This is a genomic window from Bradyrhizobium elkanii WSM2783 (assembly GCF_000472865.1).
GTDB lineage: Bacteria > Pseudomonadota > Alphaproteobacteria > Rhizobiales > Xanthobacteraceae > Bradyrhizobium > Bradyrhizobium elkanii_A.
On sequence record NZ_AXAP01000076.1, the window covers coordinates 1 to 40,585 of the forward strand.

Annotated in this window: 42 protein-coding genes and 10 pseudogenes; 31 read left to right on the forward strand and 21 right to left on the reverse strand. The window is 61.5% G+C overall.

Annotated features, from left to right (window positions below; all coding sequences use genetic code 11):
• Together YY7_RS0138725 and YY7_RS63830 are read right to left on the reverse strand one after the other, a co-directional pair.
• A partial coding sequence (locus YY7_RS0138725; protein ID WP_028167865.1) for a transposase occupies positions 1–527 on the reverse strand: 527 nt, incomplete at its 3' end.
• A gap of 179 nt (positions 528–706) precedes the next feature.
• A pseudogene (locus tag YY7_RS63830) lies at positions 707–1,046 on the reverse strand (FGGY family carbohydrate kinase); the annotation flags it as partial.
• A 101-nt stretch (positions 1,047–1,147) separates the two neighbouring features.
• Between YY7_RS63830 and YY7_RS0138735 the strand changes: the two are divergent.
• The 4 genes from YY7_RS0138735 to YY7_RS0138750 all read left to right on the forward strand — a co-directional run bounded on the left by YY7_RS0138735 (position 1,148) and on the right by YY7_RS0138750 (position 5,786).
• Complete coding sequence (locus YY7_RS0138735; RefSeq protein WP_028167867.1) at positions 1,148–1,600, forward strand: RbsD/FucU family protein; 453 nt, start codon at positions 1,148–1,150, stop codon at positions 1,598–1,600.
• A gap of 351 nt (positions 1,601–1,951) precedes the next feature.
• Positions 1,952–3,610: an extracellular solute-binding protein gene (locus YY7_RS0138740; protein WP_028167868.1), complete on the forward strand. Its 1,659-nt coding sequence runs from the start codon at positions 1,952–1,954 to the stop codon at positions 3,608–3,610.
• A gap of 105 nt (positions 3,611–3,715) precedes the next feature.
• The gene (locus tag YY7_RS0138745; protein ID WP_028167869.1) at positions 3,716–4,834 is read left to right on the forward strand and encodes a carbohydrate ABC transporter permease; all 1,119 of its coding nucleotides are present in this window, start codon (positions 3,716–3,718) and stop codon (positions 4,832–4,834) included.
• A gap of 91 nt (positions 4,835–4,925) precedes the next feature.
• Entirely contained in the window at positions 4,926–5,786 is an 861-nt protein-coding gene (locus YY7_RS0138750) for a carbohydrate ABC transporter permease (protein ID WP_155255506.1), read from the forward strand.
• Between the two features lie 8 nt (positions 5,787–5,794).
• Here YY7_RS0138750 and YY7_RS0138755 read toward each other — a convergent pair whose 3' ends face one another.
• The 4 genes from YY7_RS0138755 to YY7_RS0138770 form a co-directional block, all read right to left on the reverse strand.
• The gene (locus YY7_RS0138755; RefSeq protein ID WP_196237400.1) at positions 5,795–6,646 is read right to left on the reverse strand and encodes an amidohydrolase family protein; all 852 of its coding nucleotides are present in this window, start codon (positions 6,644–6,646) and stop codon (positions 5,795–5,797) included.
• A complete protein-coding gene (locus YY7_RS0138760; RefSeq protein ID WP_155255504.1) occupies positions 6,646–7,707 on the reverse strand; it encodes an aldo/keto reductase in 1,062 nt (353 codons plus the stop codon). Before YY7_RS0138760 ends, YY7_RS0138755 begins: the two co-directional genes overlap by 1 nt.
• Positions 7,708–7,909: 202 nt before the next feature.
• The gene (locus YY7_RS0138765) at positions 7,910–8,878 is read right to left on the reverse strand and encodes a hypothetical protein (RefSeq protein ID WP_028167873.1); all 969 of its coding nucleotides are present in this window, start codon (positions 8,876–8,878) and stop codon (positions 7,910–7,912) included.
• Between the two features lie 38 nt (positions 8,879–8,916).
• A complete protein-coding gene (locus YY7_RS0138770) occupies positions 8,917–9,807 on the reverse strand; it encodes a hypothetical protein (RefSeq protein ID WP_028167874.1) in 891 nt (296 codons plus the stop codon).
• Positions 9,808–9,973: 166 nt separating this feature from the next.
• On the opposite strand from YY7_RS0138770, the pseudogene YY7_RS63835 reads away from it, so the two are divergent.
• The 3 genes and pseudogenes from YY7_RS63835 to YY7_RS0138780 form a co-directional block, all read left to right on the forward strand.
• Positions 9,974–10,367 (forward strand): annotated as a pseudogene (locus tag YY7_RS63835) (helix-turn-helix domain-containing protein); the annotation flags it as partial.
• A gap of 242 nt (positions 10,368–10,609) precedes the next feature.
• Positions 10,610–10,746, forward strand: a pseudogene (locus YY7_RS63840) (DUF1348 family protein); the annotation flags it as partial.
• A gap of 733 nt (positions 10,747–11,479) precedes the next feature.
• Complete coding sequence (locus tag YY7_RS0138780; RefSeq protein ID WP_035692067.1) at positions 11,480–11,965, forward strand: GlcG/HbpS family heme-binding protein; 486 nt, start codon at positions 11,480–11,482, stop codon at positions 11,963–11,965.
• A gap of 548 nt (positions 11,966–12,513) precedes the next feature.
• Here YY7_RS0138780 and YY7_RS61055 read toward each other — a convergent pair.
• Complete coding sequence (locus tag YY7_RS61055; protein ID WP_155255505.1) at positions 12,514–12,690, reverse strand: hypothetical protein; 177 nt, start codon at positions 12,688–12,690, stop codon at positions 12,514–12,516.
• A 465-nt stretch (positions 12,691–13,155) separates the two neighbouring features.
• Here YY7_RS61055 and YY7_RS54245 point away from each other — a divergent pair, with 465 nt between their 5' ends.
• From YY7_RS54245 to YY7_RS54265, 10 genes and pseudogenes are all read left to right on the forward strand, one after another.
• Positions 13,156–13,908: a gluconate 2-dehydrogenase subunit 3 family protein gene (locus tag YY7_RS54245; protein ID WP_080664033.1), complete on the forward strand. Its 753-nt coding sequence runs from the start codon at positions 13,156–13,158 to the stop codon at positions 13,906–13,908.
• A gap of 23 nt (positions 13,909–13,931) precedes the next feature.
• Positions 13,932–15,698, forward strand: a complete 1,767-nt coding sequence (locus YY7_RS0138795) for a GMC family oxidoreductase (protein ID WP_028167877.1) — start codon at positions 13,932–13,934, stop codon at positions 15,696–15,698.
• Between the two features lie 185 nt (positions 15,699–15,883).
• A pseudogene (locus YY7_RS63845) lies at positions 15,884–16,084 on the forward strand ((2Fe-2S)-binding protein); the annotation flags it as partial.
• 301 nt (positions 16,085–16,385) lie between these two features.
• Positions 16,386–16,619: a hypothetical protein gene (locus YY7_RS54250; RefSeq protein WP_245287564.1), complete on the forward strand. Its 234-nt coding sequence runs from the start codon at positions 16,386–16,388 to the stop codon at positions 16,617–16,619.
• Positions 16,620–16,932: 313 nt separating this feature from the next.
• A pseudogene (locus tag YY7_RS54255) lies at positions 16,933–18,251 on the forward strand (carbohydrate porin).
• 10 nt (positions 18,252–18,261) lie between these two features.
• Positions 18,262–18,396: a hypothetical protein gene (locus tag YY7_RS65305; RefSeq protein WP_433994558.1), complete on the forward strand. Its 135-nt coding sequence runs from the start codon at positions 18,262–18,264 to the stop codon at positions 18,394–18,396.
• 349 nt (positions 18,397–18,745) lie between these two features.
• Positions 18,746–20,079: pseudogene (locus YY7_RS54260) on the forward strand (MFS transporter).
• Positions 20,080–20,350: 271 nt separating this feature from the next.
• On the forward strand, positions 20,351–20,566 hold the full coding sequence (locus YY7_RS0138825; protein WP_028167878.1) for a hypothetical protein: 216 nt from the start codon (positions 20,351–20,353) through the stop codon (positions 20,564–20,566).
• Positions 20,567–21,044: 478 nt separating this feature from the next.
• Positions 21,045–21,278, forward strand: coding sequence for a hypothetical protein (locus tag YY7_RS0138835; protein WP_028167879.1), 234 nt, complete (start codon positions 21,045–21,047; stop codon positions 21,276–21,278).
• A 283-nt stretch (positions 21,279–21,561) separates the two neighbouring features.
• Entirely contained in the window at positions 21,562–22,461 is a 900-nt protein-coding gene (locus YY7_RS54265; RefSeq protein ID WP_035692075.1) for a YihY/virulence factor BrkB family protein, read from the forward strand.
• Between the two features lie 13 nt (positions 22,462–22,474).
• Here YY7_RS54265 and YY7_RS62240 read toward each other — a convergent pair whose 3' ends face one another.
• Positions 22,475–22,615, reverse strand: a complete 141-nt coding sequence (locus tag YY7_RS62240; protein ID WP_196237401.1) for a hypothetical protein — start codon at positions 22,613–22,615, stop codon at positions 22,475–22,477.
• Between the two features lie 463 nt (positions 22,616–23,078).
• Positions 23,079–23,270 (reverse strand): hypothetical protein, encoded by a 192-nt coding sequence (locus YY7_RS0138850; RefSeq protein ID WP_028167880.1) that lies wholly within the window; start codon positions 23,268–23,270, stop codon positions 23,079–23,081.
• Positions 23,271–23,418: 148 nt separating this feature from the next.
• On the opposite strand from YY7_RS0138850, the gene YY7_RS0138855 reads away from it, so the two are divergent.
• Positions 23,419–23,781 carry a PRC-barrel domain-containing protein gene (locus YY7_RS0138855; RefSeq protein WP_028167881.1) on the forward strand — a complete coding sequence of 121 codons (363 nt, stop codon included), beginning with the start codon at positions 23,419–23,421 and terminating at the stop codon, positions 23,779–23,781.
• 77 nt (positions 23,782–23,858) lie between these two features.
• Complete coding sequence (locus tag YY7_RS54270; protein WP_245287565.1) at positions 23,859–24,137, forward strand: response regulator; 279 nt, start codon at positions 23,859–23,861, stop codon at positions 24,135–24,137.
• A gap of 164 nt (positions 24,138–24,301) precedes the next feature.
• On the opposite strand, the gene YY7_RS0138865 is transcribed toward YY7_RS54270, so the two are convergent.
• Entirely contained in the window at positions 24,302–24,535 is a 234-nt protein-coding gene (locus YY7_RS0138865) for a hypothetical protein (protein ID WP_035692076.1), read from the reverse strand.
• Between the two features lie 171 nt (positions 24,536–24,706).
• Here YY7_RS0138865 and YY7_RS63850 point away from each other — a divergent pair, with 171 nt between their 5' ends.
• A complete protein-coding gene (locus tag YY7_RS63850; protein ID WP_245287566.1) occupies positions 24,707–25,201 on the forward strand; it encodes a hypothetical protein in 495 nt (164 codons plus the stop codon).
• Between the two features lie 18 nt (positions 25,202–25,219).
• Here YY7_RS63850 and YY7_RS62655 read toward each other — a convergent pair whose 3' ends face one another.
• Positions 25,220–25,390, reverse strand: coding sequence for a hypothetical protein (locus YY7_RS62655; protein WP_210164731.1), 171 nt, complete (start codon positions 25,388–25,390; stop codon positions 25,220–25,222).
• Between the two features lie 245 nt (positions 25,391–25,635).
• On the opposite strand from YY7_RS62655, the pseudogene YY7_RS65310 reads away from it, so the two are divergent.
• The 3 genes and pseudogenes from YY7_RS65310 to YY7_RS0138885 all read left to right on the forward strand — a co-directional run.
• A pseudogene (locus YY7_RS65310) lies at positions 25,636–25,773 on the forward strand (helicase-related protein); the annotation flags it as partial.
• Complete coding sequence (locus YY7_RS62665) at positions 25,754–26,584, forward strand: hypothetical protein (protein ID WP_028167883.1); 831 nt, start codon at positions 25,754–25,756, stop codon at positions 26,582–26,584. The pseudogene YY7_RS65310 and the gene YY7_RS62665, both read left to right, overlap by 20 nt.
• A gap of 638 nt (positions 26,585–27,222) precedes the next feature.
• Positions 27,223–29,208: a protein-L-isoaspartate(D-aspartate) O-methyltransferase gene (locus YY7_RS0138885; protein ID WP_028167884.1), complete on the forward strand. Its 1,986-nt coding sequence runs from the start codon at positions 27,223–27,225 to the stop codon at positions 29,206–29,208.
• 77 nt (positions 29,209–29,285) lie between these two features.
• On the opposite strand, the gene YY7_RS0138890 is transcribed toward YY7_RS0138885, so the two are convergent.
• From YY7_RS0138890 to YY7_RS0138910, 5 genes and pseudogenes are all read right to left on the reverse strand, one after another.
• Entirely contained in the window at positions 29,286–29,468 is a 183-nt protein-coding gene (locus YY7_RS0138890) for a hypothetical protein (protein WP_028167885.1), read from the reverse strand.
• Between the two features lie 3 nt (positions 29,469–29,471).
• The gene (locus tag YY7_RS54280; protein ID WP_035692079.1) at positions 29,472–29,969 is read right to left on the reverse strand and encodes a hypothetical protein; all 498 of its coding nucleotides are present in this window, start codon (positions 29,967–29,969) and stop codon (positions 29,472–29,474) included.
• Positions 29,966–31,786 carry a DNA ligase D gene (gene ligD / locus YY7_RS0138905; protein WP_028167886.1) on the reverse strand — a complete coding sequence of 607 codons (1,821 nt, stop codon included), beginning with the start codon at positions 31,784–31,786 and terminating at the stop codon, positions 29,966–29,968. The genes YY7_RS54280 and ligD overlap by 4 nt, the downstream gene beginning before the upstream one ends.
• A gap of 89 nt (positions 31,787–31,875) precedes the next feature.
• A pseudogene (locus YY7_RS59100) lies at positions 31,876–32,028 on the reverse strand (SDR family oxidoreductase); the annotation flags it as partial.
• A 27-nt stretch (positions 32,029–32,055) separates the two neighbouring features.
• Positions 32,056–33,738, reverse strand: coding sequence for a helix-hairpin-helix domain-containing protein (locus tag YY7_RS0138910; RefSeq protein ID WP_028167887.1), 1,683 nt, complete (start codon positions 33,736–33,738; stop codon positions 32,056–32,058).
• A gap of 168 nt (positions 33,739–33,906) precedes the next feature.
• Here YY7_RS0138910 and YY7_RS0138915 point away from each other — a divergent pair, with 168 nt between their 5' ends.
• A complete protein-coding gene (locus YY7_RS0138915) occupies positions 33,907–34,104 on the forward strand; it encodes a hypothetical protein (RefSeq protein WP_028167888.1) in 198 nt (65 codons plus the stop codon).
• Between the two features lie 83 nt (positions 34,105–34,187).
• A complete protein-coding gene (locus tag YY7_RS0138920) occupies positions 34,188–34,409 on the forward strand; it encodes a hypothetical protein (RefSeq protein ID WP_028167889.1) in 222 nt (73 codons plus the stop codon).
• Positions 34,410–34,764: 355 nt separating this feature from the next.
• On the opposite strand, the gene YY7_RS61070 is transcribed toward YY7_RS0138920, so the two are convergent.
• Entirely contained in the window at positions 34,765–35,145 is a 381-nt protein-coding gene (locus YY7_RS61070) for a hypothetical protein (protein WP_028167890.1), read from the reverse strand.
• A gap of 589 nt (positions 35,146–35,734) precedes the next feature.
• On the opposite strand from YY7_RS61070, the pseudogene YY7_RS54285 reads away from it, so the two are divergent.
• The 3 genes and pseudogenes from YY7_RS54285 (at position 35,735) to YY7_RS0138945 (ending at position 37,047) form a co-directional block, all read left to right on the forward strand.
• Positions 35,735–36,094, forward strand: a pseudogene (locus YY7_RS54285) (PRC-barrel domain-containing protein).
• A 102-nt stretch (positions 36,095–36,196) separates the two neighbouring features.
• A pseudogene (locus tag YY7_RS54290) lies at positions 36,197–36,629 on the forward strand (low affinity iron permease family protein).
• Positions 36,630–36,750: 121 nt separating this feature from the next.
• Positions 36,751–37,047, forward strand: a complete 297-nt coding sequence (locus YY7_RS0138945; protein WP_028167891.1) for a hypothetical protein — start codon at positions 36,751–36,753, stop codon at positions 37,045–37,047.
• 34 nt (positions 37,048–37,081) lie between these two features.
• On the opposite strand, the gene YY7_RS63860 is transcribed toward YY7_RS0138945, so the two are convergent.
• A complete protein-coding gene (locus YY7_RS63860; RefSeq protein WP_245287568.1) occupies positions 37,082–37,309 on the reverse strand; it encodes a hypothetical protein in 228 nt (75 codons plus the stop codon).
• Positions 37,310–37,557: 248 nt separating this feature from the next.
• Between YY7_RS63860 and YY7_RS0138955 the strand changes: the two genes are divergently transcribed.
• Positions 37,558–38,163: a hypothetical protein gene (locus tag YY7_RS0138955; RefSeq protein ID WP_028167892.1), complete on the forward strand. Its 606-nt coding sequence runs from the start codon at positions 37,558–37,560 to the stop codon at positions 38,161–38,163.
• 168 nt (positions 38,164–38,331) lie between these two features.
• Here the strand turns inward: YY7_RS0138955 and YY7_RS63865 are convergent, their stop codons facing one another.
• Positions 38,332–38,529, reverse strand: a complete 198-nt coding sequence (locus YY7_RS63865; RefSeq protein WP_080664038.1) for a hypothetical protein — start codon at positions 38,527–38,529, stop codon at positions 38,332–38,334.
• A 170-nt stretch (positions 38,530–38,699) separates the two neighbouring features.
• Between YY7_RS63865 and YY7_RS0138960 the strand changes: the two genes are divergently transcribed.
• Both YY7_RS0138960 and YY7_RS62245 read left to right on the forward strand, forming a co-directional pair.
• The gene (locus YY7_RS0138960) at positions 38,700–38,831 is read left to right on the forward strand and encodes a hypothetical protein (RefSeq protein WP_349642704.1); all 132 of its coding nucleotides are present in this window, start codon (positions 38,700–38,702) and stop codon (positions 38,829–38,831) included.
• 98 nt (positions 38,832–38,929) lie between these two features.
• A complete protein-coding gene (locus tag YY7_RS62245; protein WP_196237402.1) occupies positions 38,930–39,097 on the forward strand; it encodes a hypothetical protein in 168 nt (55 codons plus the stop codon).
• 14 nt (positions 39,098–39,111) lie between these two features.
• Here YY7_RS62245 and YY7_RS0138970 read toward each other — a convergent pair whose 3' ends face one another.
• Together YY7_RS0138970 and YY7_RS0138975 are read right to left on the reverse strand one after the other, a co-directional pair.
• On the reverse strand, positions 39,112–39,318 hold the full coding sequence (locus tag YY7_RS0138970) for a hypothetical protein (protein ID WP_028167894.1): 207 nt from the start codon (positions 39,316–39,318) through the stop codon (positions 39,112–39,114).
• A gap of 132 nt (positions 39,319–39,450) precedes the next feature.
• On the reverse strand, positions 39,451–40,584 hold the full coding sequence (locus YY7_RS0138975) for a tyrosine-type recombinase/integrase (protein WP_433994559.1): 1,134 nt from the start codon (positions 40,582–40,584) through the stop codon (positions 39,451–39,453).
• Position 40,585: the final 1 nt, after the last annotated feature.

A 40,585-nucleotide genomic window follows, 5' to 3' on the forward strand; every position in this document is an offset into this window, starting at 1 on the left:
TATCGACCGACGCTTTCCTCGATCTGCGCCATCCGCCTCGCCATCTTGGCATGCGTGAAGTTGCGGTCGCGGTTGTTCACCGCCTTGAACTTGCTGCCGTCGATTGCGACGCTTGGGGTCTGCAACAGGCCCATTTGCNGGCACAGGGCAACGAACTTCGCACAAACCTTGCGGATCGCCGCGCCATTGTCCTTCCGGAAATCGGCGATNGTCTTGTGATCGGGAGCCANGCGGCCGATCAGCCACATCACCTCGATATTGCGGCACGCCTCACGTTCCAGGCGGCGACNGGATTGCACCCGATTGAGATAACCGTAGACGTAAAGCTTCAGAAGGACTGCCGGATGATAGGAGGGCCNGCCCGTCTCCTTCGCGATCACGCGCTCAAACCCCATTCCATGCAGGTCGAGCGTCTCGACGAACGCATCGATCACATGGACCGCGTTGTCCTCGCTTACCCAATCCTCCAGGCATTCCGGCAAGAGCGTCAGCTGGGATCTGTCCGCGCCTTCAACGAAGCGTCCCATCCGTATCCCCAATCAGGAAACGGAGGAATCGTAGCCGACTCGTGGCTTTTCACACAGCCAGGGTCGGAAGCAAATCCTGTGGCGTCCCCCCGGGAGAGAAGAGTTTGTTGCCCGGCCGTTGACAACGGACATAAGAGGCGATTCCAACGCGGCATCACACTCGGATCAGGTTTGCGGTACACACAGGGCCAGCGTTGTTCCAGGATCCGACATTCTGTCCGTCATTCCAGAGGATGCAAGGCCGTAACGGCCTTGAGCTCACATCGAGCAGCGTGGCACCATACATCTGGCCGGACAGTCCAATGCAATCGACCGCCGCTGGCTCGCCGGCATGCGTTGCCTTCAAGGCATCCAGCGTGACAAAGGTCGCATCGATCCACTGCGCGGGATCCTGCTCAAAATAGCCGGGCTGCGGCGAGGCGGTCGTCAACGGCTGGCTCTCGCTTGCAATCACGCGCTGGGCGCCATCAACGCGAACGGTCTTGACCCGCCGAGGTGGAGATCGATGCCGAGATACATGGATGCTTACAATTGTTGACGTCGGTATGGACGACGGCGCCGCGACGTCGGATAGTCCAATCAATCCAAGAAGGCTGATCGCGCGTCAAGGGAGGCGCTGCATGCTGAAATCGATCGACCCTCTTCTCAATGCGGATGTACTCTACGCCCTGCGGTCCATGGGACACGGAGACGATCTCGTCCTCTGCGACACCAACTTCCCCGCTGACTCCGTCGCCCGCCAAACCGTACTTGGGCGGCTGTTGCGCATCGACAACGTCACAACCGGCCGCGCCGCGCGCGCGATCCTGTCGGTGCTGCCGCTCGACAGCTTTGTCGACAAGCCGGCGTCACGCATGGAGATCGTCGGCCAGCCGGACGAAATCCCGCCGGTGCAGCAAGAGGTCCAGGCCGCAATCGATGCCGCGGAAGAACGCTCGTTTCCAATGGGGTCGGTCGAGCGGTTTGCCTTCTATGAACTCGCCAAGAAATCCTATTGCGTGATCCAGACCGGCGAGCGGCGCTTCTACGGCTGCTTCATCTTCAAGAAGGGCGTCATCCCGCCCGACGCCTGACCGAGCGCCGACGCTGCACAATACGTCCGGCATAAATATAACACCGGGATGATGCCGCCGTCCGGAACCAACTAATTCACGCTGGCCGGAAGAACATGATCGACGCTGCACGTCGTCTCGCCTGATTATCCATCTTGCAGCGCGGCATCATCGACGGTTGTCTCCGTCGTTCAGGTCGACACGTACGCGGCCTCAAGTTCACTCGCTTTCGTTGACATTGAAGTGCGCCGTTGCATACTCGAACGGACCTCTGTCACCATACCACGGCATGGAAGTTCGCGAGCGTCACGTCATGGTGCCCAGGCGGTCCAAACTTGACATCAAGAAAGTCAACGATGGGAGGGTATCGTGGTGAAACAGCAAGAGCATGATCAGCATCCCGCACTCCGGCCGAACCGGCGCACGGTGCTGAAAGGCGCCGCCAGCGCCGCCGCATTAGGCACGACGGGCGCGCTCGGCACATTCTCCGAGCTTGCCTTGGCCCAAGCCAATCTGCGCGCCCAAATCACGCAAATTCCCGGTGTCGGCAAAGGTGCGCCAACCGACGCCGACTGGCAGAAAGTCGGCGAGCGGTGCCTCGGCCCGACCAAGGCGAGCATCAAGGAAGGCGAATTCAAGGGCGTCGAGCTCTCCTTCATGGGGCTGAACAATCAGAACCTGCACAATCTCCTGTTCCGCGGCTTCCTGAAGCCATGGGAAGCGTATACCGGTGCGAAAATTTCCTGGATCGATCTCGCCCAAGCCGACTACAACCCGCGTTTGCAGCAAGCGATCGCGACCGGCACGGTCGACTTCGACATTCTGGAGATGGGCGCGCCGTTCGAAGGCGACGTCTGCGGCAAGGGTCTGGCGTCGGAGATGCCGGACTGGGTGAAGAAGCAGATCGATGTCGACGATTATGTCGATTACCTAAAGCCGCCGGTCGGCACCTGGAACGGCAAGACCTATCGCATCACCATCGACGGCGATTGCCACAACTTTAACTACCGCACCGACGTCTTCTCCGACCCAGCCCTCGCCAAGGCCTGGAAAGACGCGGGCAATTCGAGCGAATGGGGCGTGCCGAAAACCTGGCAGCAGGTGCAGGCGGTGACCAAATTCCTCAAGGGCAAGAAGATCAAGAACCAGAACGCGTTCGGCTATCTCGACGCACCGAAGCCCTGGGGCGGGTTCGGCTTCTATTTCCTGGCGAGCCGCGCCTCGGCCTATGCAAAGCATCCCGATGACAAGGCCTGGCTGTTCGACGTCGACACGATGAAGCCGCGCATCAACAATCCGGCCTGGGTGCGCGCCATTCAGGACGTGATCGACGCGCTGCCGTTCGAACCTGCCGATCAGCTCAATGCCGATCCGAACACCACGGGCTTCCAGCAATTTCTGGCTGGCATCGGCTCGATGATTCCCTGGTGGGGCGACATCGGCCAGGTGGCGAAGGCGAGCGACACCTCCGTGGTCGGCGACGTCGTCGGCTTCGACATCCTGCCGGGGTCGGAAGATGTCTATAACTCCAAGACCGGCAAATGGGATAAGCTCGCGGGCGGCCCGAACCATGCGCCGAACTGCGCCTATCTCGGCTGGGGCGTTTACGTCATGGCGCGAGTCAATGGCGACGAGAAGAAGCACAAGGCGGCGTGGAGCGCGGCCGCGCACCTCGGCGGCAAGGACCTGTCGCTCTGGATGGTGATGTATCCGTCGGGTTTCCAGGCCCATCGGACCAGCCACTTCCAATTCGACGAGTGGGTGGCCGCGGGCTACCACCGCAAATACATCACTTCCTATCTGAACTCGCAGCTCGGCTCCTACAATCATCCGAACCGCGCAGTGGAGCCGCGCATCCCCGGCATCTTCCAGTACTACAGCATCGCCGAAGACGAGCTGACAAAGATCTTCGCCGGTAAGGTCGATGCCCAGACCGGCGCGAACAACATCGCCGCCGGCTGGGAGAAGCTGACCGACCAGATCGGCCGCGAGCGGCAGATCGGGCTCTACAAGGCCTCGCTCGGAGCGTAGCGTCGTCCCCGCGGGACCTGTCATCCTCGGCTGGCGCTGCTGGCGCCAGCCGAAAGCTTGCCCGGCGGCAGAATCGGAGCCGAACTTCGGCAGAGTTTTATCTCGATGCAGAACTCCGTACTCGTGAGCGATAACCGACATGACAAGCACGCGACCGGGCCCGCACCTCGCAGCCGGAAGGCCGCTGGCCGGGCGGTTGTTCTGCTGGCCTCCCTCGGCTTCCTGCTCGTGCTGCTCATCCAGCTATTGCACGCACTGGGGGCGACCGCGATAGGGTTTTCTGACTGGCGCCCGATTCTCGTCGCCTATCTGCTCTGGGCCTTCGCGTTCGGAACCGGGCAGATCCTGACCCGCGGCGAGGGTGGGCAGCGCGCGCTGTTCCTGCTTCCGGCCGTCTTCTTCACCATTGCCGTCGTGATCTTCCCGACCATCTTCGGGCTCTACATCGCATCGCTCGACTGGAATCTCAGCTCAGTCGACGGCCCGCGCTTCAGCGGCTTCGATAATCTCGCACGCATGTTCAACGACACCTACTACTGGAACGCGCTCGGCAACATGGTCTTCTACACGGTTGCGGTGCTCGGCGAGTACGCGATCGCGTTCGGGCTGGCGCTCCTGCTCAGCGCCGATATCCGGGCGCGAAAATTCTTCCGAGTGGTCTTCCTGCTGCCGATGATGCTCAGTCCCGTCGCAGTGAGCTGGATGATCGGCAAGTCGCTTTTGGAGTACCGATTCGGTCCGGCGGCGACGCTGGCGCGCTATCTCGGCTGGGACAACCCGGCGTTCTTCGCCTCGCCGTGGATGGCGCGCTTCAGCATCCAGGCGATGGACGCCTGGGTCTCGATCCCCTTCATCATGATCATTCTGCTCGCAGGCCTGCAAGCGATGCCGAAGGAGGTGCAGGAAGCGGCCAAGGTCGACGGCGCGAATGGCTGGCAATCATTCTGGCACGTCACATTCCCGATCATGCTGCCGGTCAGCATCACCGTCCTGATCATCCGCGTCATCTTCAAGCTGAAGCTCGCCGACATCGTGATCAACGTGACGGCCGGCGGCCCCGGCGGCGCCACCGACACGGTGTCGAGCTTCATCTACCGGGTCTACCGCGACCGCTCCAACGTCGGATACGGCACGGCGCTCGCTATGGTCTATCTGCTGCTGATCATCGTGCTGCTGACGATCATGTTGCGACTGTCGAAGCGCTGGACACAGAAGGTCGTCTAGGACCCAACCAAGGGAGTTTAAGCGATTGGCTATGTCGAGTGTGGCATCCAACCCGGCCCTGAAGCATTCCTCCGCGCCGCGCGCCAAGCGGATGCTGGGCCGCGCGCTGATCTATGCCGCGTTGCTGCTCTGGACCTTCATCTGCCTGTTTCCGATCTACTGGACCGTCACGACCTCGTTCAAATCGGCGGTCGATGTGACGCAAGCCCACCTGATCCCTTGGGTCGATTTTCAGCCGGACTGGAAGGGATGGCGCTCGCTCGGCCTGTCGCCGGATACACTGTTCGGGACCTCGACGGCCCGCTCCGAATTCGTGAACCGTTTCGTCAATAGTATCATCACGTCGGTCGGCGCGTCCTTGCTGGCGCTGATCCTCGGATCGCTGGCGGCCTATGGTCTGAGCCGCTTCCGCTACAAATTCGCTTGGATGCGCAACGACGACATCCTGTTCTTCTTTATGTCCCAGTTGATCCTGCCGCCGGTCGTGCTCGCGCTGCCGTTCCTCGTTCTCTACAAGGCATTGGCCCTGCTCGACACGCGATTTGGCCTTATCTTGCTCTATACGCTGACAGTTCTGCCGATTGTCGTCTGGATTATGCGCGACCAGTTCAATTCGATCCCGATCGAACTCGATGAAGCGGCTTTCGTGGACGGCCTTTCGATCTGGGGCGCATTCATTCGCATCGTGTTGCCGCTCTCCGTTCCCGGAATGGCGGCTGCATTCATCCTCTCGCTCGTGCTGTGCTGGAACGAATACTTCTTCGCGGCGCTGCTGACCAGTACGGACGCGAAAACCCTGCCTGTCATGGTGGCGAGCCAGACTGGCTCGCAGGGCATCAACTGGTGGTCCATGGCGGCGCTGTCGACCGCGGCAATCGCTCCGCTCGTCATCGTCGGGATATTTCTTGAACGCTACATTGTCAGCGGTTTGACCACGGGCGCAGGAAAGTAGCCAGGCGATTAATTGGCTTCAACATTCCGTCCCCGGCTTGAGAGATAGATGCGCGCCGCGTTACCCCCGAAAGTAGCTGCCTTTTCATCCGGCGACAGACCTGCCAGAAGGGTCTCGGCGGCGGCAAACCATTTTTCATAACCGCCTGCCAGATTGACCACCGGCCAGTCGCTTCCCCATAGCAGGCGATGTGGCTCGAAGCACGCCACGACATGATCCACCGCTTTCCTTAGATCCGCAATTTGCCAGTCCGGTGCGGCCTCTGTCACCAATCCCGATATCTTGCAGACGATGTTGGGGCGTTGGGCAAGCAGCGCGATATCGCCCTGCCAATCTGCTATCTCGCCGGTCGCAAGTCGAGGCTTGGCGCAATGGTCGAGCACGAACTGCATATTGGGATGATCATCGACCAGCCGCAGCAGTCGCGGCAAATGGCGCGGCAGCACCAGCGCGTCGAACACCAGGCTGTTTCGGGCCATAGCCGCCAGTAGCGACGCCAAGGCAGGGCGAAGCAGCCAATCGTCATCGGGAATGTCCTGCACCATCGGCCGCAACCCAACCAAGTGTTCGCGTGCGGCGAGAGCATCAATGCGCGCCTCGCCGTCGGCTGCGTCGAAATCCATCCAGCCGACCACGCCCCGCACCACCTGCGCCTCCGCCGCGATGTCGAGCAGAAAGATGGTCTCCGCCTCCGTTGGTGCAGCCTGCACCAAAATCGTCCCCTCGATCTTCGCGGCAGCGAGGTGCGGTTCCAGGTCCGAAAGGGAAAAGTCACGATGGATCGGTGCCAGTGCGGGCGTCAACCAGCCATAGTCGCCCCGAGCTAGGGTCCACAGATGGTGATGCGCATCGATCCGCATCAGCCGGCTACCGACAGCGGAACGGGCGCTTCCGCATCCAGCAGGCGCTCGGCCTTCAGATCGGCCCAAAGCTCGGTTGGCACCTTGCTGGATAGCGCGGCGACGTTGCGCTCGACCTCCTGCGGGCTCTGGCCGCCCAGCACAACGCTCGCCACCGCGGGATGGCCCAGAGCAAAGTGCAACGCCGCGGTTGGCAGGGCAACGCCATGCGCATGACAAACGCGTTCGATCTGCGCCACCTTTGCCAGGATCGCCGGTGGCGCATCCCGATAATTGTATTTGGAACCGCTCACTGCGCCGGTCGCCAAAATACCTGAATTGAATATGCCGCCGAGCAACACACTGATTCCCTGTTGCTGCGCAAGCGGCAGAAACTCTGCCAGCGCCGGTTGCTCCAGCAGGGAATAGCGCCCGGCGAGCAACATCGTATCGAATGATCCGGCTTGCGCGAAACGCACGCACATCTCGGCCTCGTTCACGCCGATCCCTATGCCCGCAACAATGCCCTCTCCGCGAAGCCGGTCCAGCGCCACGTATGCGCCAGCCATCGCTTCGCGAAACCGCTCGTCGATCGCGTCGATACCATGAGTCCAGACGTCGACGTCGTGGATCAGCAACAGGTCCAACCGTTCGGTCCCTAGCCGCAACAGCGACTGTTCTACAGAACGCATGGTGCCGTCATAGGAATAATCGACCACTGCCCGATGCGGCAGCCCTCCTACAAAGCCGGAACCGTCACCTCGTCCGTGAAATGGGTCCATCCAACGACCGACCTTGGTGCAAACGACGATGTCCCGGCGCGGCACGCGCCTGATCGCAGCGCCGCAACGATGTTCGGCAAGGCCGTTGCCATAGAGCGGAGAGGTGTCGAGGAGATTGATGTCCAGTTCGAACGCGCGTTTCACCGTCTCGATGGCCGTGTCGTCATCCAGTTGGACGTAGAGATCACCTAGCGGCGCGGTTCCGAGTCCCAGGACCGAAACCTGAAGCCGCGTCTGACCAAGGACACGGCGCGGCACTGCAAATACTGGTTTCATATTGACCGGCTCTTTACGGCCCATTGCCCAGTCGCGGCGATGCGCCTTTTCTTCACCTGACTATTTCCGCTGACGGCAAACCCTGGCGGCGATTGCCCAGCCGCGACCACCCGTTAAGGGGATTGCCCTGGCTGAATACTGATTTTGCCACGGACAGGGTTTGTCGTCGACATCGATGAGACACCAACTGGACACCACTCACATGTGTAGTGGCGGAGAGTGTCAGTTAATCATCATTGAAAGATAAAGCATTTTCGACCCTCCTGGGCCAAAGCCCACCACTTGAGCTACGGCCAGAAAAGGGGCTTTCGGCTAGCCGAGGCGCTTGCCCGCCTTGAGCGCGCGCTCGGCCTGTCGTGTCGCGATTCTTGGTGCCGAGGTTCGTATCCGGCGAGTTGAACTGCAGCGCGTTCCAGTAGATCCCAGGTCCGGCTCCGGGATCCGCATCGTCCACGAGCTTCTGCAGCCGCCAATAGAAGCGCGCGTCGCCGGTCATAGTGGTCTCGCCGGTGAACGTGATCAGGCCAGCCTGCGGGCCTGACTGGATGATGCCGATGGAGGTGGTCCCGCTGATTGTTCCGCTCCCTTGTAGTATGCCGCCGGGAGCAGGCGAATCGGTGCTGGTCGCTGCAATGGTGACCGGGCCCGAGACCGTCCCACCGTTCATGAACAGTGTGCCCGACTCGCCGACAACAACCGCGCCGGTCACCGTGCCGGCGACCTCCAGCGTCGCCGCGTAGGATACCAGCACCTCGCCGGCACCCGTTGCTGATCCACCGGTACCGCCGGCAATCAGCGTACCCCCATTGACCCTGATCAGACCGGAAAGCGTGCCGCTGCTGTCTGCACTCAGGGTCAGCGTGCCGGGACCGAAGATCGTCAGGCCCGCCGACCCCTCGATGGCGGCTGCGATCTGCGAACTACCGCCGGTAGCATTGGTGTAGATCAGGCCTTCTGCCGCGCCGAACGAAAGGCTCGCAGTAGCGATGCTGCCGCCGTTCATGATGAGGCCCGCGGCGTCGCCGCTCGCCTGGCTTCCGACCAGAATGCTCGCATCGCCGCCCGTAATCGCCCCGCCGTTCACTTCGAGCGCCGCCACCTGCGGCACACCGCAGCTCTCGGCCGCCTGGCTGTCGACGACCTCGTAGACGGCATCGGCCGGAACGTCGTTGATGCTGACATCCGTCGACGACACGGTCGCCGCGCGCGCGAAGCCCTCGGAGGGCGAATAGGTCAGGAACTTGCCGAGCTGGCCGCGTCGTCGTCCTCTCCGAGAATGTAGGGAACGACGATCCCGTTCGTGACGATGGGCAGGTTTGCTCCCGTTCCTGCCACGAACACCTGTTGCGTCAGCCCAAGCTGGGCCATGCCGCCGCCCGGCACGATAACAAGTGTTCCGCCGGAGTTGCGGACAATGTTCCTCAGGGTACCGTCGTCATTGCCCCCGATTACGACGCGATAGTTGCCGCTTCCGGAAAGCTGCAAGGCGCCTCCCGTAGAGCCGATGACGAACGTCGCCAGAGATCCCGAGGCGATCTGCACATCGACCGTCGCGCCGTCCGAACGAAGCTCGAGTATTCCGCCGTTCGTCACCGTCACCCTGAAGCTGCCAAATGGTGTGGCGGATGTCCGGGTACTTGCCAGCGTCCCAGCGCCTACGGTGTTGTGTCCTATCAGCTGGTTCGTGTTGGTGAGCAGGAGCGTGCCTTCGCCGTATTTGTGGAGGCCGCCCAGCCCGGAGATCGGCGCGACGACGGTCAGCGTGCCGCCGTTCGTGTTGATGACCTTAGGCTGGTTGATCGTCCAAGTGCTGGGTTCATATCCGGATGCCGAGGGCAGCGCCGACGGCGAGATCGCCCAAGCTTGCCCCTGCCAGAGCACGGCGTGGACGCCCCACCCGGTGAGCGCGCCGGTGACGACCTGGCTGTAGTCTTCGGAGGGTAGCGGTAGATTTTCCAGCGTCCATCCGCTGGGCATCTGCGCGATCTGGACGGTCTGCGGATTGCTAGACGGGAGGTTGGGTACGTTCTCGAACGAGGCGGGGAAAGCGTTGTTGATGGTGATCGTGCCGCCCGTCAGGTTCACCGTGAGCGGCGCGAGGACATGGCCGCCGTTATTTTCCATGTATCCCTTCGTCGTCTGGGAAACGGAATACCAGCCAACCGCGAAATTGGCCAAGACGATCGTCTGCGGACTCTCGGACACGTTCGGGGCCAACCTGATCGGCGAGCCACGCGAGCGGCGGATCGGCACCGGGGCGCGCGCCCTCTCACCCACCGGGGACCTCGCCCTGGTGTTGGTCGCCCAGCGTCAAGGGGCAGTCCCAATTCAGCCCGTATCTCAGTGCGCCTGCCGATCCGGCCTCTCCGATCGCGCGGGTCCAGGAACACGTCATGGTCAATATGGAGGCCGCCACACGCTGGAGTCTCTCGCTGGGGCGGCAAGGATGAGCCCCCGGAATTTTGCGCGACATTTCGTCCAGGAGACCGGAATTACGCCGCACGAATTCATCGAGCGTGCTCGTGTCGATGCGGCGCGCCTGAAGCTGGGAGGAAGCGACCTGCCGTTGAAGGCGGTGGCATATGACTGCGGCTTCGGCCTCAGCGGACCGGATGCGGATCGTGTTTACCGCGCGTCTTGGGGTAACGCCAGCGCAGGATCAGGCAAGTTTTCGGAAAGAGGAATCAGCTAGCGTCGGTGACCTTCGACGGATTCGACGCATTTTGCGCGAGGGCGGCAGAACAGAGAACGTGGTCGTAAAGCAGCTCGTCTCGCGAATGCTATTCGCGCGGCAGAAAGCTCCGGTTGGCATGAAACGACGTGCCGCTGGCCAGATACGCAGGATCACCTTCATTGCGCAGGACCGATGCACTGAGCGAGATACACGCGAGATTCAACGCAATGAAGCCCGCGGGAGAAATGATCCGTGCGTCCGCCCTTACCCCCGTTCACCGAAGCAACCGCTATCGAGAAGGTCCGGCTCGCTGAAAACGCTTGGAACGGCCGCGATCCCGCCAAGTAGCGCTTGCATATACCCCTCACAGTCAGTGGCGTAACCAGGCTGGCGTGCAGAACACCGCGGGAGTCGTCTCTACGTCGTTCTTGAAAGATCTAGCCGATCCGGCCTGGAAGGATGACGATGCAATAAAGCGATCCTCAGCGTTCATGGACAAGTACTATTCCGATGGCGACAGGCAAGATAGCAACGTCCTTTTTGGTTATGCTGCTGCCGAAACCGTGTCCCGAATGCTCGAACAATGTGGCGATGATCTCTCGCGTGAAACATCACGCGACAGGCCACGTCGTTCAAGGATTTTCAGAGTTCAGTCACACTCCCGGGAATTAAGATCAGTACTCGTCCAAACGACTTTCGGCCGATCAAGCAGGTCCGTCTTGTGCAGTTTGATGCCAGCTTGTGGCAGCCAATAGGTGACGTGATCGATAGCGCGTTTCTCGGTCCGGCTAACCGTTAAATCGAGAGATTGAGGGCGACACCTCGTTTGCGCTTTACTCAACGTATCTGACTGGCCCCACTGCGTCGGCAGTCGGGGCGGGCGGACGGTGTCGTTTTGCTCGCTAAAAGTCATAGTGCATTGTGTTCATCCGATGAGTGAAATCGCTGCACTTCCCGAGAGCTCCAAAACCGTAAATACTAACTTCAAAAGGTGACCCCTGGCCACCCATGCCGCATCGTCCCCAGAATTGCACCTCTCATAAGGATCTAGCCCTAGAGGCTTTCCGCTCTAAGTATGCATCGCGTCGGATTTGCGAGCCCGCACCTAAGGAGACTAAGTCCATGCAGAAGCTCGGCCGAGTTACGCTATTGACCAGCCTGGTTGCGTTCGCGCTTCAGCCTCATGGTACAGCAGCTCAATTCCTGGACAAGAAAGTCCTCACTTTAGCCGCCGCGGAGAAGATCGTTGCAGCCGCTAAAGCAGAAGCAGAGCGGAATCGGCTTGCCGGCGTGATCGCCGTTGTCGACGATGGCGGCTGGCCTATCCTATTGCTACGAATGGACAACGCGGCCTACGTGGCTAGCGTGGAGTTAGCGCCGGGAAAAGCGCGAACGGCCGCGCTTTTCAAGAAGCCGACCGAAACGCTCGAAAATGCAATCAATCAGGGTCGTTTTGCAGCAGTTACGGCGCGCGATTTCACGGAGATGAAGGGCGGTCTGCCGATCCTCGTCGATGGGCAGGTCGTCGGCGGTATTGGCGCAAGCTTTGATACCCCCGATCATGATGTTCAGATTGCGCAGGCGGGACTTGCAGCGCTTGCGCGTTAGCTCTGATCCTCACACCAGAAAGTGCTGAGGCATATTCTCGCCACTTCAGGAAAGCTCAGCATGATCAAGATTTGGATCGTCAGGTGAGAGTCGATCTGGCGGGAGATCGCGTGCCCGAACCATAGGCATCGGTGGTTACGTCCCGATCGGCATCCTGTTGGCTTTGTTGGCCGTCGCGACGGTGGTTGCGTACTTGGGGTGGTAGTCAGGAGCAGAAACAGGTGTTCCTCCTTCAGGCTACCTCGCGATGACAATCGGTATACTCTTTTCTCTGATCGTTGGGGCTGGATTGATGACTCTTCTCTTCTGCAGCCGCCGCTCGGGATACGACGAGCCTGCCAGAATCATCCCTTCCGACCGCGACGAAAACCAGGGTCCTAAAACTCAAGCTGATGACGTTGCATCTGAGCGCCAGGGGACGGATTGCTCGCTCCCGCAGCGTTGTGCCGACGTTCGGCGGAGCAACTGATCGGATTGCTCAAGAGCATACGGCCGTGGCGACGTTCGCCGGTCACTTGAAGGCGGTTCAGGACCACCCTGAAAAACTTTCACTTCCGCGCCGCGCCATTCTGGCCAAGCTTCCTCGTACTGGGATGGGAGGAGAAAAGGATGCAGGTCTCGGTGAGATCGGCTCGAAGTGGCGCGCACATGTCGCTCCGACGGGCGCTGGCGACGTCGGCCGGCGCACAGAACGGACCAATCAGGATCGGCGTGTTGACTGACATGTCGTCGCTCTATGCCGACAATGGCAGCCAGGGGAAGAGGCCTTCGCCTTCAGGCCGATGGAGAGGACGGCGGATGCCCGCTCGTGAAGAAATCGTAAACGGCCTGGGACCGCGAATCGCGCCGCGCGCAATCCGACCGGCGGAATTCGGGCGATGTGGAATGACTCGTTCGGTCTCAGCATTACTATTTCGAACCATCTGGGGGAGGCTAGCGGTGGAATCGGCGTTGCCCAACGGAAAATCCTATCAGAGCGATCCCCGGCGTCAGCGCTGATCGCGAAGCGCCCGGTGTGCTCACCGACATGTCCTCGCACCGCATTGCACGGTGCTGGGAAGCCACACGATTACAAATTTTCCGTCTGCTGCCTGCGCTATACCTAAATATGATGGACAGCGCGAGCTGTTGACACTCCGGCGGCGCTTGACACTTTGCGGCCGTCCACAACTTGAAAGGCGAGGTCAGCCATGAGCATTAAGCGTCGTGAATTCGTTGTTGGAGCGGGCGTCATTGGAGTCGTCGGCGTAACTGGCGGATCAGTCGCCCCACAACCCGCATCGGCAGAGCATGCAAAGCAGATGGGCGGGACGCAGACTGTTCAAGCATCCTCACCCGCACAGACTGCAACTTCCACACCACTCGAGAAGCGCGCCTACACGTTTCTCAATCCCGATGAGGCCACCTGGGTCGAGGCGGCGGTCAATCATATGATTCCAGCCGATGACTTGACGGCCAGCGGCGTCGATTTGGGCATTGCCTATTTCATCGACCAGCAATTGGCAGGCGGATTCGGGCAAGGCGGTAAAATGTTTATGCAAGGTCCATGGCACCCTGGGGTGCCCCAACAAGGGTGGCAGGTTCGCCTCTCTCCTGCGGAAGCTTATCGCGCCGCCATCCCGGCGATCAACGCATACTGCATCAAGACATACGGCAAGGACTTTCCATCGATCACGGAAAGTCAGCGCGATGAGGTCTTAAATGATCTCGGCACGGGCAAAGCGGATTCGGGACCGCTTCCTGCTGGCCTCTTCCTCGATCTGCTTTATCAGAACGTGATGGAAGGCTTTTTCAGCGATCCCGCTTACGGCGGAAATCGCGACAAGGCTGCATGGAAGATGATCGGCTATAGCGGGGCGACCGGTAACTTCGTCGACCTGATCGAGACGACTTACAACAAGCCTTACACCGAACCAAGTCAAAGCATCGCTGACTTGAGCTGATCTCAGATCGAAGGAGAATTCCGATGGCGACGAAGTTGAAACCCGTCGACGCAGTCATTGTAGGTTTTGGCTGGACCGGGGCTGTGCTGGCGAGGGAACTAACAAAAGCGGGACTCAACGTGCTGGCGATTGAGCGCGGCGGGATGCGCGACACGATCCCGAACTTTGCCGCGCCGATGATACATGACGAACTGCGTTTCGCCATTCGTCATGACCTGATGCAGGACGCGTCCCGCGAGACTCTCACGTTCCGCAACAGCGTTGACCAGACAGCGCTGCCGATAAGGCGCTGGGGATCGTTCCTGCCGGGAAACGGTGTGGGCGGTGCAGGTGTCCACTGGAATGGGCAGCACTATCGGTTTGCGCCGAGCGAATTCAGGATCCGCAGCCATTATCGCGAACGATACGGGAAGACGTTCATTCCCGACGAAATGACGATACAAGATTGGCCGGTTACGTACGACGAACTGGAGCCCTACTACGACCGCTTCGAATATCTCTGCGGCACGGCCGGGAAGGCCGGCAACATCAAAGGCGTGATCCAGGACGGCGGAAATCCGTTCGAAGGACCTCGTGCGCGCGAATATCCGAATCCGGCGATGAAGCGCAGCTTTCAAATGAAGATGTTCGAGGATGCCACGCGGGAAATGGGGTTTCACCCCTATGTTCAGCCATCCTCCGACGTTACGCAGGCCTACACGAACCCTGAGGGGGTGGACATGGGCTCCTGCGTATACTGCGGGTTCTGCGAGCGCTTCGGCTGCGAAATGTCAGCGAAAGCAAGCCCGCAATCGACGCTTCTGCCACTTTTGCTGAAAGACCCTAGATTTGAGCTGCGCACACTTTCTCATGTCACCAAGGTTAATCTCGACTCCGGCCGCAAAAAGGCAACCGGTGTTACCTATGTCGACTCTCAAGGTCGCGAGTTCGAACAGCCCGCCGACATGGTGCTCCTCTGCGCGTTTGGCCTCCATAACGCACGACTGATGATGCTGTCGGGAATCGGTCGCATCTACGATCCTGAAACCGGTAAGGGTGGCGTTGGGCGCAATTACGCCTACCAGATGTCCAGCAGCGTCACCGCGCACTTCAACGACAAGGTCTTCAATCCGTTCATGGGCGCCGGTGCGTGCGCCATGATCATAGACGATTTCAACTACGACAACTTCGATCATGGGCCGCTCGGCTTCGTGGGTGGTTCTTACATCTGTGTCGAGAGCAAGGGGCAACGGCCGATCGATTTCCGTAACCTGCCACCAGGCGAGCCTCGCTGGGGCAAAGGCTGGAAGCAATCGGTTGCCCACTGGTATAACCGCACTTTCGTGATCGCGTCATTCGGCAGCGTCACAGCCCAGCGCGGCAACTATCTTGACCTCGATCCCAACTATAAGGATGGCTTCGGCAATCCGCTGCTGAGGATGACGTTCGACTTCAGCAAAAATGATCTGGACATGTCGAAGTACTGCACCGATCGTGCAGCCGACATCGCCAAGCACATGAACCCGGACAAAATGGGCATCAACTATCGCAAGGGACCTTATTCGATCGTCCCGTACCAGACGACGCACACGACAGGCGGCACCATTATGGGAGCCGATCCGACAACCAGCGCTGTCAACCGCTATCTGCAAAGCTGGGATGTTCCCAACGTGTTTGTCATGGGCGCGGGCGCCTTTCCGCAAAACCCGTCGCACAATCCGACGGGCACAGTCGGAGCTCTGGCCTATTGGGCGGCCGATGCGATCACAACGAAGTATCTGAAATCGCCGGGGCGCCTGGTCCCGAGCTGAGCACCTTCGGATCCACGCAATCGCGCCAGCATGGGGGGCCGCCTCGGAACGGCGAGGTTGTCATCGAGTAGAACGCGGCCAGGGAGCACGATCGTGAGTTATTCCGGGAGCGGCGGATGCACACCAAACCTTGGAGCACTTGCGGCGCCTTTACCGTCACACGCGATCAAACGCCACGGTGCACAATGGCGTATGTTCTCAAGATAAGCGGCGAGCCGCATACGGTCGACGCTGACCGCGACACGCCGCTGCTGTGGGTGCTTCGCGACATGCTCCAAATGACTGGAACCAAGTTAGGATGCGGTATGGAGCTGTGCGGCGCGTGCACGGTGCATCTTGAAGGCGCGGCGACAAGCGCTTGTATCACTCCGATCGACAGCGTTGGGCGACGCCCGCGCGGGACTGAGGTCATCCGTGTGACGTTGGTGCAAAGTCCGGTGGAAGTTGGTGAAGCATCATACACCTTGCGACGCACGATCCAAAGACCGGAACACATTTTGGCGGAGGGCGTTAATGTTCCGGTCGGGTCTTGCCTTTACGGGAGTGCCGGGGGACAAAATTTTCTCTGCGAGGCGAGCAAGTATGAACGGCATTTGGATGTCTCGGTGGAGATCATTTTGGCTAGAGATGGCCTCGAATGCGCGAACCATGGGCATCGGGGGATACGTCTTAGTAGGCATCCTACTGATGTTGCTAGCCGCCGTGATTGTCCTTGCGATCATGGGGTGGTCGTCGGCTGAAGAAGCAGACGTTACCCCCTTCGGATATTTCGCGATGGCAATCGGCATACTGTTTTCTCTGGTGTTCGGTATCGGATTGATGGCTCTGCTCTTTTACAGCAGCCGCGCGGGCTACGACGAGCCCGCCAGGCTGGTTCCACCCGACACTAACGAAAATCCCGAGTCTCGAACGCCAGATTGACCTTAGGTGGGGGTATTGCCGGTTAAGGTCATGAACGCGAGCACGAGCTGGTGCAATGATTTTCATCTCGAGGGACGACGCAGCTCGCTGCTTTGTTGCCGCCATTTCCACGCTCCTGATGGTTTTGCCCACGTGCGGCGAAGAGGACCGAGGACTCGCTTCGACTTAGTGCCCCGCCAGATCCCGCCAAAGGCGGTTAGTGGCGCCGTTGAGCACTTTACCTCCCATATGACAGACGCCCCTCGAGTTTGCCGTTGGAGCGTGTCCCAATACTCCCGACGTCAGAGAATCTTGGTATGCGGCTCGATTGAAAATGTCCGTTAGAGGCCTGGCGCTGGCAATTCTTCTGGCGGGTCTTCTCGAAGGCTCCCACGCATTCGCGCAGGAGGACAAGAAGACCGACGACGACAAGCCCGCCGATCCCGACACCGGCGAGAGCACCGTCGAGGAGAAGACCCTCGGGCTTCTGCCGAACCCATTCCAAAAGTACGGGATCAAGTTCGCCGCGACTTACATCGGTGAGACGCTGGGGAATGTCTCCGGCGGACTGAAGCAGGGAGCGATCTACGAAGGCCGGTTAAACCTTGCGGTCGATGTCGACCTGCAGAAGCTCGTCGGCATCGACAAGCTCACGTTCCACGCCAACATGTTCCAGATCTACGGCGAGGGATTATCGCGCAACTATCTCGACAATTTTTTCGTCGTGAGCGGCATCGAAGCGTTGCCCTCGACTCGCCTCTACGAGGCCTACTTCGAAAAGCAGTGGGGCGACAAAACGGTCTCTTTGAAGTTTGGGCAGCTTGCCGCCGACAGCGAGTTCTTCAACACGAAATACACCGACGTCTTCACGAACGCGTCGCCCGGCTACTGGTCAACATCACCGATCAGCTATCCGTCCTTGGAGGCATCTTCGACGGCAATCAGGCAGGCCCGGGTCCGGATCCGCAAGAACGCAACCGATATGGCGTTAACTTCCGGGTCAACGATCCGCCTCTGCTGCTCGGGCAAATTCAGTACGCCTGGAACAACAAGAAAGGCGATCCCAATCTGACCGGCCAGGTCAAGTTCGGCGGATGGCGTCACTTCGGGCAATTCTCCGACCTTCAACTCGCAAGCAACGGCGTTTCGCTTGCGGCGCCGACCAGCAGCGGCACTCCGCTCATGTTGGTGGGCGACATCGGCGGCTGGGCGGTCTTCGAGCAGCAGCTTTATCGCGTGCCCAAAAGCGATGATCGTGGGATCGGCGTATTCGCTCGTGTCTCCGGCGCTCCGGCCGACCGCAATCTGATCGATCTCTACGCCGACGCCGGCCTCGAATTCATCGGCCTCAGCGACAAACGGCCGGACGACAAGTTCGGGATCGCGGCGGGCTACGCGCACGTCTCGAAGCGAGCCCAGGCGCTCGACTTTGACTATCGCGCACTCGCCGGCCCGGCGTGGCCGGTGCGCAGCTCCGAAGGACTCCTCACGGCGGTGTATTAGTATCAGCTGCGGGACGGCTGGACCCTCCAGCCCAATTTCCAATACATCATCCGGCCGGGCGGCGGAACGACGGACCCGACCGGTCCAATGTCGGGCCGAGCGCTCAAGAACTCGGCGGTCTTCGGCCTGCGCACGACGTTGAAATTCTAGGAAGCTTCAGTTGCGTGAACTGGATGCTCACCCGTGGCGGCTCGACCTGGACTGGCGCTGGCACCAGGCGGCACTCGAGTTCGGCTGCATGCTAAGCATCAATCCGCACGCGCACTCGATTGCCGAGCTCGACCACATGCATTAGGGCGTCGAGATGGCCGCAAGGGCGGCGTGCCCCGGACAGGGTACTGAATGCGATCTTGCCCGAGATTACGCGATATCTCCGCCAGAAGAGACGCTCGCTATCCCGGGCCGCCTAATGTCGGTCTGTAGGTCGTTATGACAGCCATGCGGAATGACGCTTGGTGACGCCGTTGCTTGACTGCACGAGGCGCGTAACGCCGCCGCGTGGCGCGACCGGTAAGCGGGGAACCAAATCCCGCGAATGAACTTGGGGTATCGAGGTCGTGTTCAGCCGCACCGCCATGTACGATTGGCAAACCTGGCCGCCTGAGCGCTCCCCCACTAGCCAAGAGCAGGGAGGTAGCGGTGCCATGGACGAGATCGAAGCAAGGACCATCCGCAAGCTGATGTGGCGGTTGCTGCCCTTCCTGTTCGTCTGCTACTTCGTCGCGTACCTCGACCGGGTGAACGTCGGTTTCGCCAAACTCCAGATGAACTCGGCGCTCGGCCTGTCGGAGGCGGCTTACGGCTTTGGCGCGGGCCTGTTCTTCATCTCCTACTTTCTGTTCGAAGTACCATCCAACCTCGCGCTGGACAGGTTCGGCGCACGGCTCTGGATCGCTCGCATCATGTTAAGCTGGGGGATCATCTCTGCTCTGTTCGCCTTCATCGCCCGATCTCAGCGGCCACCGGGATCTCGACCGAATGGGTGTTCTACATCCTCCGTTTCCTGCTCGGTCTCGCCGAGGCGGGTTTCTTTCCCGGGATCATTTTCTACCTGACACTATGGTTCCCGTCGGTCTACCGGGCCCGGGTTGTCTCGCTGTTCATGCTGGCCATCCCGTTCTCGTCGATTGCGGGCGGACCGATCTCCGGGGCTCTGCTGAACATTTCCGGCGCCGGACTCGATGGCTGGCAATGGCTCTTCATCCTCGAAGCCTTGCCCTCGATCCTGATGGCTTTCGGGGTCATCTTTTACCTGACCGACCGGCCGGCGCTCGCGGCGTGGCTCGCCAACGACGAGAGGGGCTGGCTCGAACGACGGCTGGAGGCTGAAAGGCAGCACAAGGTGGCGGTCGAGCATGTGGGCATCGTTAAGGCGCTCACCGACCTCCGCGTCCTTGCCTGCGCGTTCGTCTACTTCTGTCTGAACGCGGCGAGCTATGGTGTGGCGTTTTTCTTGCCGACGATCATCAAGAACTTCGGCGTGAGCAACTTCCAGACCGGCCTGCTGTCTGCGGTGCCTTTCTTGTTTGGCGCCGTCGGGATGGTGCTGCTGAGCCGCAACTCCGACCGCACATTGAAGCGTCGGGAGCACGTTTGCTTTGCCATGTTCCTCGCCGCGGTCGGCCTTGCGGGCGCGGGCCTCGTCTCCGCGCCCGCGCTGGTGCTGGGCTTGCTCTGCCTGAGCCAGATCGGCGTCTCCGCAACGCCTCCACTGCTGTGGCCAGTACCGAGCGCCTTCCTGACGGGCACTTCGGCTGCGGCCGGGATCGCCGCGATCAATGCGCTCGGCAATCTGTCCGGCTTCGCCGGACCGTTCCTCATGGGCTACCTCAAAGACGCGACCGGCAACTTCACGGCCGGGCTGCTGGTCCTGGGCGGCTGCGCTCTGGTCGGCAGCATTGTGGCCCTGACGCTAAGGGTCAATCCGCAGATGGAGGTCACCGGCGCTGCGCCGGGTGCGTCGGCGCCCGCTCGCTGAGAGGACCAGCCTGTCGATGAGCGGGATTGCTCGACACGAAACGTAAACCCCCGCGCGCAGGTGTATGATGCGCATGCCGCGAAATGGCGGGCGGATCTCGCCCGAATGGACCGCCCGGAGTTCGAGAAGATCGCTGCGGTTCTGGTCGGACCCGAGGGAGCGCTGGAGCCGCTGCGGAAGGTCACTTCTGCGGCCGACGCTCCGTCGAGCCTCGCGAACGGCCCAAGCAGGTTCTAGTAGGAACCCGGGTGGCCGGCCTCGGTTGAGCCGCATGACCGGAAGAATTCTATACGAAAGCGCCAATGGCGATGTCTGGCGGCTGGTCCGCCATCCGCACTCCGGACACCCGGCGGTCGAGCATCAGCCGAACGCCAGTTCAGGCGGACAGGCGTCCTTGACCGAGATCGGACAATTCCTTCGGGCGGGCGGCGACGGACCTGAACACCAGTCCCTGCTCGCGTTGATTGGCACGCTGATCGACGACTGACGCCTGCCCGGTGTCCGCCATGTTCTTTTTCTTTTCCAACCGACTGGGCTGTCTCGGCTCGCTGCTGGTCTCTGCCCTCGTAACCGTGGTGCTGCTTTTCATGTTCGGCATGCTGCGCTTCTGACGTGCGGCAGCGAACAGTCGGCCCATCCGGCATCAAGCCGCTCGAGCGGTCGCATGAGGTCAGGCGGGCGTACCCGGAGCCCCACTCCGAAACATCGGCGCGCTCCGTCCGTTGGCATCGGGGCGTTATTCTGGAGCCCTCACGATGATCGAAACGGATACTCTGCTGGTGAACTGCCCCGAGTGCGGCGCCTGGCCGATGGCCGCGAACCTTCAGAAGCCAGCTTCAGCGCACCGAGAACCGCGACTAAGATGTCCAAAGTGCCATCATCAGGAGAGCGTCCGGATGCGCCGCCCGCCGGCCGCGCAGCGCGGTCCGCACCAGCCGCGCGACCTTGATGCCGCGTGAGCAGCGATGAAGATCCGTTTCCATTCGGAGAGCCACATCGTCGAGCTGGAGGATGGCTCGCGGTGGCAGATCTATCCGGGCGATCTTGACCTGACGCTGAACTGGAAGACCGTGATGCCGAGCGACGATGAGATCAGTTCGCACACGCTGGTCGGGGGCGATGTCAATGTGCGCGTCATTCCCGGCGGAGCAAGTTGGCCTGTTGCCGAGGTTAAAGCCGCGCTGCGTAGGGACGACTGAGGAAGTGCGGCCGGGACGCGCAATCCTTTGGGCGCGGATCGTCTGAAGACGCGCGTTGCGAGGAAGGCCGCCGCCTTTGGCTATCCTCGCGAGCGCTAGTTCTGAATAGCGGGTCCTGAGACCTTTGGCTATCCGCGACAGGCGCCGTAGTTCAACGGCGGGCGACGGTCTCTCCGGTTCAATGGGGTATTAGGATTATCGTTCCATGCGCGGCCGCAGGAACCTTGCACCTTGGCAATCCTTGTAGATCGTGGAGCGGGCCAAGGCTTGGGGTCCGGCGGCAATGTGGTGGACGGTGGCGAAAGAGGCGGCGGCCAACTGGTCGGGCCACAAGGATGCCCGTCAGGGCGCGGCGCTCGCATACTACTCTGTGTTTTCCCTCGGACCGATCATCGTGATCGCCATCGCGATCGCGGGCCTCTTCTTCGGCCACGAGGCGGTCACCTCGCAGGTTACCTCGTCTTTGAAAGGCATGCTCGGCGAGACCGGCGCGAAGGCGATCGAGTCGATGCTGGCGGGAGCTAGCCGGCCGGCGGAGGGGGCGCTGGCGACGATCCTCGGCATCGGCGCCCTGCTGTTCGCGGCGATCGGCGTAGTCGTGCAGTTGAAGGACGCGCTCAACGTCGTCTGGGAGGTGGAGGAATCGGAGGAGGGCGGGATATGGCATTTCGCTCGCAACTACGTGCTGTCGTTCGCAGCGGTCCTCGCCCTCGGGTTTCTTCTCCTCGTCTCGCTGCTGGTGACAGCGGCTCTGGCCGCGGCCGGCAAGTTCGTCGCGCCGTACATGCCCGAGGGCGTTCTGCACGTCGTCAGCCTGGTGGTCTCGTTCGCCGTGGTGACGGTGCTCTTCGCGATGATGTTCAAGTGGCTGCCGGACGTCTCCGTCGGGTGGCGCGACGTCTGGCTGGGGGCACTCCTGACCGCCTTGTTCTTCGAGGTCGGAAAGGCGGCGATCGGCTTCTACATCGGCAAGCAGGGCCTGGAATCGACCTGTGGCGCGGCCGCTTCGATTGTGGTCGTGCTGATCTGGGTCTACTACACCTCGCAGATCATCCTGATGGGGGCGGAGATCACGCACGCCTATGCCAAGCACGGAGGTTCGCTCAAGCAGGGAGACCCGGGGGATGCACGCGGGAAAACGCGCCCTCTCTCGCAGCCGGCCGGCGCGACCGGGGCACACTAGGAGCCTCGCGGGGTCAGGCTGACCACTTATCCTCTTCGCGTCGGGCTTCGTCGTCGTTAAGGCGCTCGGCTACGTCCTCGGCGACCGCCGGATCCTCGGCGTTTGCGATGGGCTCGCCATCCTGCTTCTTAATTTTCCGGCCTTCGGCATTCACCGGGAAATCGTCGGGTTGAGAGATTTCTTGGAAGCTGCCATACCATTTCCCTCCTTGAGTATTCTTGTGCTCCCTGCAGTTTCAGCAGTTTCACTTGTGTCACGCGACGAGTGCCGCTGCGCTCGCCGTCTGTCGCGCTCATCCGGAGCTCGCGGCCGGTCCCTGATTCCTAGCTCCCACAGGATGCCTGCGCGTGGCCGCCAGCTTAGAGATCGCGAGCTTTGTTGCCAGTTAAATGAGTTCGCGATCCGGGGTTCCCGACGAGCCTTTGCAACGGACTTCCGTAACCACCGCCATCGAACGTCTTTGCGGATAGGGCGCAGAACGCTATCGCGAGTGGAGCGCTAGGCTAAGGCAGCCGGCTGGCGAGCAGGAGGGCAACCCCCGCCTCGCTCCAGTTCCCACCTTTCTGATCGCCGGCCTCGGCGCGCTTCACGATAGTCCCGGATCGGCCGATCGGCGCTTACGCGGTAGCCGCCGTCCGCCCCGCCTCAGTGATGCGGTATTCGATATCTCCGGATGGAAGCGGTTCGGTTTCCACCAGACCCAGCTCTACGAGCCGCGCCACCGTCTCATGGTCGAATAGCGGTGGGCTGATCCAGGATTCGCCGAGAAGTCTCCTCAGAAAGTCGCGTTCCAGATCGGTCAGCTCCATCTCGACCTCCGCTCGTCCGCTTCTTACGGCACGCGTTGCGACAGCGTCACCCCAGTCCCGGTCGCTGCCGGCTGCGAGAACCGCCTCGCCGGGAACGGAGCCATCGTCGTCCCGTTGACTCCGGAAGACAACCCTACGGGAGGTCAACATGGCCATGGAAGATCGCGAGACGTTCAGCCTGATCGGAAGCGACAAGGTCGAGGGCACGAACGTGTACGGGGCCGACGGGCAAAAGGTCGGCTACATCGAGCGTGTCATGATCGACAAGATCAGCGGCAAGGTATCGTACGCGGTGCTCAGCTTCGGTGGCCTGCTCAGCATCGGCGACGATCACTATCCGCTGCCCTGGCAGGCTCTGAAGTACGACACCGACCTCGGTGGCTACGTCACCGGAATCACTCAGGACCAGCTTCGCGGCGCCCCCAAATACGCCGACGAGAGCAGTTGGAATTGGAGCGATGCCGCGACCACCCGCTCCGTGAATTCCTACTACGGTGTGCCGGTGGCTTGAGGCGGCACACCGTGTCAGAGGCCTGGCCGGCTGCGGACGCGGCGCACGGCCGTAACGCAGGGAAAGGAGACTTGGATGTGAGCGGCGCCGTTCGTGTTCTGGTCGTTGAAGATGAAGCTCTGATCTGCACCTCCATCGAGGACGCCGTGGTCAAGAGCGGTTTCGAGGCCTGTTCGGTTGATTCTGGTGAGGCGGCCCTCTCCACCTTTCTCGACGGCCGGGAGGGGTGCCGGGCGCTGCTGACGGAGGTCAACCTCGGTGATGGCATCAGCGGATGGGGGCTGGCGCGGCAGATCAGGGAAATCACGCCTAACTTTCCTGTGGTCTACATGACGAGCGCCAGCGCGCCTGACTGAAAATCGCAAGGCGTCGCGGACAGCGTCCTGATCGAAAAGCCATTTGCGCCCGCGCAATTGGCTGCCGCCGTCTCGCAGCTGCTCGATACCGGGGCCTCGCCGGGTTGAACCGGGATTGTCGTGAGCCGCGAGCCCTGCAACAGGGGAGGCGGATCAGTAGATCGTCAGCGTGGTGGCAACGCCCAGTCCGCGCGTGCGGCCGCGGCGCGAGCCGCCGCTACCGCCATCCAGTCCCGCAGCAGCCCTCTGTCCTCCTTCGAAAAGGACGCGCGCCGCTTGAGATCCTCCAACGTCTCGCCAGGATGGCATCGCTCGTAATCCTCACGGATCAGCGACTCGAGGTAGGTCGGGTCCTGCTCGCTGATCGTATCGAGGTGCTGGCGCGAGTTGGTCCTCATGGTTGCCCCAGGACACGCACAATCGTGGCCACTCGGATGCAGCACAACGGCAAGAGCGATCGTTAGTTCACGAACAGATCCGCCGGATCTTGGTAGCCGCAATGCAGGGCGAGACGTCGGTGCACGGCTCGGTTATATAACTAGGGTGGTTGCAGCTACCTCCCGGGCGCGATGCCGAGAAAACTGAAGACCTACCAAACCTCGCTGGGCTTCTACGACCAGGCGATCGCAGCGCCGTCGATGAAGGCGGCTCTGGAGGCATGGGGCGCCGACAGCAACCTGTTTCACCAGGGAGTGGCGAAGGAAACCGACGATCCCGAGATCGTCGCTGCCACGATGGCGAAGCCGGGCGTCGTGCTCAGGCGGCCCGTCGGATCCAACGGGCCCTTCAATGAGCACGCCGAGCTGCCGACGGACCTTGCGGACGGCGGGGCCGCAGCGGGGCGGACGAGGCGTCGTGCGAAACCGAAGAAGCCCGCCCCTTCCAAGATCAGCGACAAGCAGGCGCTTTTTCCATCGGAGCTTTTGGAACGTTCTTCGAAGCGATCAGCGCCTTTAGCTAGATCGTGCCCCATCTTGCTCTCGTTTTTCGCTTCTTCCTTGGCAGTGGCCTCGCGCAAGCCTTTAGCGGCCCGTTCGCCCGCTGTTGATGATTTTCGTTCGTGATCCATTTGTTGCTCCTTCCTAATAACTATCTTCGGCGCGCAATGGCAGATCGGCCTCGATGACGTCCTTCGGCGGCTGACCGCCGAACATCAGCTCGGCGGCACCATTCAAGTAGGAAAGCTCTATCTGAAGATCGCCCGGGCCGACGATCCGTACTGGCGCTGCACTGCATGCGAGCGGATTCAACATGCACCGCGGTGTCGGCCGATGCACTCGCTGCTATGCGCCGCTTCCGACGGCGAGAACGGGACCGGTCGAGGAGTTGTGGAATTCGAACTTTCTCGGACGCCGTATCGTCCGCGGGCATTACCAGAACATTCCGCGCTTCAGGCTGAAGTGCGAGGAACTGAGCGGCCAGACTGACGACTTCTCGGAGGCGCTTCAAGGATATCTTCGTTGGTCAAGACAACCCGGTCGGGCAGCACGCACAGGAAATCGACATGCTGTCCGTGACGACGACGATGGAGGTCGGCATCGACATCGGTTCGTTGCAGACCGTCTACCAGGCGAATATGCCGCCCCAGCGCTTCAACTATCAGCAGCGAGTAGGTCGTGCTGGACGAAGAGGGCAGCCTGACGGTGCACGTCGGCGCTGGAACGACGATCATGAACCTCAACAGCGGAGTCGAGGACGAGAATGGCCAAGCCAGGTTCTTCGGCGCCGACGTTGTCACCGATAACGACGTTTTAGGCTGGAAGAACGTAACGCTGCCTGAGCAGGCCATCGACCCGGGCATCGAAAGGATCGCCGGCAACGGCAGGTGGACGTTGACAGCGCCCGTCGCCATGAGGTTCGGGCTGCTCGCACAAAAGGAAACAGACGCGCTCTTCCTCGAGGCGACCGGCTTCAATAGGCGGTTGAATTTGGATCTCGTAGCGCGCCGCGGTGCGCGGTCCAGGACCGGTGCCCGGTCGGCCGCGATCAGTGCCACGCACCTCCTTGTGCAGAAGGCAGCGCTCGTGCTCGACGTGGCGCCAGACGAGTTCGACGCATTGGAGCCTCGGCTCCGAGGCGACAGCCCGATGCTTCAGATTGCCGACACCCTGATCAACGGATCAGGCCTCTGCCGGCGTCTCGGAGAGGTCGGGCGCGACGGCCGACCGGAGATCGCGCGGCTGGTCGACGAGGTCGTGGGAGATCGCGGGCAGTGGCCTCTGAGAGACTTTCTGGACGAGCGCCACGTTACGCGCTGCTCGACCTCGTGCTACGCGTGCGTCCGGCAATATCAGAATCGCAGATATCATCCACTCCTCGACTGGAGGCTCGCGATCTCATATCTGCGCGGAATGATTGACCCGCGGTACGCATGCAGTCTCGACGGAAATTTTGACGTCTATCGGGAGCTCCGCGTCTGGCTCGAGAGGGCTTCTTTGCATGAATAATCGATCTGCCTATATGACGCGACATCTCCTGCTGACCACCAGTTGACCACCGAAACACCGTGAATAAACGGCGATAATGGTGGCCAATCGCGAGCAAACTGCATTGTTTTTGTTGATCTTTCCGATCGTTACTTACGTTCGGGACGCGGGGTTCGTAGACCGACCCCGACCTCCGGTTATATCCACAAACGTTGCTCGTTGCTGGGCTTCGATTTTCATATTGCCCACGGATCGGCCGATCTGACTGCTCAGGCCGCGGCCTCAAATAGCAATTTGAGATGGTTGCAGGTCCGCGATTTGAACCTGCAAACCAGCTGGGCAGGTTCTGCCTATCATTGCGATAGCGAACATTGTGCTCGCTTTCGATTTCTGCAAGGCGCCAGCTTAAATTGGGTTGCGGCAGCGCCAAGCGAAACGCACTCAATTCCACGACAGATTGCTTTGTTCGGCACTTTGACAAGCATGGAGAGCGACCGGCCTTAGCAACAATCGGGAATTTCGCTGGTTGATGTCTCCGTTGGCGGGATTGATGGGTCGGCGCTTCTGCCGCTGTGGTTCTGTCAGCTTGTGCGCCGCAGAAGGCTGGCTTTTCAAGGGTCCCGCTCAGTCAGATAGGATGATCTGGTCTAAGGTGGTTCATGCCCGATCCTGATAGTCTGCGTAACCGAATGGTCGATGTTCAGCTCGCAGGTCGCAGAATTCGCGACGCGCGCGTTCTCGACGCGATGCGGAAGGTGCCCCGCGAGCAGTTCGTCCAAAGCGGCGCCGAGGAGTTCGCCTACGAAGATTGCGCACTACCGATTGCCAACGGTCAGACCATCTCACAGCCCTACATTGTTGCCTTGATGACCGAGGCTGCCGAACTGAGAGCCACGGACACTGTCCTCGAAGTCGGGACGGGGTCTGGCTATGCCGCGGCCGTTGCGTCGCTGCTCGTGCGGGGTGTGCACACGATTGAGCGGCACGCCGGTCTCGCCGAGACGGCCAGGAAGCGCCTTGCTGTGCTGGGCTACAAGAACGTCACCGTGCATGTTGGAGATGGCACGCAAGGCTTGCCGGAGGAGGGACCCTTCGATGCCATTCTGGTTGCTGCCGGCGGACCATTCGTTCCCGAGACTCTCAGGCGACAGCTTGCGACCGGAGGCCGTCTCATTATCCCAATCGGCGATGAGGCCGAACAGACCTTGGTCCGCATCACCCGCCGTTCGGAAAATGAATTCGACGAGGAGAGTTTTGGGGCCGTGCGCTTCGTGCCCTTGATCGGCGAGCAGGGGTGGGCGGAAGACGGGACACGGTCGGCCAGCAACCACATTCCGGGCAGCACGCGATCCCGATCGATCAGCGAGATGATTCGAATGGCCGCCGAACCGTTGCTGGCCGTGGACGATCCCGCTTTTGGGGAAATGTTCGATCGGTTCGGCCAGGCTCGCGTCGTCCTCCTCGGCGAAGCGAGTCATGGTACTTCGGAGTTCTACCGGGCGCGGGCTGCGATTACGCGCCGCCTCATCGAGGAATACGGATTCTCGATCGTCGCGGTCGAGGCAGACTGGCCGGACGCTGCGGCAATAGACGCTTACGTCAGGCACCGTCAGCGCGACAGTAGGGAGAATCCATTCCAACGCTTTCCCACCTGGATGTGGCGAAACACCGCGGTCACCGATTTCGTGGATTGGATGCGGCGGCATAATCACAATCGCGCGGCGGAAGAGCGTGCGGGCTTCTTCGGGCTCGATATCTATAACATGCGCGGTTCGATTGCCGCGGTATTGTCATATCTGGACAAGGTCGATCCGAACGCGGCCGCTGTCGCTCGCGAACGCTACGGATGTCTAGCTCCTTGGCAGCGCGACCCGGCGACTTATGGCAGAGCAGTGCTCACCGACAGCTATCGCAAATGCGAGAGCGAAGTGGTTCGGCAGTGCCGCGATATCCTTGAGCGGCAGCTCGACTACGCGACAAATGATCCGGACAGCTACTTGGATGCCGCCCAGAACGCTCGCCTGATCGCCTCAGCAGAGCGGTACTACCGCATCATGTACTACGGCGGCGCTGAATCTTGGAATCTGCGTGACGCCCATATGTTCGAAACCCTCAATCACATCATCGATGCCCAAGGTTTCGACGCCAAGGCTGTGGTTTGGGCGCACAACTCGCATATTGGCGATGCTCGGTTCACTGAAATGGGGGCACTGCGGGACGAGTTGAACATCGGCCAGCTCTGCCGCCAGCAGTTCGGGCAAGCGGCCCGATTGATCGGCTTTGGTACGCATACCGGTACCGTGGCGGCAGCCTCGGATTGGGACGGCGACATGCAGGTGATCTCCATTCGTCGATCGCGCGCAGACAGCTATGAGCGAGCCTTTCACGACGCGGGCGTGTCACCGTCGTTGATTGCGTTCGATCGGGACGAAGCGCTACGACGCCGCTTGCTCGAGCCGCGTCTTGAGCGCTTCATCGGTGTCATCTACCGGCCTGAGACGGAGCTGCAAAGCCACTATGCGGAAGCGTCTCTGCCGCAGCAATTCGATGCTCTTGTGTGGTTCGACGAAACGCATGCGGTAACCCCGTTGGAGGCGGGGCATTCAAAAGCCGGCGTTCCTGATACATATCCTTTTGGTCTGTAAACATCATCGACCTCAGGAGTGTAGGGGGGCAAGTGTGGTTTTCCGTCCACGGCGCAGCCGTGATCTGCGAACCCGATTCAGGATCGCTGTTTTGCCGGGCTCGGCACCAGACCCGCGGCCCCCAATCTGAGCAGTTGCCAACTGTCGAGCAGTACGGTCCATTCATCGAGGATGAGCAAATAGTATTGGGCGAGTTCGTTGTTCCGGTCGCGCGCAGAAGGCGTGGCGAACCAGATAGAACTATCGACCAACGTGTTCACGCGCTACTTCTCGATCGGATATTCGCAAACTTTGCCGCTGGGAGCGTTCTTCTCAAGCCATTTCTCTGCAGACTGCTTTGACGCGAACAGCTTGGCCCAGGAGGAGTCCCCAATTGCCCTGGAGCTCTCATCGGCGAGGTAGATCCAAACGGACGTTTGCCGCCGGCCGCCTTCGATCTCGTACTCCCACGCAACACCCTCGGGATCGTGCTCGTCGAACCATCTGTTGGCGGCGTCATCGGATGCGAACACCTTCACACATTTCGGGTCGCCGACCTTCCGCTGCATTCCTCGGTCGTAGTCATTGAGGTAGACCCATACAGTCCTTTCGTTCCGACGCAGTTCGGCGTGATGCGCAACCGCGGCGTTGACCTTCTGTCGGTCGGCGCGGTCTTCCTTGGGCAAAGACATCAGGCTGGCATAGATGTCAGAGGGCAGGCCCCGTCGTTCACCCGGCGGCTTTTTTGCCCATTCAATCCAGCGGTCGAACGCGTCCGTCATGTGGATCTCCTCTTCGCCCGGAACGGACTGTCGATCGTGAACGCGTCGGGCCTGATCCCTTTCTCGATAAGCGTCCAGGTTACGGGTGCAGCAATTGGAAATCCTTCGCGCGCCCGCGGCGAATAGGTGCCGATCGCGGTAGTGCCGCGTCCGTTGCGGAGATAGTCGAGGAAGATCCGGTTGCTGCGCTTTGCCCGCGCCGAAAGGATGTAGCGGCCGGGATCGCGCGCCCCGAACTCGGAGCAAAGCCCCCGCGCGACCCGATGCGCCTGATCGTGCAGCATCGGCTCCTCAAGCGGCGCCATTAGATGAACTCCTTTGCCACCGGTCAGCTTGGGCCAGGTGTCGAGCCCTTCACGTTTCATGAGCGTGCGTAGCTCAAGCGCAGCTTCAGCCACGGCCTTCCATTCGACGCCCTCGCCGGGATCGAGGTCGATGACGATGCGATCTGCGTGCTCGAAGTCCTCCACGGTTGAATTCCACGGGTGTAGCTCGACGGCTCCGATCTGAACCAGCCCAAGAAAACCATCTAGGCTATCGACCCAGAGGCGCGTGCCCTCGCCGCCTTCGCGCTTTAGGATGCGAAGCTGATGCACGGCCTCCGGAATGTCCTTCGGAAGCGGCCCCTTGTGGTAGAAGGTGGTGCCGTGTACGTGCCGCACCAGCTTGAGCGGACGATGGCCGAGATGCGGCAGCGCCTTGTTCCAAACCCGCTTCCAGTAATCTGCGAGTTCTTCCTTGGAGGGGACGAGCGCGTCGGGAAGAAGCTGGAGAACGTTTTCCTTGGGCACGCCGAGCTTTGGCCGCGCCGCCGAGGAGGGCACCAGCCGAGGGGCTTTCACCTTCCGCAGCGCCAGATCGTCCCGAAGCCCTTTGAAGACTGCTTCGCGGAGCAGGCCGTCGTCTGTCAGTGCGCCATACTCCACCTCGATATCCACCGTCGGTTCAACCCAGGTCGCCTTCGGTTTCTTGATCCGGACATCGAGCGGCGAGGTCCGTCGGATTACCGGATCGAGCCGCTCGCGCAGTTCGCGCGCGCTCGTCTCCGTGTACCCGGTTCGAACCTTGCCGGCGTAGACAAGTCTGCCGTTCTGCCGGCGGCCCACGTAGAGCGAGGCGATCTTGCGCGGATGGGCGCCCAGTTTTTCGACGAAGGCGACGATCGGAAAGGTCTCGCTCTTCTTGCACTTCAGCTTGATCCAGGTCTCCTGCCGGCCTGAGCGGTACGGGCGGCCAAGACGTTTCACGACGAGTCCTTCCAGGCCGAGCTTGCAGCCCTTTGCGAAGATCTCGTCCCCATCAGCCTCGAGAGCCTCGACGCAGATGAAGGTCTGAGGAGCGTCCCTCAGGAGCTCCTGCAATAGACGCTTGCGATCCTCATACGCGGCGTCACGTAGATCGTAGCCGTCGAGGTACAGGAGATCGAACGCATGGTAGCGCACACGCTCGCTGCGCTTGCGGCCGAGCTCGCGTCGAAGCTGCTGGAAGTCTGGAAGGCCGCCGCTGCCGTATGCGACGGCCTCGCCGTCGATGATCGCGCTCTTCGCCTTCAGCTTATGAGCCGCGGCTGCAATCGAGGAAAACTGCTCAGTCCAGTCGAGCCCCGTGCGCGAATAGACTGTGACGTCGCCAGCATGCAGATGGAGTTGAGCGCGATATCCGTCGGCCTTGATTTCGTAGACCCAGCCCTCACCGCGGGGCGGATTCTCACGCAGCGTGGGATCGCACGGCTCGATGTAACCTGGAATAGCAGCTTTGCGGGCGCCGGCGACCCGCGATACTCCCGAACGAGATTGACGCAACGCCACGGCACACATGCGGACTCAACGCCTTCACGCCGATTCGTTCCCTGTAGTTGATCGTTTCGGCAGAAAGGCGCCGCAGAACGGCTGCTCGCGGACCGGAGCTACATTGGGTCTTGGCGCGCTAGCCGCGGTTGCGAAGCCGGGAAGAGCATCATGCCACTGTCAATGAACAGGGTCGCGCCCGTGACGTAGTCGGCGGTATCCCAAACCAGCCAGGTCACCGCCTGGGCAATATCGTCGGGCTCGCCTATGCGCCTATGGTGCGCTGGCCGTTTCTGCCGCTACGCCGCCGGCGACAAAGTTCGCCGTTTCCGTTTCATATGACGGGTTATCTCGGCCAGCGTCATCGCGTTTAGGACTCGGTCTGCGGGCACGCCGCCTTTGCGCGCCATCTCGACGCCCCAGTGCATGTGGTCGAGCTCGCGGATCGAGTGGGCGTCCGGATTGATGCTCATCATGCAGCCGAACTCAAGCGCCGCCTCGTGCCATCGCCAGTCCAGGTCGAGACGCCAGGGATGGGCGTTGATCTCGACGGCGACATCGTGTTTGGCGCAGGCGCGCAGCACCTTTTCGACATCGATTTCGTACCCTGGCCGGCGCTGAAGCTGGCGGCCGGTCATATGGCCTATGATGGCGGTGTAGGGATTGCCGATGGCGCGGAGCAGGCGTTCCGTCTGGGCCTTTCTGTCCAGCTTGAAGCGCCCATGGATGCTGGCGACGACGAAATCAAAGCTCTCGAGCACATCGTCCGGATAGTCCAGCGACCCGTCTGCCAGGATGTCGGACTCGATGCCTTTCAGGATTCGGAAATCCTTGCCGAACTTCCTGTTGAGCCGGTCAGCCTCCCGATGCTGCTCCTTGATCTGCTCCAGCGAAAGGCCTCCGGCGTAGTGCGCTGACTTCGAGTGATCGGCGACGCCGAAGTATTCGTGGCCTCGCTTCAGGGTGGCTTTCGCCATCGTCTCGAGGGTCTCGGTCCCGTCGGAGGCGTCCGTGTGGCAGTGCAGGATCCCGCGCAGATCCCGATCGGTTACGAGCTTCGGCAGCTCTCCTTTCAAAGCACGCTCGATCTCGCCGTGTCCCTCGCGCAGTTCGGGCTCGATGAAGGGAAGCCCGAGCGCCCGGTAAATGTCTTCTTCGGTGCCAGCGACCACGCTGCGTCCCTTGTGCAGCCCGTCCTCTTCGAGGCGCATTCCCTTCTTTTCCGCAAGGAGGCGAAGCTGCTCCAGGTGGGCCGGCGAACCTGTGGCGTGCAGCAGGGCAGTGCCAAAGTGCTTGCGGTCGGCGAGGCGGACCTGCAGCCGCGTGGCATCGACGACCTCCGGCTCAATGCCGCCGGTCGGTGCCTCCGCAACGATGGCGAGATCTCCGACCAGCTCGCAGCCACGCCTGAAGTCGCCGGCAATGGTAAGCCTCTTGAGCTCGGGACGGGATTTGCTGAGGGACTCCTGCGCATGTTCGAGCAGTGCGGCGGCGCGATGCAGGTGCAGCCGGCCTTGGCCGCTCTTGGCAATGGCGAGGTTCTGCAGGATCTTGGTCTGCAATGCTGCACCTAACCCCTTGGCTTTCCTGATCCGGTCCTCCTTCGCCGCCTGCTCCAGCTCGGCAAGCGAGGTGATGCCCACGTCGCGGTAGAGACGCAGCACCTTTTCGGGCCGAACACCGGGCACGCTCAAGAGCTCCAGGACACCAGAAGGGAGCTCCTGCCGGAGCTTATCGAGGCTCGGATGCGTGCCGGTGCGGTGTAGTTTGGTGATGATGTCGGCGATCGCTTCGCCAACTCCAGGTATCTCGGTCAGCCTGTCCTCTTCGATGAGACGCTCGATAGGGACGGCGAGCGCAGCCAGGTTGTCGGCTGCCCGGGAATACGCTTTCGCGCGGTACGGGTTGCCGCCGCGCAGGGCGCTCCGCTGCGCGTACTCGCGCAGCAGCCTTGCGATCTCTTGCGTGCCAGCTTTGGGCACCGTGCCTCCGAAGGGTGTAGTGCGATTTCAACGGCTCGCTATGACATAGGGTTCCGGGATGCCGAGGGCCGCTTCATCGCGCACGCCAAGTCCTGCGCGCAGTGCGGGGAACGGCTGCGTCGCCGGTTCGTTGGCGGGCCATGGGGCGCAAGTTCAGGAGCCTTCGCGATGCTCGAAACGAATGATCTGCTGGTGAACTGCCCGAAATGCGGTGCCTGGCCGATGGCTGTGGGCTCGCACAAGGATATGCTTGCGCAGCCCGAGATCACCTTCAGATGCTCCAGGTGCGGCAGCGAGGAAACCGGGCGGCTTCGCCGTGCCGCCGCCTCGCCGATCTCCGCGCACGTCGATCTGAACGCTGCCTGAGCAGCTCGGTCCAGGATCGGTCGTTCGGAACGTGTGTTCTTGCCGGGACTTGATCACCGACAAGTGGAGAGTGGAGGACGACCATGAAACCGATCCTGGCCGCCGCGTGCCTTGTCGTGCTCGCCTCGATTTCGCCGGCGGAAGCGAAGGGCTGCATCAAGGGCGCAATCGTCGGGGGCGTCGCTGGCCATATGGCCGGACATGGCAAACTTGGCGCTGCGGCTGGATGCGTGATTGGGCATCACGAGGCCAACAAGAAGAACCCGAACAATTCGAATGCCCAAGCGCCGTCGGGCCAGAAGTGATCTTACAGACCCACTGGACGTCCGGCACGACGCCTCATTTCCTCACGCCTGGCGCCGCTGCGGTCCTCTCCGCTCGTCGGGGAGGGCAATTGGGTCCGGGCTCACTAGGGGATGGCTTTCGCCAAGGAAAGCCGTCGGCGGCTTGTCCTCAAGCAGCGCTCTGGAATAAGCAAGTAGCTCGCGAGAACGCGCGATAATCTCGGCCGCGTAGGCAGCCATCCGTCTCCGCCGTTCGATATGCTCAGCGATTTCCGATGAATCTGACATCGGCAACTCCCTTCCTGTGCAGGCGGGAGCGCGCTCGGTCTCTCAGCCACCGACGCCGGGGCAGAGCCTCGGCCGATGATGAAGACAACTACCACAGGTCGCCTTTGTTCAACATTGATCGGACCTCGGGTTGCCCGCTAGGACCAAATGCCTTGTTCCGGTCGGGAAATTGGGATGCCAAGAGATTCTGTAGAGCCGGCTCAAAAACAAAAAGTACCGACAGGCCTGATCGGCTCCCGCTGTATCGCTCCGAGCGCATCCGTTGCGCGGGAGCCGAGCGCGGAGGCTGCAGTTCGCCCGATGCCATCCACCTGTCCATCTGAAAAGCTATTTCGAGCTCGCGCAGCTTTCGCTGTATCAGTTCGCGTTGTTCTTCCTGGGTGGCATTGTTCAGTTGTTCTTCGAGGCGGGCTTTTTCAGCCGACAGACGCTGGTTGAACGTGTGGGGACTAGAGCGCTTTCGATGCACCGCTCTCTCCTATGCTGGTCAGGCGGGAGAACGACGTTGTCTCTCAGCAACCGGCGCCCGTAGTCGTCAGGCCGATGATCTCAGATAACGAACAAGGCAGGTAAGTAGTTCGAGCCTTTCCGACTGATGGAGACCACGATTGCCAGTGCAATTGCTGTTGCGGTGCAGCTAATGGTTGCCGGGGTGGCGTCGCTGGCCACCTCTCGAGCCGCGTCAAAGACCTGATTCAGACCTGGATTCCTTGAGCAACTCCGCGCGGCACCGAGGCGGGCAGGGCATCAAGGAAAGACGGTCTGCGCTGCGAGGAGGCCGCCGCCTTTGGCTATCCTCGCGAGCGCTAGTTCTGGAATAGCGGGTCATGAGACCTTTGGCTATCCGCGACACGCGCGGTAGTTCAACGGCGGGCGGCGGTCCCTCCAGTTCAATAGGGTGGACGATGATCGTTCCCCCCGCTCGGTGGTGGCAGGCGCGGCCGTTCCGGTCATTGGGTGCGGCTGATCCCAGACGTCGGCGCGAACAGCATCGCTCGGCCAGGAACGGAGCCTTTCTCGACAGGTTGATTGCGAAAGACAACATGCAGGAGGCCAACATGGCCATGGAAGATCGCGAGACCTCCAGTCTCATCGGAAGTGACAAGGTGGAAGGCACGAACGTGTACGGGTCCGACGGGCAGAAGATCGGGTAGATCGAGCGCGTCATGATCGACAAGGTCAGCGGAAAGGTGTCCTACGCTGTGCTCAGCTTCGGCGGTCTGCTCGGCATTGGCGATGATCACTATCCGCTGCCGTGGCAGACGCTGAAATACGACACGAACCTTGGCGGATACGTCACCGGCGTCACGCAGGATCAGCTCACAGGCGCTCCCAAATATGGCGACGAGAGCGGTTGGAGCTGGGACGCCCGAACGAGGCGCTCGGTCGACGACTATTATGGAGTGCCGGTCGCCTAGTAAGCGCGCCGGGGTCCTCCGTGGGTTGGCGCAAGCTCTCCGCTCGTGCTGTTGAGCGTCTCCGTCAGGAGGCCCGTCTGATCACGGTCGAAGGAGGACTGCATGCACCATCAACAAAGTGAGCAGCGCCCGCGCCGGTTGTTCGCGTCCATTGCCAACAAGGCCTCGCAGGCGGCCGGCCGTGGATCGACGTTCGTGCTGGCCTGTGCGGTTCGTGATCTGGGCGGTGACGGGCCCTCTGTTTCGATACTCCGATACGTGGCAGCTCGTCATCAACACGGGCACGACCATCGTGACCTTTCTGATGGTCTTTCTGATACAAAACTCACAGAACCGGGACAGCGCTGCGATCCAGGTCAAGTTGGACGAGCTCATCCGAACCGGCAGCGTCCAGAATTCCTTCGTCGGCATCGAGCACCTCTCGGCTGACGAATTGGAAGAGTTGCGCACCCGCTGCGAGGAGCGAGCCAAGGCGGTCGCGGCGGCGAGAAGAGGCGGCCGTGCGCCCAGGTCCCGAGACGAGGCTCAGGACTAGATGTTTCAGCGAAGGAGGCACGGCCTCACCGCGTTGGAAGGAATGCGCGAGGCAACGCGACGTTCGAGTGGAAGGTAGCCGCAACCCGCGCTTCCGAATTCCGTACAGAGGAGGATTCACCATGAGGTCCATTGCAAGCGCGCTGGTCTTTGTTCTTGCGCTTTCAGCCCCTGTCGCACTTGCCCAGACGACGAAGCCCGACGTCTCCGGCGCTCCGAGCGCGCAGAACTCGGGTGCCGGCATAGCTGGCCAGCCGGGCAACAAGAATGGTCCAGCCGCGAAGCCGGGGGAGACCGTCGGCGCCAGCTCGAACTCAAACCAGCAGAATCCGACGGTCCAGCAGCAGGACACGTCCAACATCAAAGGTATGCCCGGAAACAAGAGCGGTCCGCCCGCCAAGGAGCCTGATCGTAAGTGACGCGGTAGCTCGGGTTTGATGCCGAGGGATCTTTCTAGCTCGGCAGCATCCCCTTTCCCCCGCTCAGCTCCTGCACCATCCGGACGATCTCCGCCGGATGGAAGGGCTTCTTCACGATGCGGCTGCTCGGCACCGGATGTGGTGTCGTGGGCGAGTAGCCAGTGGCGTAGATGACCGGCAGTTCCGGATGGCTTTCGCGGCAGTGCTCCGCGATCTGCCAGCCGTCGAGCTTTCCGGGGAGTCGGACGTCGGTGACCAGCACGTCCGCGACGTGGCGCTCGCACCAGTCCAGCGCCTCCTCGCCGGTGCTGCGTGGATCACGTGATAGCCTGCGTCGCGCAGCGCTTCGACGACGAATTCACGGATCAGGGGATCGTCCTCGACGAGAAGTACGCTCGCTGGCGGCTCACCTAGGATAACATTCGCGACGCATGTCGAATGGCACAACCGCGTTGTCGGTCCTGACATGGGCGCGCCGGCCGAGCGTGACTGGAGGATTCAAGCGGTCTCATGCCAAGAAGACTCAAGACCTATCAAACCTCGCTTGGGTTCTACGATCTTGCGATCGCCGCGCCATCAATGAAGGCGGCGCTCGAGGCCTGGGGCTCTGGGAGCAATCTGTTCCATCAGGGTGTCGCGAAAGAGGCGGAGGACGCCGAAGTCGTCGCCGCAACGGTGGCCGGCGTCGTGCTCAAGCGTCCTGCTGGATCGAGCGGCCGCTTCGCCGATCATTCCGAGTTGCCGGCCGATCTCGGCCGCGGCAAAGGCGCCGGCAGCCGCGAGCGAAGGCGGGCTAAGCCGAAGAAGCGAGCGTCTCCCAAAATCAGCGACAAGGAAGCCCGCAAGGCGGCACAGGAGTTCGAGAAGGAGCAGAGGCGGCGAGAAGCCGAGCGGCGCCGGGAAGACGCGGCCCGGGCTAAGGAGCGCAAGAAGCGGGAGAGGGCGGTCGGCAAGGCGCAGGCGGCGATGGACGAAGCCCGGCGGCGGCCCGAGAAGAAGGCGAGCGCCATCGAAGCCGAGCGCGCGGGATTGGACAAGCGCGCCGAGGCCGAAGAGAACCGCTGGGAGAAGCAGAGGGAAAAACTTGAGTCGGCTCTGCGCCGCGCGCGCGACTAACGGTTCGGGCAGCGGCAGAAGTTCACCCCGCCTTGGAAATGTGTCCCTTGCCGCCGCACTTCGTGCAACAGCCCGGAAAGATCCTGCCGCCCGGTTCGATCTCGTGCGCCGGCTGATGCCCGGTGCCACCGCAGGCGTCGCACTTGACCTCTGCAGGCCCACGCTTCCTCATGCTTCGCCGGGGCCTGAGAAGAGCGTCGAGGGCGGGCTGGTCCGTGGTGGTGGCAGCGGTCGAGTGTTGCCGGTGGGTCTACTCTTGGCGTCGTACCTTTTGGCCAAGTCGAGCAATCTTCTGCGTGTGAACGGATCTGCCTTCTCCGCCAGGTCGCGCGCTTGCTGCGCGAAGCCGCTGTAGAACTCTTCCATGACGCCACCCCACAACATCACCGAATGCCCATCTTCGATGGTCGGCGAGGCTCACGTCAAGACATCGCTTGTGCCCCCCCGCCAAACGGCACTAGGCTCTTCCCCGGCGGGGGAGTCCAATGTCGCTGCTGCACCCTATTCGAAAGCCGTGCCCGCACTGTGGGCGGCCAATGAAGCTTGTGCGTGACGAGACCGCCAGAGGCGGGGAGCGCTACCTCTGCCGCGATTGCGACGACGATCCGCTGCACGATCCCGCCGCCCGAAAGTGGGTGGAAGGCCCGCTGCGGCCACCGGCGAAATAGTGGCCGGCCCAGGCTAGTCCTGGCGTCGGAGAGCCGGCACTGGCAAATTCGCCGTTGGCGCACCAATTCGTTTGTAGATGCCAAAGATTGGAGGCGCGATGTCGACCGTCGCAAATCTGCTCGCGCGGAAGCAGGTACTATTGAAGCGGCTCGAGAGCGATCCTGGGCCGAATGAGCGCGAGGAAATCCAGGCGCTGCTCGCCCAGATCGAGACCGCGCTGAACCTACTTGGTCCGAGAGATGCGGCCGGTCCGAGCGACGAGTGAACCGAAGTCGCCCGTCAAAGCGCGCTAAGATCGTCCGGCACGTCGCCGAACTTCCGGATCAGTGTGGCGTCGCCGAGCGCGCCGGCACAGCCGGGCTTTCGCGAGAGCGCCTCCGCCCGCATTATCGCCGCGTTCGCGCTCGTGCACTCCACCGCCTCGCCCGGCGCGACGCCGTCGTCCGCCATCACGAAGGGCAGCGCCACGTAATAGGTGACGTCCATCGCTCACTCCCTACGGTCGCGCGCCGGCGCAAGCCGTCCGCGCGCGTAGCCCGCTGACACCTTGGCGCGCGCCTCCTCGAGCTGGTTCTCAAGGAATTGGGCAACATTTAACCACGCCTGATGACAGGTGACTCAAGCCTGCGCGCCTCCCTTTATCGGCATCACCTTCTTGGGATCGAGCCAGTGGTCGATCCGATCGGCCCAATGCTGCATTAGCTTCGTGCGCGAGCCGATCAGCGCGAGCGGCCCGTGCTTCTTGTAGAGACCTTCCACGGTCGAGTTATCGAGATGCGCGAGCTGCAGCTCGACGACATCGCCATCCCATGCCTTGGCGTCCTTGATCTCTTCGTGGTGAGACAGAGTCGAGAACGTGGTCCGGAATCCGTGGGCACAATGANCAGTCTTGGTGTCAATGCCAAGCAGCCGCAGGCGCTTGTTGAGCGTGTTNTTTGATAGCGGCGCGTCCTTCGAGCAGGAAAACGCGTACCGGCGATGGCCGGTCAGCTTCTGAACGCTGCGCAGGATTGCGAGCGCCTGCCGCGACAAAGGCACGACATGGTCCCAACCGGTCTTCATCTTGGCGGCTGGAATAGTCCAGCGTTCGGCATCCCAATCGACCTCGCNCCACTCCATTTCATTGACCATGCCGGGGCGGGGAATGGTTAGCGCATNGAAGCGCAAGGCAAGACCAACAACGTCACCAAACCTCGCTCTCGTCCACGGTGCGCTGATGAGCTTGAAGACGCGCGTCACGTCACGTGGTTCGGTGACGCCGGGACGCGGCGTCGAGATATTGGCAATCATCTGCCCATTCAGGTTGCGGAATGGATTGTAGCCGTCGCCTTCGACATCGGCATAGTCGCAGATTTGCTCACCGATGCTGCGCACGCGGTCGCGGGTTTCCAGCTTTCCTTCGGCTTCGTATGAACGCATGAAAGCCAGCACGTCCGGACGCTTGATGTCCTGCCTGCTCAGCTTGCCAAAGCGGGCCTTGACATAGCCGACGCGCAGCTCAAGGACTTCGATTGTCTTCGGGTCGCGAACCGCGACGATCCTGCCGCGTTTGACTTTCTCAACCTTCTTCTTGGCAAGCCACTCGTCCGCCCATTGCTCGAAAGGCCGGGCGGCCGCCAGNCTGTGCTTNTCGAGTTGCTTCTCGGTGCTCGGGTCTTTGCCTTCCTTGAGCAGGTCCTTGGCCTTGTCGCGCTCGCGGCGGGCGTCGGCGAGCGAGAACGTGCCGTCCTTGCCGTTGCCATAAGGACCGATG

Excerpts from the sequence above, each read along its gene's own strand:
- YY7_RS0138735 (WP_028167867.1), top strand. The coding sequence starts at position 1,148 with ATGCTGAAATCGATCGACCCTCTTCTCAATGCGGATGTACTCTACGCC.
- YY7_RS0138745 (WP_028167869.1), top strand. The coding sequence starts at position 3,716 with ATGCAGAACTCCGTACTCGTGAGCGATAACCGACATGACAAGCACGCG.
- YY7_RS0138750 (WP_155255506.1), top strand. The coding sequence starts at position 4,926 with ATGCTGGGCCGCGCGCTGATCTATGCCGCGTTGCTGCTCTGGACCTTC.
- YY7_RS0138755 (WP_196237400.1), bottom strand. The coding sequence starts at position 6,646 with ATGCGGATCGATGCGCATCACCATCTGTGGACCCTAGCTCGGGGCGAC.
- YY7_RS0138760 (WP_155255504.1), bottom strand. The coding sequence starts at position 7,707 with ATGGGCCGTAAAGAGCCGGTCAATATGAAACCAGTATTTGCAGTGCCG.
- YY7_RS0138770 (WP_028167874.1), bottom strand. The coding sequence starts at position 9,807 with ATGGAAAATAACGGCGGCCATGTCCTCGCGCCGCTCACGGTGAACCTG.
- YY7_RS0138780 (WP_035692067.1), top strand. The coding sequence starts at position 11,480 with ATGCAGAAGCTCGGCCGAGTTACGCTATTGACCAGCCTGGTTGCGTTC.
- YY7_RS61055 (WP_155255505.1), bottom strand. The coding sequence starts at position 12,690 with ATGTCAGTCAACACGCCGATCCTGATTGGTCCGTTCTGTGCGCCGGCC.
- YY7_RS54245 (WP_080664033.1), top strand. The coding sequence starts at position 13,156 with ATGAGCATTAAGCGTCGTGAATTCGTTGTTGGAGCGGGCGTCATTGGA.
- YY7_RS0138795 (WP_028167877.1), top strand. The coding sequence starts at position 13,932 with ATGGCGACGAAGTTGAAACCCGTCGACGCAGTCATTGTAGGTTTTGGC.
- YY7_RS54250 (WP_245287564.1), top strand. The coding sequence starts at position 16,386 with ATGTTGCTAGCCGCCGTGATTGTCCTTGCGATCATGGGGTGGTCGTCG.
- YY7_RS0138825 (WP_028167878.1), top strand. The coding sequence starts at position 20,351 with ATGACCGGAAGAATTCTATACGAAAGCGCCAATGGCGATGTCTGGCGG.
- YY7_RS0138835 (WP_028167879.1), top strand. The coding sequence starts at position 21,045 with ATGAAGATCCGTTTCCATTCGGAGAGCCACATCGTCGAGCTGGAGGAT.
- YY7_RS54265 (WP_035692075.1), top strand. The coding sequence starts at position 21,562 with ATGTGGTGGACGGTGGCGAAAGAGGCGGCGGCCAACTGGTCGGGCCAC.
- YY7_RS0138850 (WP_028167880.1), bottom strand. The coding sequence starts at position 23,270 with ATGGAGCTGACCGATCTGGAACGCGACTTTCTGAGGAGACTTCTCGGC.
- YY7_RS0138855 (WP_028167881.1), top strand. The coding sequence starts at position 23,419 with ATGGCCATGGAAGATCGCGAGACGTTCAGCCTGATCGGAAGCGACAAG.
- YY7_RS0138865 (WP_035692076.1), bottom strand. The coding sequence starts at position 24,535 with ATGAGGACCAACTCGCGCCAGCACCTCGATACGATCAGCGAGCAGGAC.
- YY7_RS63850 (WP_245287566.1), top strand. The coding sequence starts at position 24,707 with ATGCCGAGAAAACTGAAGACCTACCAAACCTCGCTGGGCTTCTACGAC.
- YY7_RS62655 (WP_210164731.1), bottom strand. The coding sequence starts at position 25,390 with ATGTTGAATCCGCTCGCATGCAGTGCAGCGCCAGTACGGATCGTCGGC.
- YY7_RS0138885 (WP_028167884.1), top strand. The coding sequence starts at position 27,223 with ATGCCCGATCCTGATAGTCTGCGTAACCGAATGGTCGATGTTCAGCTC.
- YY7_RS54280 (WP_035692079.1), bottom strand. The coding sequence starts at position 29,969 with ATGACGGACGCGTTCGACCGCTGGATTGAATGGGCAAAAAAGCCGCCG.
- ligD (WP_028167886.1), bottom strand. The coding sequence starts at position 31,786 with ATGTGTGCCGTGGCGTTGCGTCAATCTCGTTCGGGAGTATCGCGGGTC.
- YY7_RS0138915 (WP_028167888.1), top strand. The coding sequence starts at position 33,907 with ATGCTCGAAACGAATGATCTGCTGGTGAACTGCCCGAAATGCGGTGCC.
- YY7_RS0138920 (WP_028167889.1), top strand. The coding sequence starts at position 34,188 with ATGAAACCGATCCTGGCCGCCGCGTGCCTTGTCGTGCTCGCCTCGATT.
- YY7_RS0138945 (WP_028167891.1), top strand. The coding sequence starts at position 36,751 with ATGAGGTCCATTGCAAGCGCGCTGGTCTTTGTTCTTGCGCTTTCAGCC.
- YY7_RS0138955 (WP_028167892.1), top strand. The coding sequence starts at position 37,558 with ATGCCAAGAAGACTCAAGACCTATCAAACCTCGCTTGGGTTCTACGAT.
- YY7_RS63865 (WP_080664038.1), bottom strand. The coding sequence starts at position 38,529 with ATGGAAGAGTTCTACAGCGGCTTCGCGCAGCAAGCGCGCGACCTGGCG.
- YY7_RS0138960 (WP_349642704.1), top strand. The coding sequence starts at position 38,700 with ATGAAGCTTGTGCGTGACGAGACCGCCAGAGGCGGGGAGCGCTACCTC.
- YY7_RS62245 (WP_196237402.1), top strand. The coding sequence starts at position 38,930 with ATGTCGACCGTCGCAAATCTGCTCGCGCGGAAGCAGGTACTATTGAAG.
- YY7_RS0138970 (WP_028167894.1), bottom strand. The coding sequence starts at position 39,318 with ATGGACGTCACCTATTACGTGGCGCTGCCCTTCGTGATGGCGGACGAC.